The 57,671-nt window shown below is 43.6% G+C and carries 52 protein-coding genes, 3 tRNA genes and 1 pseudogene (1 of these 56 running past the window's edge); 33 read left to right on the top strand and 23 right to left on the bottom strand.

All coding sequences use genetic code 11. The features are described from left to right. Window positions 1-355, bottom strand: the 5' portion of a protein-coding gene (locus tag B3J29_RS10555) for a primosomal protein N' (RefSeq protein ID WP_262735974.1). The gene continues 1,868 nt to the left of window position 1, outside the view; 355 of the gene's 2,223 nt are visible here — the first part of the coding sequence; the start codon lies at window positions 353-355; its stop codon lies beyond the left edge, outside the window. Between the two features lie 149 nt (window positions 356-504). Between B3J29_RS10555 and gspF the strand changes: the two genes are divergently transcribed. The 3 genes from gspF (at window position 505) to B3J29_RS10540 (ending at window position 2,898) form a co-directional block, all read left to right on the top strand. Continuing rightward, entirely contained in the window at window positions 505-1,710 is a 1,206-nt protein-coding gene (gene gspF / locus B3J29_RS10550) for a type II secretion system inner membrane protein GspF (protein ID WP_034705070.1), read from the top strand. Window positions 1,711-1,780: 70 nt separating this feature from the next. Then, window positions 1,781-2,278: a type II secretion system major pseudopilin GspG gene (gspG, locus tag B3J29_RS10545; RefSeq protein WP_375725678.1), complete on the top strand. Its 498-nt coding sequence runs from the start codon at window positions 1,781-1,783 to the stop codon at window positions 2,276-2,278. A gap of 284 nt (window positions 2,279-2,562) precedes the next feature. Continuing rightward, window positions 2,563-2,898: a hypothetical protein gene (locus tag B3J29_RS10540; protein ID WP_262735975.1), complete on the top strand. Its 336-nt coding sequence runs from the start codon at window positions 2,563-2,565 to the stop codon at window positions 2,896-2,898. Between the two features lie 81 nt (window positions 2,899-2,979). On the opposite strand, the gene lnt is transcribed toward B3J29_RS10540, so the two are convergent. Both lnt and B3J29_RS10530 read right to left on the bottom strand, forming a co-directional pair. Then, window positions 2,980-4,539 (bottom strand): apolipoprotein N-acyltransferase, encoded by a 1,560-nt coding sequence (gene lnt, locus B3J29_RS10535; protein ID WP_125278820.1) that lies wholly within the window; start codon window positions 4,537-4,539, stop codon window positions 2,980-2,982. Then, window positions 4,536-5,375 carry an HlyC/CorC family transporter gene (locus B3J29_RS10530; protein ID WP_004781742.1) on the bottom strand — a complete coding sequence of 280 codons (840 nt, stop codon included), beginning with the start codon at window positions 5,373-5,375 and terminating at the stop codon, window positions 4,536-4,538. The genes lnt and B3J29_RS10530 overlap by 4 nt, the downstream gene beginning before the upstream one ends. 201 nt (window positions 5,376-5,576) lie before the next feature. On the opposite strand from B3J29_RS10530, the gene tusA reads away from it, so the two are divergent. The 4 genes from tusA to B3J29_RS10510 all read left to right on the top strand — a co-directional run bounded on the left by tusA (window position 5,577) and on the right by B3J29_RS10510 (window position 10,435). Beyond that, a complete protein-coding gene (gene tusA / locus B3J29_RS10525) occupies window positions 5,577-5,837 on the top strand; it encodes a sulfurtransferase TusA (protein ID WP_262735976.1) in 261 nt (86 codons plus the stop codon). A 246-nt stretch (window positions 5,838-6,083) separates the two neighbouring features. Continuing rightward, window positions 6,084-8,873, top strand: coding sequence for a type VI secretion system Vgr family protein (locus B3J29_RS10520; RefSeq protein WP_262477707.1), 2,790 nt, complete (start codon window positions 6,084-6,086; stop codon window positions 8,871-8,873). Then, entirely contained in the window at window positions 8,870-9,988 is a 1,119-nt protein-coding gene (locus B3J29_RS10515) for a hypothetical protein (RefSeq protein ID WP_286965389.1), read from the top strand. Before B3J29_RS10520 ends, B3J29_RS10515 begins: the two co-directional genes overlap by 4 nt. 18 nt (window positions 9,989-10,006) lie before the next feature. Continuing rightward, window positions 10,007-10,435, top strand: coding sequence for a hypothetical protein (locus B3J29_RS10510; protein ID WP_262477708.1), 429 nt, complete (start codon window positions 10,007-10,009; stop codon window positions 10,433-10,435). Between the two features lie 111 nt (window positions 10,436-10,546). Here B3J29_RS10510 and B3J29_RS10505 read toward each other — a convergent pair whose 3' ends face one another. Continuing rightward, window positions 10,547-12,259, bottom strand: a complete 1,713-nt coding sequence (locus B3J29_RS10505) for an electron transfer flavoprotein-ubiquinone oxidoreductase (RefSeq protein ID WP_004781753.1) — start codon at window positions 12,257-12,259, stop codon at window positions 10,547-10,549. Window positions 12,260-12,446: 187 nt separating this feature from the next. Here B3J29_RS10505 and B3J29_RS10500 point away from each other — a divergent pair, with 187 nt between their 5' ends. From B3J29_RS10500 to B3J29_RS10480, 5 genes are all read left to right on the top strand, one after another. Then, complete coding sequence (locus B3J29_RS10500) at window positions 12,447-13,058, top strand: DUF1285 domain-containing protein (RefSeq protein WP_004781755.1); 612 nt, start codon at window positions 12,447-12,449, stop codon at window positions 13,056-13,058. 49 nt (window positions 13,059-13,107) lie between these two features. After that, window positions 13,108-13,986, top strand: a complete 879-nt coding sequence (gene murI, locus B3J29_RS10495; protein WP_286965384.1) for a glutamate racemase — start codon at window positions 13,108-13,110, stop codon at window positions 13,984-13,986. A 115-nt stretch (window positions 13,987-14,101) separates the two neighbouring features. Further along, a complete protein-coding gene (locus B3J29_RS10490; protein ID WP_004781759.1) occupies window positions 14,102-15,130 on the top strand; it encodes a DUF4062 domain-containing protein in 1,029 nt (342 codons plus the stop codon). A gap of 65 nt (window positions 15,131-15,195) precedes the next feature. Continuing rightward, entirely contained in the window at window positions 15,196-16,209 is a 1,014-nt protein-coding gene (hemH, locus tag B3J29_RS10485) for a ferrochelatase (RefSeq protein WP_004781761.1), read from the top strand. Between the two features lie 21 nt (window positions 16,210-16,230). Then, the gene (locus tag B3J29_RS10480; protein WP_004781763.1) at window positions 16,231-16,875 is read left to right on the top strand and encodes an MBL fold metallo-hydrolase; all 645 of its coding nucleotides are present in this window, start codon (window positions 16,231-16,233) and stop codon (window positions 16,873-16,875) included. Between the two features lie 32 nt (window positions 16,876-16,907). Here the strand turns inward: B3J29_RS10480 and B3J29_RS10475 are convergent, their stop codons facing one another. Next, window positions 16,908-17,090 carry a hypothetical protein gene (locus B3J29_RS10475; protein ID WP_004781764.1) on the bottom strand — a complete coding sequence of 61 codons (183 nt, stop codon included), beginning with the start codon at window positions 17,088-17,090 and terminating at the stop codon, window positions 16,908-16,910. A gap of 154 nt (window positions 17,091-17,244) precedes the next feature. After that, the gene (locus B3J29_RS10470) at window positions 17,245-17,421 is read right to left on the bottom strand and encodes a DNA gyrase inhibitor YacG (protein ID WP_166138045.1); all 177 of its coding nucleotides are present in this window, start codon (window positions 17,419-17,421) and stop codon (window positions 17,245-17,247) included. An 84-nt stretch (window positions 17,422-17,505) separates the two neighbouring features. Between B3J29_RS10470 and B3J29_RS10465 the strand changes: the two genes are divergently transcribed. Together B3J29_RS10465 and B3J29_RS10460 are read left to right on the top strand one after the other, a co-directional pair. Beyond that, window positions 17,506-18,150 (top strand): SAM-dependent methyltransferase, encoded by a 645-nt coding sequence (locus tag B3J29_RS10465; protein WP_171248445.1) that lies wholly within the window; start codon window positions 17,506-17,508, stop codon window positions 18,148-18,150. A 3-nt stretch (window positions 18,151-18,153) separates the two neighbouring features. Then, window positions 18,154-19,356, top strand: a complete 1,203-nt coding sequence (locus B3J29_RS10460) for a TIGR03862 family flavoprotein (RefSeq protein ID WP_262477709.1) — start codon at window positions 18,154-18,156, stop codon at window positions 19,354-19,356. An 83-nt stretch (window positions 19,357-19,439) separates the two neighbouring features. Here B3J29_RS10460 and B3J29_RS10455 read toward each other — a convergent pair whose 3' ends face one another. Beyond that, the gene (locus tag B3J29_RS10455) at window positions 19,440-20,018 is read right to left on the bottom strand and encodes a hypothetical protein (protein ID WP_179992855.1); all 579 of its coding nucleotides are present in this window, start codon (window positions 20,016-20,018) and stop codon (window positions 19,440-19,442) included. A gap of 15 nt (window positions 20,019-20,033) precedes the next feature. Then, the gene (locus B3J29_RS10450) at window positions 20,034-20,810 is read right to left on the bottom strand and encodes a class I SAM-dependent methyltransferase (RefSeq protein WP_286965375.1); all 777 of its coding nucleotides are present in this window, start codon (window positions 20,808-20,810) and stop codon (window positions 20,034-20,036) included. A gap of 113 nt (window positions 20,811-20,923) precedes the next feature. Between B3J29_RS10450 and B3J29_RS10445 the strand changes: the two genes are divergently transcribed. Next, a complete protein-coding gene (locus B3J29_RS10445; protein ID WP_262477711.1) occupies window positions 20,924-22,195 on the top strand; it encodes a hypothetical protein in 1,272 nt (423 codons plus the stop codon). Window positions 22,196-22,604: 409 nt separating this feature from the next. Continuing rightward, window positions 22,605-23,558, top strand: a complete 954-nt coding sequence (locus B3J29_RS10440) for a 2-hydroxyacid dehydrogenase (RefSeq protein WP_286965370.1) — start codon at window positions 22,605-22,607, stop codon at window positions 23,556-23,558. Window positions 23,559-23,775: 217 nt separating this feature from the next. Here the strand turns inward: B3J29_RS10440 and B3J29_RS10435 are convergent, their stop codons facing one another. From B3J29_RS10435 to glyQ, 6 genes are all read right to left on the bottom strand, one after another. Beyond that, the gene (locus B3J29_RS10435; RefSeq protein ID WP_262477973.1) at window positions 23,776-24,114 is read right to left on the bottom strand and encodes a hypothetical protein; all 339 of its coding nucleotides are present in this window, start codon (window positions 24,112-24,114) and stop codon (window positions 23,776-23,778) included. Between the two features lie 108 nt (window positions 24,115-24,222). After that, window positions 24,223-24,702, bottom strand: a complete 480-nt coding sequence (locus B3J29_RS10430; RefSeq protein ID WP_262477972.1) for a hypothetical protein — start codon at window positions 24,700-24,702, stop codon at window positions 24,223-24,225. Between the two features lie 232 nt (window positions 24,703-24,934). Beyond that, window positions 24,935-25,324, bottom strand: a complete 390-nt coding sequence (locus B3J29_RS10425; RefSeq protein ID WP_125278836.1) for a hypothetical protein — start codon at window positions 25,322-25,324, stop codon at window positions 24,935-24,937. A gap of 72 nt (window positions 25,325-25,396) precedes the next feature. Then, the gene (locus tag B3J29_RS10420) at window positions 25,397-26,350 is read right to left on the bottom strand and encodes a COG2958 family protein (RefSeq protein ID WP_375725679.1); all 954 of its coding nucleotides are present in this window, start codon (window positions 26,348-26,350) and stop codon (window positions 25,397-25,399) included. A gap of 65 nt (window positions 26,351-26,415) precedes the next feature. Then, a complete protein-coding gene (gene glyS, locus B3J29_RS10415) occupies window positions 26,416-28,485 on the bottom strand; it encodes a glycine--tRNA ligase subunit beta (protein WP_286965363.1) in 2,070 nt (689 codons plus the stop codon). After that, on the bottom strand, window positions 28,485-29,474 hold the full coding sequence (gene glyQ, locus B3J29_RS10410) for a glycine--tRNA ligase subunit alpha (RefSeq protein WP_262477968.1): 990 nt from the start codon (window positions 29,472-29,474) through the stop codon (window positions 28,485-28,487). The genes glyS and glyQ overlap by 1 nt, the downstream gene beginning before the upstream one ends. Before the next feature lie 314 nt (window positions 29,475-29,788). Between glyQ and B3J29_RS10405 the strand changes: the two genes are divergently transcribed. Together B3J29_RS10405 and B3J29_RS10400 are read left to right on the top strand one after the other, a co-directional pair. Then, window positions 29,789-30,616: a transglutaminase-like domain-containing protein gene (locus tag B3J29_RS10405; RefSeq protein ID WP_262477967.1), complete on the top strand. Its 828-nt coding sequence runs from the start codon at window positions 29,789-29,791 to the stop codon at window positions 30,614-30,616. 198 nt (window positions 30,617-30,814) lie between these two features. Beyond that, window positions 30,815-31,924 carry an HPP family protein gene (locus B3J29_RS10400; RefSeq protein WP_262477966.1) on the top strand — a complete coding sequence of 370 codons (1,110 nt, stop codon included), beginning with the start codon at window positions 30,815-30,817 and terminating at the stop codon, window positions 31,922-31,924. 74 nt (window positions 31,925-31,998) lie between these two features. Here B3J29_RS10400 and B3J29_RS10395 read toward each other — a convergent pair whose 3' ends face one another. From B3J29_RS10395 to B3J29_RS10385, 3 genes are all read right to left on the bottom strand, one after another. Beyond that, window positions 31,999-33,408 (bottom strand): SLC13 family permease, encoded by a 1,410-nt coding sequence (locus B3J29_RS10395; protein WP_286965356.1) that lies wholly within the window; start codon window positions 33,406-33,408, stop codon window positions 31,999-32,001. Between the two features lie 84 nt (window positions 33,409-33,492). Further along, the gene (locus tag B3J29_RS10390) at window positions 33,493-34,275 is read right to left on the bottom strand and encodes a sulfite exporter TauE/SafE family protein (protein WP_104426652.1); all 783 of its coding nucleotides are present in this window, start codon (window positions 34,273-34,275) and stop codon (window positions 33,493-33,495) included. A gap of 180 nt (window positions 34,276-34,455) precedes the next feature. Further along, window positions 34,456-34,728, bottom strand: coding sequence for a PspC domain-containing protein (locus B3J29_RS10385; RefSeq protein ID WP_262478024.1), 273 nt, complete (start codon window positions 34,726-34,728; stop codon window positions 34,456-34,458). A 251-nt stretch (window positions 34,729-34,979) separates the two neighbouring features. Here B3J29_RS10385 and B3J29_RS10380 point away from each other — a divergent pair, with 251 nt between their 5' ends. Then, a complete protein-coding gene (locus tag B3J29_RS10380) occupies window positions 34,980-35,666 on the top strand; it encodes a hypothetical protein (protein ID WP_286965349.1) in 687 nt (228 codons plus the stop codon). A 155-nt stretch (window positions 35,667-35,821) separates the two neighbouring features. Here B3J29_RS10380 and B3J29_RS10375 read toward each other — a convergent pair. From B3J29_RS10375 to B3J29_RS10355, 5 genes are all read right to left on the bottom strand, one after another. Further along, window positions 35,822-35,897: transfer RNA gene (locus tag B3J29_RS10375), tRNA-Lys, on the bottom strand. A 57-nt stretch (window positions 35,898-35,954) separates the two neighbouring features. Continuing rightward, window positions 35,955-36,030: transfer RNA gene (locus tag B3J29_RS10370), tRNA-Lys, on the bottom strand. Window positions 36,031-36,051: 21 nt separating this feature from the next. Further along, a tRNA-Lys gene (locus B3J29_RS10365) sits at window positions 36,052-36,127 on the bottom strand. Window positions 36,128-36,324: 197 nt separating this feature from the next. Further along, window positions 36,325-38,166, bottom strand: a complete 1,842-nt coding sequence (locus B3J29_RS10360; protein WP_005232410.1) for a long-chain-acyl-CoA synthetase — start codon at window positions 38,164-38,166, stop codon at window positions 36,325-36,327. A 174-nt stretch (window positions 38,167-38,340) separates the two neighbouring features. Next, entirely contained in the window at window positions 38,341-41,769 is a 3,429-nt protein-coding gene (locus B3J29_RS10355) for an Rne/Rng family ribonuclease (protein WP_286965345.1), read from the bottom strand. A 99-nt stretch (window positions 41,770-41,868) separates the two neighbouring features. Here B3J29_RS10355 and B3J29_RS10350 point away from each other — a divergent pair, with 99 nt between their 5' ends. From B3J29_RS10350 to B3J29_RS10315, 8 genes are all read left to right on the top strand, one after another. Further along, a complete protein-coding gene (locus B3J29_RS10350; RefSeq protein ID WP_180018640.1) occupies window positions 41,869-42,018 on the top strand; it encodes a hypothetical protein in 150 nt (49 codons plus the stop codon). A 520-nt stretch (window positions 42,019-42,538) separates the two neighbouring features. Further along, on the top strand, window positions 42,539-43,507 hold the full coding sequence (locus B3J29_RS10345; protein WP_262477948.1) for an RluA family pseudouridine synthase: 969 nt from the start codon (window positions 42,539-42,541) through the stop codon (window positions 43,505-43,507). Window positions 43,508-44,013: 506 nt separating this feature from the next. Further along, the gene (locus B3J29_RS10340; RefSeq protein WP_262477947.1) at window positions 44,014-44,682 is read left to right on the top strand and encodes an HAD-IIIA family hydrolase; all 669 of its coding nucleotides are present in this window, start codon (window positions 44,014-44,016) and stop codon (window positions 44,680-44,682) included. A gap of 408 nt (window positions 44,683-45,090) precedes the next feature. After that, window positions 45,091-45,888, top strand: coding sequence for a 2-keto-4-pentenoate hydratase (locus B3J29_RS10335; protein ID WP_262477946.1), 798 nt, complete (start codon window positions 45,091-45,093; stop codon window positions 45,886-45,888). Between the two features lie 22 nt (window positions 45,889-45,910). Beyond that, window positions 45,911-46,807 carry an acetaldehyde dehydrogenase (acetylating) gene (locus tag B3J29_RS10330; protein WP_286965338.1) on the top strand — a complete coding sequence of 299 codons (897 nt, stop codon included), beginning with the start codon at window positions 45,911-45,913 and terminating at the stop codon, window positions 46,805-46,807. Between the two features lie 11 nt (window positions 46,808-46,818). Next, the gene (gene dmpG / locus B3J29_RS10325) at window positions 46,819-47,838 is read left to right on the top strand and encodes a 4-hydroxy-2-oxovalerate aldolase (protein WP_262477944.1); all 1,020 of its coding nucleotides are present in this window, start codon (window positions 46,819-46,821) and stop codon (window positions 47,836-47,838) included. 557 nt (window positions 47,839-48,395) lie between these two features. Continuing rightward, on the top strand, window positions 48,396-49,631 hold the full coding sequence (locus B3J29_RS10320) for an OprD family porin (protein ID WP_262477317.1): 1,236 nt from the start codon (window positions 48,396-48,398) through the stop codon (window positions 49,629-49,631). A 283-nt stretch (window positions 49,632-49,914) separates the two neighbouring features. Then, window positions 49,915-50,775, top strand: coding sequence for an alpha/beta fold hydrolase (locus B3J29_RS10315; protein WP_262477316.1), 861 nt, complete (start codon window positions 49,915-49,917; stop codon window positions 50,773-50,775). A 376-nt stretch (window positions 50,776-51,151) separates the two neighbouring features. Here the strand turns inward: B3J29_RS10315 and hcaR are convergent, their stop codons facing one another. Beyond that, on the bottom strand, window positions 51,152-52,060 hold the full coding sequence (hcaR, locus tag B3J29_RS10310) for a DNA-binding transcriptional regulator HcaR (protein WP_208461827.1): 909 nt from the start codon (window positions 52,058-52,060) through the stop codon (window positions 51,152-51,154). Window positions 52,061-52,340: 280 nt separating this feature from the next. Here hcaR and hcaE point away from each other — a divergent pair, with 280 nt between their 5' ends. From hcaE to hcaD, 6 genes and pseudogenes are all read left to right on the top strand, one after another. Then, window positions 52,341-53,708 carry a 3-phenylpropionate/cinnamic acid dioxygenase subunit alpha gene (gene hcaE, locus B3J29_RS10305; protein ID WP_286965329.1) on the top strand — a complete coding sequence of 456 codons (1,368 nt, stop codon included), beginning with the start codon at window positions 52,341-52,343 and terminating at the stop codon, window positions 53,706-53,708. After that, window positions 53,705-54,223 carry a 3-phenylpropionate/cinnamic acid dioxygenase subunit beta gene (gene hcaF / locus B3J29_RS10300; RefSeq protein ID WP_286965327.1) on the top strand — a complete coding sequence of 173 codons (519 nt, stop codon included), beginning with the start codon at window positions 53,705-53,707 and terminating at the stop codon, window positions 54,221-54,223. Before hcaE ends, hcaF begins: the two co-directional genes overlap by 4 nt. Continuing rightward, entirely contained in the window at window positions 54,223-54,549 is a 327-nt protein-coding gene (gene hcaC, locus B3J29_RS10295; protein ID WP_004781817.1) for a 3-phenylpropionate/cinnamic acid dioxygenase ferredoxin subunit, read from the top strand. Before hcaF ends, hcaC begins: the two co-directional genes overlap by 1 nt. A gap of 2 nt (window positions 54,550-54,551) precedes the next feature. Beyond that, window positions 54,552-55,367 carry a 3-phenylpropionate-dihydrodiol/cinnamic acid-dihydrodiol dehydrogenase gene (gene hcaB / locus B3J29_RS10290; protein ID WP_286965324.1) on the top strand — a complete coding sequence of 272 codons (816 nt, stop codon included), beginning with the start codon at window positions 54,552-54,554 and terminating at the stop codon, window positions 55,365-55,367. Window positions 55,368-55,433: 66 nt separating this feature from the next. After that, window positions 55,434-56,399, top strand: a complete 966-nt coding sequence (locus B3J29_RS10285; RefSeq protein ID WP_208461831.1) for a 3-carboxyethylcatechol 2,3-dioxygenase — start codon at window positions 55,434-55,436, stop codon at window positions 56,397-56,399. A 4-nt stretch (window positions 56,400-56,403) separates the two neighbouring features. Continuing rightward, window positions 56,404-57,646, top strand: a pseudogene (hcaD, locus tag B3J29_RS10280) (3-phenylpropionate/cinnamic acid dioxygenase ferredoxin--NAD(+) reductase subunit). The last annotated feature ends 25 nt before the right edge of the window (window positions 57,647-57,671 follow it).

Genomic DNA, 57,671 nt, shown 5'->3' with positions numbered 1-57,671 from the left:
GACGCAATAAGGTCGGCAAGGCAGTCTGGATCACTTCCCCGATAGGAAACTGGTAATACTGTGCTGACCAAGTCAATACACTTAAAACCTGGGAATTGATAATGGCACGGTCATCTAAAAGCTCGGTAATGGCTTTCAGTTTGAAACTGGGATCAATCGGAGCATCTAGCGGTAATTTTTCAGTAATCACGCCGACCAGATTTTGCCGGCCAAAAGAAACCGCGACTCGGGCACCCACTTCTGCCTGCTGATATTGTTCCTGACTCAAGCTATAGTCAAAACAGTCAAACAGATGCACCGGCACTGCAACACGAACACGATAAACAGGGGCAGTAACGGGAACAGAATTTGGCATAGTAACAGAGTGGGTCCTGATGAAATTTCGTCGTGCTCAAAGTTCAGTTATGTTAGAGTGAGCAGATAATTTATATTGAAGAATATGAATGATTTTGATGGTCTGACGCAACAGCGTTAAGCAAAATTTTGGAAAATTAGAGCATTACAATGCCTGCATATCAGTTTACTGCGCTTGACGCTTCAGGGAAGCAGCAAAAAGGCGTGCTTGAGGGTGATTCAGCACGACAAATCCGGCAACAGCTTCGGGATCAGGCGCTGATTCCGGTGTCCGTAGATCCGGTTGAGAAAAAAGACCAGCACTACCGTCGCAAATGGTTTGAAAAAAGCATTACTGCTTATGATTTGGCTCTTATGACCCGACAACTCTCGGTACTGGTCGCTGCCGCAATTCCGCTGGAAGAAGCTATTCGCGCCGTCGGCAAGCAGAGCGAAAAAGTTCATGTGCAAAATCTGCTGATGTCAGTACGTTCTAAAGTGCTGGAAGGACATAGCTTGGCTCAGGCGCTACAACAGTCTGGACGTTTTCCAGAGCTGTATATTGCCACCATTGCGGCTGGTGAACGTTCTGGTCACTTGGACCTGATCTTGGATCAGTTAGCTGACTATACCGAAAACCGTTTTGCTATGCAGAAAAAGATTCAAGGGGCGATGATCTATCCGATTATTTTGCTCTTGATGTCTTTTGCAATTGTGATGGGTCTGATGACCTATGTAGTACCGGATATCGTCAAGACCTTTGATCAAAGCAAAGATGCCTTGCCTTGGATTACAGTAACTTTAATGAAGGCCAGCGATTTTATCCGGATCGCCTGGCCATTTTTGCTGATAGGCAGTGCGGTAGGCATTTTTCTGCTAGTACGTTTTTTAAGAACAACGGCTGGGCATTATGCTTTTGATCGCCTGACTCTGAAACTACCTTTATTCGGAAAATTATCACGTGGCATTAATGCTGCCCGTTTTGCCAGTACTCTATCGATTCTGACCCAGTCCGGTGTGCCATTGGTGGATGCCTTACGTATCGGGGCAGCGGTAAGTAATAACTGGGTGATTCGGGATTCGGTTAATCTGGCTGCTGAGAAAGTGACTGAAGGCGGGAACCTGGCTACCCAGCTGGAACGTAGTGGTTATTTCCCCCCGATGATGGTACAAATGATCAAAAGTGGTGAAGCCTCGGGGGAGCTGGATCGTATGCTGGAACGGGCATCGACCATGCAGGATCGGGAAGTAACCACACTGATTTCGACATTACTCGCGCTTCTGGAGCCGCTGATGCTGGTACTCATGGCCAGTATTGTGCTAGTAATTGTGATCGCGGTGATGCTGCCAATCGTGAATATGAATAATATGATTTAAATAACATGTGTAACGTCTACGAAGAATTGAAAGTGCCTGAAACTTTCTAAAGATGAATGAGAGATATTGAATGAAAAGGAATCCAAATCAAGCCAAAGACCCTTCAACTATAGCGGTTGAACCTACCGTACGTGTGTGCCAGTTACGTGCCCATCGTGCCTCAGGTTTTACCCTGATTGAAGTAATGGTGGTAATTGTTATTCTCGGTGTGCTTGCAGCGCTGATTGTTCCAAATGTAATGGGACGCGGTGAAAAGGCTAAAGTGGATACCACAGTCATCAAATTGCAGAGTATTGCGGGTTCACTGGATCAATATAAGCTGGACAATGGCAAATATCCAAGCATGCAGGAGGGTGGCCTGGATGCACTGGTAAATCAGCCGGCAACAGCGAAGAACTGGCTGCCAGGTGGCTATGTGAAAGGGGGTTATCCGAAAGACAGCTGGGATAATGACCTGCAATATGTGATTCCAGGAACCAATGGTCGTGCTTTTGATTTGTACTCTTTTGGTGCCGATGGACAGGCAGGTGGGGAAGGAACTGATGCTGATATTTATTACCAACCTTAACTGATAATTATTATAAATTAGTAGGTTATTGAATATATCACTTCACTTGATTGGTTGTTTCAATATTAGGTGAAGTGATAATAACTCTCAATCATAAAATATAATATAAGCAATTGAATTTGATAATATTATTATAATATTGGTGATTTGATAGTTATAATAAGAATTATTCCCATATTTATCTATTACAATTATCGTAAAATGTGAATAAATATAGACTTTCTATTTACAAAAAATAGCTCATAATATTCTTAATGGCCCTTTTTTAGCCAAAGGAGAATGGTATGAAAGCATTAATATTGTCGGATGAAATAAACCAGTTTCATTGGTCGATGCTGAAATCTGTTCTTTTGGTTTTAAGCATTCTTCCAGCCAGTCAGGGAATTTTGCATTTATGGCAGACTACTGAAGGCAGCAGCCAGATTATGGTAGGTTTCTTTGCCATTAGCATGATGAGTACCTTATTCGTACTATGCTTCTGGTCAGCATTAAAAGCGTCTGTCGTACAGTTTGAACAGGAACAGGCTTCTGCATTTGAAAACGGAATTGTACAGGTCTATCGCTATATTCCGATGCTTTCACTGGCGAGCATATTATCTTATCTGGTGATCCAGTTTTAATAACATATAGATAAAAAAACCGAGGCATGAACCTCGGTTTTTTATAGCTCCTCCTTTTTAAAAGAGGGACTTTTGAGAGAATTATCTTCTCGACTTAAAGCTGATATCCACCTTACGTGGGCGGAAGCGCCAACCCAGTAATAATAACAATACGGAGAAAATCAATACTGGCCAGTCGCTGAGTTTCATGTAAAGCGTTTCACCCTGCATGGCGGGTAACTCACCGCGGAGTATAGCTTCTTTATCCATAGGTGCACGTTTCACAATATGGCCATTGTGGTCGATGAACGCAGTTACCCCAGTATTGGTAGCACGAATAAACCAGCGACCATTTTCCTTGGCCCGCATTTGTACCATCTGTAAATGTTGCTGTGGACCGGCAGTGCCAGTAAACCAGGCATCATTAGATACGGTCACCAGAAAATCGCTTTGGCTGGCATTACGACGAGTCAGGTTTGGATAAGCCACTTCATAGCAAATCGCTGCACCTAAAGGATGGTTTTTCACATTTAATGGTTTCTGGATATCCGCACCACGCGAGAAACCACTCACCGAAGGGTCGTTTTGCAGAGCTGGAAGTACCCAACTGAGTGCGCCAGAGAGTGGAATATATTCTCCAAAAGGCACCAGACGCTGCTTCTTATAAAGACCACTCGACTCATCACCAGTGGCCATGATGCTATTGTAATATTTTGGCGTGCCTGCTTCCTGTGACTCAGCCAGATCCCAGAACGGAATACCTGTGACCCAAGCTGTTCCAGATTTTTCTGCCTGAACTTTCATGGCATCCAAAAAAGGTTCGATATCAGTCTGGAACATCGGAATCGAAGATTCTGGCCAGACAATCAGGTCACGTCCCCATTCTGTCTTGCTCAGATTTGCATAGATCAGTAAGGTTTTTACCTGATATTCAGTTAACCATTTCAGGTCCTGAGGGATATTGCCCTGAATCAGAGAAACGGTGAGCGGCTTTTCATTTTTTTCTTGCACAAAAGTCAGTTGTGCAGCACCCCAAGCACCCAATAACAGGAGTGCAGAAGGAACGATCCAGAAGACCCGTTTACTTAAGATTTCAACCAGTGCACAGGCCAGAACAATCACTACAAAGGACACCCCAAATACACCGAATAAAGGCGCGTAGGCATCCAGATAGAGCTCAGTAAAAGCATAACCTGCAAAGAGCCATGGGAAACCAGTAAATACCCAGGTTTTAGCCCATTCAAAGATCACCCAAAGTGGTGCGAAAGTAAGGGGTGTTTCCGGGAAAAAACGACGATAAATGAAAGTCTGAAGGGCAGTAAACAGTCCCATGACGATCGCCATGATCAGGATCATGATTACGCTCAGGAAAGCACTGGTATCGCCATACACATGAATAGAGGTATAGAGCCAGAATGCACCCACAAACCATAATCCAATCCCATAAGCCCAACCAATACCAAAGGCCTGTTTCGCACTACGACCACGGACGCAAGCATACAGTAAAGCAGGAGACAGAATCGCCAGCCACCAGTAATGATAAGGTGCCAGTGCCAGACTAAAAATGGCTCCCGCAAATATGGCAATCAATACGGGATAAATCAGCGCTAACTGCTTTTGCTGCTGGGCTGGATTTAATAGTTTATCGAAATATGCTCTCATTGGCGCACAGCTCGAATTAAACGAATAGAACGTGAATCTGCCTCAAGAATGGTAAATTGCCAGTTTTCCAGTTCAATCGTCTGACCTTCCAGATCATTTACCAGACCGATTTCCTGCAATAACAAACCGCCCATGGTTTCCACTTCATCATCGGAGAAATTGGCATCCAGCATATTGTTAAAATGCTCGATTGGCGTCAGCGCTTGTACTACCCAGGTATTGGCTGTCTTAGGGTCTTGATCCGGAACAATATATTGTGCTTCTTCATCGGCAATATCATGTTCGTCTTCAATTTCACCCACAATTTCTTCGAGAATATCTTCTAGGGTCACCAGGCCTGAAGTTGTACCGTACTCATCAATCACTACCGCAATATGAGTCTGGGTATTTTTCAGCATACGCAGAACCTGATCCGAACGTGCACTTTCCGGCACAAACAATGGCTGACGCATCAAGGCACGAATATCGACTTTGGAAGAAGGCTCGGTCAGGAAAGGAAGCAGATCTTTGGCCAGCAAAATACCAACCACATTATCCGGTTGATCGGATGAGAATACAGGGAACCGCGAATGTGCAGATTCAACTAAAACATGCAGAATTTCGAGAAGTTGGTCATCTTCCTGCAAGCTAATCATGGACGTTCTTGGCGTCATGACTTCACGAATTTTGGTGGCCGGTAGATCCAATACACCTTCCAGCATTGCAACAGTATCGGGTTCTAAAAATCGACGTGAATCTTGTACTAATTTTAGCAGTTCGTCGCGAGTTTCGGGTGCAGTTCCCAGCCATTTACGTAAGCCGCGCATACCCCACGACGGGCCTGATTCCTCGTGCATGATCTTTCCTAAAGACTCTTAATATCTAAAAAAACGTGATTTTATCATACCGCAGAAAATACGCTTGTCTATTGTAATTATGCTGCGCAGTCTTGATCCCGCGGGTCAGTATAGTTTTGTGAATTGGCTCAAAGCGTGAGCTGCAATGCGATAGCCGCTTTATGCTAAAATAAGGCTGATCTTGAATTCCTGAGTCTGTCGATGTCTGAAGCCGAAATTATGCCAAGCCTGCAATTGAATACCCGTGGATTACGCTGCCCTGAGCCAGTCATGATGTTGCATCAAGCCATCCGTAAGTCTAAAGCTGGTGATGTAGTTGAAGTTTTTGCTACGGATAATTCGACCTCTTGGGATATTCCAAAATTCTGTATGCATCTCGGCCATGAACTGCTGCTTCAAGAAGAACGTCTGGATGAAAATGGCAATAAAGAGTTCCATTATCTGGTGAAAAAAGGCGGTTAAAAGATTTTTTGGGTAGATGAGTGATTCATTTGCCCATATTTTTGAAAGATTAAAATTAAAAAGAAAGCTATTTTTTTTGAATACTTGATCGGCTTGAAATTCCTGACTTTCAGAAAATAAAAAATTTGATATTCAAGCCTCTTCCAGAATTACAGTGATGAATCGGAACCATGGCCAGACCAATGAACCTAGGCTGGATATAAATAATTCACTATAATGCCGTAAAAATATTTATAACAATTAAAAATGATAAAAAATCATATCGCTCAAGTATTAGAGCAATTGGGTTTTAGTGCACAGAAGCGTGCTTTGCTTGTTCAGTTTTCCTATCAAAAACTTAATTCCGAAGTTTTTCTGCAACGTATTGATGGCCAACATGTCCTGAATCAGGGACTAAAGATTGAGCTGATTTGTGTGTCGACTAATGCCTTGATTCCCCTTAAAGAATTTATTGGAACTCAAGTAGCGATAGATCAGGTTACGGATCAAAGACAGTTATTTCGCAGTTCCGGAATTATTACTGCAGCAACTCAGGGACAGAGTGATGGCGCATTAACGCTTTATAAACTCACTCTAGAAGATGCAACGTCGCTATGGCATAAACGCCGTAATAGTCGTGTGTTCATGGACAAAAGTGTCCGAGAGATTACTGAAATCTTATTCAAAGAATGGCAGCGTAAGAGTCCATTGTTTGCGGCTGCACTCAAGCTGGATTTATCCGGTTTGCAGCAAACTTATGATGTGCGTCCTTTTACTATGCAGTTGAATGAAAGCGACTATGATTTTTTGACCCGTTTATGGCGTAGTGAAGGGATTAACTGGCTGATTGATGAGTCTGAGCTTATAGTTGTACATTCATCTGCACAGATTGCAGTGCAAAAGCTTAGATTAGTTGATGATAATAGCCACTACCAAGCTTTAAGCCGCAGGGCGATCCGTTTCCATCGTTCCAGTGCTACTGAACAAGAAGATAGCATTACCAGTATTATCGCAGAACGACAGTTGCAGCCGACCGCTGTACATATCCAGCGCTGGCATGCCGATCGCTTGAATCAGGAAGAAGGCGTAGGTTCAGTACAAAGCAAGCACCAGCAGAGTCAGGTTCAGGATATTGCCAGCTTGGTATTGGAACAGGCCTGGAACATCAGTCCGGCATGGGTCACTGATCTCAGGCATGCAGATCAGGCAACCCCAGCCTCAGATGCAAAAATCGAAAAAATAAACCAAAATTTGCAGCATTTCTATGCTGCACAGGCCAAACAATTTTTAGCAACATCCACAGTACGTGATGCCCAAGTGGGTTACTGGTTTCGGCTGGATCAGCATCCTGAAATTGACCAGCATCCAGCAGTAGATAAAGAATTTTTAATCATCTCCAAGAAATTTTATAACCAAAATAATTTGCCTAAAGACTTAAATGAGCAGGTTCATACTTTAATTCAGCAAAGCTGCTGGCAGATGACAGAATTCAAGGACGCAGGTGAGCGTCAGGTCAACCAGCTAGTCTTGCAACGTCGCCATATTCACTTGGTTCCTGAATATCAGCCTTTATTGCAACGACCACAGGCCTATCCGCAACGCGCCAAGGTAGTCGGGCCAGAAGATGAAGAAATTTATGTAGATGAATGGGGGCGGATCAAAATCCGTTTTCTGTTCACTCGTCCAGATGACCATGCTCACGATGGTGGCGCAGGCAGCAATGACAGTGATACAGATTCAGCCTGGGTAGATGTTCTGACCCCGTGGGCAGGAATAGGTTATGGGGTCCGTTTCTTGCCACGCATTGGTGAAATTGTGGCCGTCTACTTTTTCGACGGCAATATTGATCGGCCTTTTGTGGTAGGTCGGATTCATGAAAGCCAACATTCTCCAACGAAGTTTGATCAAAAAGGACAACTACCAGACACCAAAAAACTCAGTGGTATTCGCTCGCAAGAAGTACAGGGGCAAGGCTTTAACCAGCTACGTTTTGATGATACGACTGGCCAGATCAGTATACAGTTATATAGTAATCAAGCTGCCAGTCAGCTCAATCTGGGTAACTTGAGTCATCCGAAAGAACAGGCGGAAAGTGAAGGACGGGGTGAAGGTTTTGAACTTAGAACTGATCAATCGGGTGCAGTCCGTGCAGGTGAAGGGTTATTGATTTCGGCTCATAAACAGCAAGCTGCAGATGGTTCACATATGGATGCTGAACCAGCGAAAAGCCAGCTTGAATCAGGCTTGCAGATGAGCCAAGCACTGAGTGATGTTGCTAAAAACCAGCAAACTGATCCGCTTGAAATCTTTGAGACCCTAAAAAGCTTTATTGAGCAAATTGAACAGCAAGATCAAGACAAAGCAGCTGCCTTTAAACAGGCAATCATGATTCTGACAGCACCAAAATCCATTGCGCTGAGTACTCAGCAGGATATTCATTTGTCTGCGGAAGGTCAAATTAGCCACCAGGCAGCGGACAGTATTAACCTAAGTTCGCAGAAAAAGATTATTGGTCATGCCTCTTCTAAAGTGAGTCTGTTTGCAGCCCAACAAGGCTTAAGAGCTTATGCCGCAAAAGGCAAAGTTGAACTACAGGCGCAAAATGATGGGATGGATATTATTGCGCGTAAAGGTATCAAAGTTGTTTCTACTGAAGATCAGATCGAAATTACAGCAGCGAAGGAAATTGTTTTAACTGCGGGCGGTTCTCAAATTGAAATCAGTAGTGCCGGAATTTTGCCGACGACAGGTGGTCAGTTTGAGATGAAGGCAGGACAACATCAATTTTTATCAGGGGAAAAGGTAATAAATGATATTCCCTATCTCCCTGCCTCACATAATAGTTCCTATGTTTTAGAGTTCGATGTGCGACATAAAATAAACAATAAATTATTAGAAAGCTCTCCAATTTTTAGTCTTATCGATTCTAAGGAGAATGTACGAACAGGAGAGATTCCCAAAGATGGAATTATTAGAGTTACTTCAGAAAATAAGGAAGAAAAATATACGGTTATGGTGCATAAATATGATGCAGAGATATCGGAGTTAGAAGAATGACTTATACGGCTCGTTTAAAAGTATTCTGTGATAATAAAGACCTTTTATCAAAATTAAGCTATACCTTACTAAATACGACAACTCAAAAAAGTTATGGAGGAAAAATTGATCCGAATGGTTGTACCAAAATCTATAATTGCAATAAATTAGATTTAATCTTTATAGAGTTAATTTTAAATAATTCAAAAATCGCCAGAGTGCGTGTTCCCGCACTAGAAAATGGCGAATTTAATAAATCGATATATAAATTAAAATCAACTACAGGTACAACAAAACAAGCAGAATCAAATAAAGTACCTGTTAAAGTTAAAAATGAATTAGAAATAGCACTTGAAGCTTTACATGGTACAGCACTTTACTTTAGTAATAACTTTTTAGATCATGATAGCTCCTTAAGAATTGCTTATATGAAAGCAATTAAAAAAATGAGTCATGATTACTTAAAGGATGTCGAAAATGGAAGAATGACTGTAAAAGACGCTTCGAAAGAGGCTCATACATTAAGAAATGATATTTTAGAACAGACTAGGAAAAAGAATTCTCCAATCGCGTTAGCAGTATCACAAAAAGAAAAAATAGCGGCTAAAAGTTTAGATCAATTCTTAGAATATTATGCATTGAAATTAAAAGATCCTGATAAATGGAAAAAACTGAAAGATCAGTCAAGACAAACCTTGGATAATTATGTAAAAGCATCAATAGGTACAAGAAATTCATATTTTCAGGCGCTTTCAACAGCAGATAAAAATAAAGTTTTTTATAGTGTAGTTAAAGGATCAGGGTCATCCCATGGAACCTTTGATAAAGCAGCAAAGTATATGAAACCACTAGGCAGAGTAATTGTAGTTATTTCAATTTCCTATGCTTGGTATGAGATTTATTCAGCTGAGAATAAAGAAAAGGAATTTTATAAAGAAGTCGCAACCATAGGCTCAGGAGTGGCAGCTGGCGCTGTGAGCGGCTCTATTGCAGGAGGAATTTGTGGCCCCGGGTCTCCCATATGTTCAACAGTAGGTGTAATAATTGGCAGTCTAGCGGGAGGGTATGGAGCATATAAATTAGTTGAAGCTTATGATGAAGAGTTGGAAGCTTTTACAGAATGGACTTTATTTTAATTCCAGTAGGTAGCCTGTATGTTTAAGTTTTTTAAAAGGTTAGTAAGAAAAGAAGCTAATAAAAATTTAGATGCGAATAATTATAAAACTAAAATTAAAAATTTTAGCCTAGAGCATGATCAGATTGTGGGTGTAAATATAGATGATGTAATAATAAAAATATTTTATATAGACATAGTAAGGATATCTATTATGGTTTATGAGGAAGATTTACTCCCTCAACCAATCTGGACTGTGCAAACAATAAAAGACATTATTGATATACCGAATGAATTAAATAATACAGATAAATTATTTTTTGAGGTTCTTAATAAAAAAATAGAAGGTTACAACTCAGTTCAAACCCAAGCAGAAATATTAAAAGCTATGAATGGTACCCATAACAGCCTATTTCATATTTGGCAGCGCCATGATGCAGATAAAATATTTAAATCTATTAAATACTAATTTTTTCTTGCACAAAAAAATTTAATGATGTTTATTTCATAATCTTATAAATATAAAAAAAGCCTCTAAAGTAATTAATTATTTTAGAGGCTTATGCAAGCTAACTAAGTATTACATATTCGGGTAGTTCGGACCACCGCCACCTTCCGGTGTTACCCAGGTGATATTCTGAGATGGATCTTTGATGTCACAGGTCTTGCAGTGTACACAGTTCGCTGCATTGATCTGGAAACGTTTTGAACCATCATCATTCTCCATGATTTCGTAAACACCCGCCGGGCAGTAGCGCTGTGCAGGCTCATCCCATTTTGGCAAGTTGACATCTACTGGAATCGAAGCATCGGTCAGTTTTAAATGCGCAGGCTGGTTTTCTTCATGCACCGTATTCGATACAAACACAGAAGACAGACGGTCAAAGGTCAGCTTGCCATCCGGTTTTGGATAGTTCGGCTTGAAGTTCACTGCATCAACCGTTTTCAGAGTTTTAAAGTCTGGCACCAGATCATGCAGGGTGAATGGCACTTTAAACACGTTCTGGTCGATGAAGTTGAATGCACCACCCATCCATTGACCGAACTTGTGCATTGCCGGGCCAAAGTTACGTGCGCTATATAACTCTTCTTTCAGCCAGCTGTTGTTGAACTTGTCTGGATAAGCAGTCAACTCTTTTACAAAGAAGTCTTCACCTTCAGTCACACGTGCAATCGCCAGGTCACCACCTTTTTCCACACCGGCAGCAATCGCTTCAAATACCGCTTCACCGCAGAGCATGCCGGATTTCATGGCAGTATGTGAGCCTTTGATCTTGGCAAAGTTCAGGAAGCCCGCATCATCACCAATGAGTGAACCACCCGGGAAGGTGAATTTCGGCAGAGAGTTAAAGCCACCTTTAGTTACCGCACGCGCACCATAAGAAATACGCTTACCGCCTTCCAAGTACTGTTTAATCAGAGGATGGGTTTTCCAGCGCTGCATTTCCATGAATGGATACATGTGTGGATTTTCATAAGAAAGATCCACAATCATGCCTAACGTCACCTGGTTATTTTCAGCATGGTATAACCACCAGCCACCTGAAGAACCAGTTTCAGATAAAGGCCAGCCAGCACCGTGCATTACCAGGCCTGGTTTATGCTTGGCAGGATCAATTTCCCAGAGTTCTTTAATGCCGATACCGTAGTGCTGTGGATCAGCATCTTTGTCCAGATTGAATTTCTGGATTAGACGTTTGCCTAAGTGACCGCGACAGCCTTCAGCAAAAATGGTGTATTTGGCATGCAACTCATAACCTGGCGCAAAGTTATGTGTTGGTTCGCCATCTTTACCAATCCCCATGTCACCGGTTTGGATACCTTTCACCGTACCATCTTCATGATACAGAATTTCTGAAGCAGCAAAGCCCGGGAAGATCGATACTTCCAGCTCTTCAGCTTTCTGGCCTAACCAGCGCACCACGTTGCCCAGAGAGATGACATAGTTGCCATCATTGTGCATGGTTTTCGGCACCATCCAGTGCGGGGCTTCTTGTGATTTTTCATCTGAAAGAAGGAAGAAAGTTTTATCTTCTGTGACTGGCACATTTAAAGGCGCACCTTCTTCTTTCCAGTTCGGGAACAGCTCGTTCATGGCACGTGGTTCAAGCACAGCACCTGAAAGAATATGTGCACCGACTTCGGAGCCTTTTTCTACGACACAAACGGACAGATCATTTAAATTGTTTTCAATTGCAAGTTGACGGATCTTGATTGCAGCAGACAGGCCGGCAGGACCCGCACCTACGATCACAACGTCAAACTCCATCGATTCACGTTCGATGTGTTCCATGTAGGACTCCTCATATTTCTATTCGGTGGCAACCATAATCGGATGATTGGGTGCTGCCATGAGTGTTCTGAATTCCTAGACACAAAAATAGTAGTGTCTTTAAGCATCTGGGCTAGTATAGTTTTAAACCCAGGTTAAGCCAATTGGCTGAAACATATTATTTTTCCGTCATCAAGGTCTTCTTTATATGAATAAGTCAGCACCCGAGAAAAATCCGACGAAAAAAGTAGCTTCTAGCGATGATAAAAATTTAATGGATATCGCACAATACTTAAAAGATGCACAGGGCAGTCACAAAAGGTCAATCCCGCCTTTGGATCAATGGCAGCCAAAGCATTGTGGGGCAATGGATCTCAAGGTTTTGGCCAATGGAGAATGGTGGCACGAAGGTCAATTGATTAAGCGTCAGCCGATGATAGACCTGTTTTCAACGGTACTCTGGAAAGAAGAAGGAAAATTCTATCTAAAAACGCCGGTTGAAATGATTGAAATCGAGGTCGAAGATGAACCTTTGTTTGTGAATCAGGTGGATCAGGTCGAGATTGAAGGCAAGACTTACCTGCAATTAACCACCACAACTCAGGACATCATTATTGTCGATAGCGAACATCCTATCTTTATGCGTCAGTATCAGGATGAATTGCGTCCTTATGTGCATGTCCGTTTTGGAATCAATGCGCTGATTCAGCGGGCTGCTTTTTTACATCTGGTGGAGATGGGCGAGCTCGGTGAAAATGCTGCTGGAGAGACGGTTTTAAGCTTGAAAAGTGGTGATTTAGACTTGCATTTAAGCACCTGAGGTTTAAGCTTTGTCGCAAGGTCATTTGAAACAAGCAACTAGCAACGTTATGAGCGCTATCCAACCGATTTATCCCTTAGTAGATCCCATGCCTAAAGCCAGTGCTGATGCACCTATCGGGATCTTTGATTCTGGTGTAGGAGGATTATCGGTTGCTTTGGAAATTGCCCGGTATTTGCCCAATGAGCGCTTTGTTTATTATGCCGACACGGCTTACGTACCTTACGGACCGCGTAAAGATCAGGAAATCCGTGACCTGACTGCGCGAGCGATTGAATGGCTGTATCGTGAAGGCTGTAAAGTTGCAGTCGTCGCCTGTAATACCGCTTCTGCTTTTAGCCTGGATTATTTACGTGAGCATTACGGTGAAAACTTTCCGATCATTGGTCTGGTGCCAGCGCTAAAACCTGCAGTCCTCAATACCCAATCCAAAACGGTGGCCGTTCTGGCCACACCTGCAACCTTTCGTGGCCAGCTGATTAAGGATGTCATGACCCGTTTTGCCGAGCCGGCAAAGGTCAAAGTGATTCTGGTGACCTGTCTGGATCTGGTGCCTTTTGTAGAAGCCGGCCAACAGATGAGTCCTGAGTGTCTAGCGACATTAACTCAGATTTTACAACCGGTTGTTGATCAGGGTGCTGATTATTTAGTGCTAGGATGTACACATTACCCCTTCCTAAAATCGTCAATTCAGTATATTTTTGGTCAAAAGCTGACATTAATTGACTCAGGATTCGCGGTTGCGAGACAAACGGCCCGAATTTTGATTAAAAATGGGTTATTATTTGAACATGAGTGCAAGGACAGTCTGAAAATCCGACTTGTGGTTAGTGGTCAAAATGCTGAACAGCTCCAGCCGATTTTAGGGCATCTGATTCCAGCCGATATTAAATGGCAGGTCAGCAATATGGAGACAGAAGTCAGCTAGGCGACCATCACTCATCTTATAATTTTCAAAGATATATTTTTATACTGGGGTCGTCATATTGTGTCAGGGCAGGGTGTAGCCGGCCAGATCAATGCGCAGTAAAAGAGGATAATCAATGCTCGATAAACGTTATCAGGTGTTTATCTCCACCTCTGGTGCAGAAATGCAGCCAGAGCGGATCATCTTGTCACAAACTTTGGTCGGCATGGGTTTCTTTTCCTGGGGGCTGGAACAACGCACTCCTTTAAATACTGCATTTGCGCGTCGCCAGATTGATGACTGTGATTATGTGGTGATTCTGCTGGGTAGCCAGTATGGTGAGCAGTCGGTTTCCGGTGTGGGTTATATGCACCTGGAATATATTTATGCTGTGACCAAGCAGAAACCGATTATTGTATTTATGCATGAAGATCCGGCTTCACGTGATCCTTCATTGCACGATACGAAACCTGAATTACAAGAAAAATTTAAAGAATTTCGTCAGTTATTGCAGCAGGAAGCTGATCAGGTCTTTTGCTATCGCACCTTGCGTGATCTGGAAATGGCGGTACGTTTGAACATGCCGCAAATGCTGGAACGCTATCCGGTAAGTGGCTGGGTACGTCCGCAGAATACTCAAGCCTTGCATGACGAGATTGACCAGCTCAAAGCCAAAGTGGCCCAACTGGAACGCGATGGGGGGACACGTGAAGTGGATCCTTTCCTGAGCCTGCCGAAAGTGTCTATGCATGAAGTTTTCTCTTTCGAATACCGTATGCATGCTTATCAGGATGGTAACTTTAAAGAGCTGAAAGTTGAGAAAAGACTGACCTGGGCACAATTGCTGGCTATTCTTGGTTCTACATTCATTAATCCAACGCCGGAGGAATTTTTCTCCAAGCGTATGAATGAGTATTTGAATGAAACCGGTCTGGCAGATGCACGAGCGGAAATGCCGCGCGCGCATGCTGTAGCCCGTGCCCAGATTAATATCCGTGCCCTGCATAGCCTGAAATTGCAAATGCGCCAGAATGACTGGATTATACCGTCGGGCCGTGATGACCGCCAACGTCTGCTTTGGCAGATTACGCCTAAGGCACAGAAGCTGCTAGACAGTAACTTGCTGGATAAAGATCGTACTTTTCAATATAAGTCAGTGTATTAATCCATATAGAGAATAAGTAAAAAGCTGTTAAAGTAAGCAGGTTGATACTACTACGGGCGTACTGCATGTTTTCTACAGCTAAACCGAAAGTTACGATTATATTGGCAAATTTAGGCACACCTGATGCACCGACTGTGCCGGCAGTACGCGATTTCCTGAAGCAGTTTTTATCTGATCAGCGTGTCATTGAAATTCCCAAGCCAATCTGGCAACTCATCCTGCGTTTATTTATTTTACCGTTCCGTCCTAAGCGGGTTTCCCGTGCCTATGCACAGGTCTGGGGCCAGGATTCACCGATGCGTGAGATTCTGCTGCAGCAGGTAAGTCAAGTAAAGGCTAAGCTCATTGAACAATATCCGCAATTTGAACTGAATGTGGTACCTGCCATGACCTATGGCAATCCCAATATTCAGGCTGTCCTCGATCAGATTTCGGCTCAACCGCAAGATCACATTATTCTGTTTCCGTTATTTCCCCAGTATTCAGCGACTTCTACCGCACCTCTGTATGATGCGGTCGCAAAATGGGTGCTGAAACAGCGCAATCTACCTGGTCTGTCGATTATCCGCGATTATTATCAGCATCCTTTATTTATCCAGTCACTGGCACAAAGTGTTCGGGACTATCAGGCGATTCATGGGCAGCCAGAAAAACTGTTGATGTCATTTCATGGTATCCCGCAGCCCTATGCCGATAAAGGTGATCCTTATGCGGATCGTTGCCGGATCACAGGCAAACTGGTTGCAGAAGCTTTAGGTCTATCTGAAGATCAATATGCAATTAGTTTCCAGTCCCGGTTTGGTAAACAGGAGTGGGTTAAGCCTTATACGGATGCCTTAATTGAAGAGTGGGGCAAACAGGGCGTGAAATCAATTCAGGTGATGAGTCCGGCTTTTTCGGCTGACTGTCTGGAAACACTGGAAGAGCTGGCCATGGAAAATGGGGAGACCTTCAAGGCTAATGGCGGGGAAAGCTACAGTTATATTCCGGCCTTGAACAACCGTGAAGATCATGTGCAATTGCTCAATACGCTGTTACAGGCTAATCTTGAAGCATTAAATCAGACGCTTGCCCATTAATCTTTTGAGGTTTCTTATCCTATGTTACAAGTCAAAATTGTTCCTGTGACTGCATTTCAGCAAAACTGCTCGATTCTTTGGGATAGTGACAGTAAAGAGGCTGTTTTGATTGATGCAGGGGGCGAACCTGAGAAATTAAAAGCGGAAATAGAAGCACTGGGCTTAACAGTCAAGGCTTTATGGCTGACTCATGGTCATCTCGATCATGCTGGAGCAGTTGGTGCTTTAAAAAAAGTTTGGGATGTGCCGGTGATTGGTCCGCATAAGGACGATGCATTCTGGCTGGATATGATTCAGGAAGTGTCTGCCCGTTATGGCTTTCCGATTCCGGAAAAAGTAGAAGTCACGCAATGGCTGGAAGGTGGAGAAGTTCTCAAGCTGGGTGATGAAGAGTTTGAAGTACGTTTTGCCCCAGGCCATACTCCAGGTCATGTAATGTTCTATAACAAGAATCATGCTTTGTTATGGACAGGGGATGTACTGTTTAAAGGTTCAATTGGGCGGACAGATTTCCCGCGTGGCGATCACCAGCAGTTACTCGATTCAATCCAGCGCGAATGTTTTAGCCTGCCGGATGAAACCCAATTTATTTCAGGACATGGTCCGATCAGCAATATTGGTTTTGAAAAGCAGCATAACCCTTTCGTTGCAGGAAAAGCGGGTTAAAGTAGATAAAAAGATCAGCCTAGCTGGTCTTTTTATTTGCTAAAAGGATTATTTAAAGACTGACGGGTTTGTGCGTAGATCAGCCAAGTCATAATGGCAAGGAGAATTCCAACAACAATAAATAAGCCATCCTGTTGGAAAATGCCTATTCCTAATGACAATATCGCAAGTATTCCTACCCCAATTAAAATGATCTTTAGAATAATGTAGCCCATGTTCTTGCTCTAAAATAATGTGGTATTTCTGCGTAAGAACATAGTATTAAACTGGCATATGTGCTGTTAACTTGTGTTGGTTTTCTACAAGCCTTTTATAAAAATCATGTAATTATTTAGGATGTGCTTAATGATATGGGATATTTTAAAAAGTTCAGTCTTCTTCAGAAGATTCAGCCGCTGGAGCATCTTGGGTTGGCAGTTTGTATTCTTCGCTGGCCCAAGCGCCAAGATCAATCATTTTGCATCGTTCCGAGCAGAAAGGACGAAATTCATTATTTTCCCAAGTGGTCAGTTTGCCACAGCGTGGACATTTTAAAGTGGTCGACATCAGCGCACTCCCTAGAAAAATAAAGCTTCGATTAGGCAAATATAACTGCACTTGTTAGACTTATACAGTTTTTATTAGTTTGATCTGATTATGTCGATTCGTCAATTTCAAGCACAGCGTATGCATGCGCCTCGTGATTTCCAAAGTATCAGTTCTGAACCGGTTTGTGTGGAAATCGGTGCGGGCAAAGGTAAACATGCTTTGCTCTTCACTCAGACCAATCCGAACAGCAAGCTGATTGCGATCGAGCGAACTCGAGAAAAATTTTTAGCCATGCAAAAACAGCATGCACTGGAAGGACAACCGAATTTACAGACGGTTCATGCTGATGCCTTGCCTTGGATTGTGCATGCACTCTATCCAGCGCAAGTCGAACAGTTCTTTATTTTATATCCGAACCCTGAGCCGCATAACCCGGCACAGCGCTGGCTGAATATGCCATTTTTTGAGTTTTTATTATCGCGTTTAAAAACTGGTGGCACGATCACTTTAGCGAGTAATATTCCTGAATATATTGAGGAGGCAGAGCAGCAGGTTCAAAATCTGTGGAAACTGCCTTTCGTTAAAGAAGTCATTGGCCAAGACTCGGCAAGAACTCATTTTGAAATTAAATATCTAGAACGTGGTGAGTTGTGCCAGCAATTGATTATTAGTAAACCGGAAGGCTATACAACGCGTTTTGATGAGTTTCAGCCGCTACAAGGGCAGAATGCGAGTCCAGCGGAATAAGCCATGACGAAGCGCATTGCAATTGTGGGTGCTGGCCCGGCAGGCTTGATGGCTGCAGAAGTTCTGAGTCAGTCTGATTATGAGGTGCATGTTTTTGAACAAAAGCCTTCGGCTGCACGCAAATTTCTGATGGCTGGGAAAACTGGTCTAAATATTTCCCATGCCGAACTAGTCGAACAGTTTGTGCAACGTTATGATCAAGTGGACTGGTTAGCGCCTTGGATCAAACGTTGGGATGCCGTATGGATTCAAAACTGGATGAGAGATCTTGGTATTGAACCTTATATTGGTTCTTCAGGTCGAGTTTTTCCTACAGAAATGAAGGCCGCTCCACTATTGCGTGCCTGGCTAAAACGTCTGACCGAGCATGACATCCAGTTTCATTATCGCCATCAAATTCTAGATCTGGAGAATCATCAGCTACAGATCCATGATTTAAAAACTGATCGCACATTCACAGAAAACTTTGATGCGATTGTTTTGGCTTGTGGTGCAGTGTCATGGTCAAAACTCGGCAGTGATGGCAAATGGCAAGCATGGCTTGATTGCAGCGAGATTGAACCTTTCCAAGCCAGTAATGCGGGTGTGGAATATCCATGGTCCAAGTTTATGCAGCTAATCTTCGGTCAGCCACTGAAACGGGTCGAAGCTTGGGTTGATGGCGGTGACAAGACTATGGGTGATATTGTGATCAGTCACTATGGTCTGGAAAGTGGTCTGATCTATAAACAAGGCCGGGGGCTGCGTCAACAGCTGAAACAGGGTCAGCCGATGCAGCTGAATCTGGATCTTTTTCCGGATCAAACCGTAGAACAATTAGCTAAAAAATTACAGCCAAGTAAAAAGCAGTCTTTGAATAATATCTGGCGGAAAGCAGGTCTGGATGGTGCAAAAGCTGCTCTGGTGCGTGAACTGGTACCAAAATCGCTTTGGCAAAATGCTACTGAATTAGCACAGCAGATTAAGCAATTAAAAATTCCTTTAACCGGTTTCCGTCCTATACAGGAAGCGATTAGCTGTGCAGGTGGTGTTAAACGCGAGGTTCTGTCAGAGCAACTTCAGCTTAAATCCAATCCCCATGTGTTCTTATGTGGTGAGATGCTGGACTGGGATGCGCCTACAGGGGGTTACTTGCTGACAGCCTGTTTTGCCACTGGACGAGCAGCCGCAGAAGGGGTGCAGCAATATTTAGTTCAAGCTCAATAATCCGCATTCTTCAGAAAGTGAAAATTAAATCTTAGTGCTGCTTATAAAATTTCAGGAAGTGTCTGCTTCCTGAACTGTATTATTTATTGTGCTGGGGCTTTATTTGCAGTGGTCATCTCTGGATATTGTGAACGCCAACGTTCCAGTTGCTCCTGGGCATGTAGATATTTGCCTAGACCTTTTACATTTTCACTGGCTTCATTCACAGTAGTGGCCTGAGATTTCGGACTATTCACCAGTTTTTCCTGATGTTCCCAGTATTGATACATCAAACCCTGAATATAACGGCCCTGTTCAGTTTTAAGCTCCAGATCTTTGAGCATATTTAGTGAAGACTGGACATGATCGCGTTGACGTTGCTGGACAAATTCCGGAGTCAGATTGTCATCATTGCGCATGCCATTGAGCTCAGCTTCCAGATCCGCGCTCATTTCCTGAAAACGTTCTTCATAGTCATTCAAGACAGCAATATCATGGGGATCATCTTCCGTTTTAGGGAAGTTTTTCACGGGTCCAGTTTTCAATTCCTGCATGATTTCCTCTGATGCAGAGTCTTCTGTTGCTTGCTGTTCTACAGATTGTGAACTTTTCTGGTCACAGGCCATCAAGAACATGGCAGCAGTGAAAAGTGCAGTTCGTGACATCAATTGAATCGTGTGCATGATTGAATCCTGTTCCTAATTATTTTTCTTGAATACATAAACATAGGTGATATAAGGGAAATTAATCATATCTTCTGCACCTTTGTCCGTATAGTTTTTGATAATTTGTTCGAATTGCTGCTTGAGCTGTTGTTGCTGTTCTTTTTGTAGTGCGGCAATAAAGCTGGTCGACAATAAGCGTTTGGAAACCACCTGTTCGACAGGGCCATGCTGTAGCTGGTGCATTTGCGTTTCAGCATAAGGCTGAAAGAGATTCTGTTCCTCAAATACTTTACGCCAGGCATCACTATGATAGCGTGGTGTATCGCCTTTCAGTGGTACAATATAATCTGCTAGGGCTTTGACCCAGTCGACTGTAATATCACGCTGGTTCCAGACCAGTACCAGAAAGCCTTGAGGTTTAAGTACCCGATCCAGCTCCTTTAAGGTTTCCAGATTGGCAAACCAGTGAAATGACTGTGCACAAAACACGGCATTCACGCTATGATCGGGCAGGGGAAGCTGGTGGCTCATCCCTTCAAGGGTATGAATATCCGGATGTGCCAGTTTTAACTGGGCCAGCATCTCAGGGACAGGATCAATGGCGGTGATGTGGCTGCTGAGCGGGCGTAAATAGGGAATAAATTTACCTGTTCCTGTTCCCAAATCGACAAGATCTGCATGTACAGGCAATGACAGTGTCTCGGCAAGCCACGGGCTTAGATCTGCCGGATAGTCAGGGCGTACCTGCTGATAAAGCTCAGCCGCTGCACTAAACCCCTGTTGAGCTGCAGGATGCAGTGATTGTGTCATATTTTGCGCTTTTTAATCTTTTTCATCGATATAAAATAGCATATTCACTTTTTCGGCCCTATTCATTGAGTGAATTGTTGCCGAAAAGTTAGATTCACCAGCACGGGAAAGTTATGGATAAGCAGATTGTTTTTGAAGATGAGCATATACGCGCAATTTTTATGCCGGGGGCATCTTCAGAATTGATTTTTTCATTTGGAGATTTGATTACCCGTGCCAAGGGCTTGAGCATCAATGCCGAAAAATCATTAGCGAAATTTGAATTTAATGTTTTGGGAATCATGCCTAAACATAAATCTTGGTTTCCCAAAAGTTCCATGTGGAACATGTTGCAAGCCTTTGCCGAGCTGATTTCGCCGTTTCAGCAGCGCATTGCCTATGGTGGCTCCATGGGCGGCTATGCTGCGATTAAATATTCCAATCTGCTGAATGTTCAGCGAGTGGTCGCGATGGTGCCGCAATATTCGATCGATCCGAAAGATGTCGAAGATGCCCGCTACAACATGTTTTACCAGCCTGAGCTGAATGAAGGCATGCGAATTGAGGCAGAAGATGTCAGTCCGGAACGGGAATATATTCTGGTGTATGATCCGTATTGCACCGAAGACCGGGCACATTACCTGAAACTGGAAGCCATACTTCCACAGCATCATGTACTGCATCTGCCATTTACCGGCCATGATGCCATCGCTGTTCTGGCCAGTTCCGAGCTACTGTATGACTTTTTATTGCATGAATATGATGAAAGTTATTTCTACCAGAAAATGCGCCGGGTCAAGAAAAACAGCAAGTTCTATTATCGCAAGGTGATTGAGAATATCCTGCCGAGGCATCGTTTTGCTTTAGGACGTATCCTGAAAAATAATGATCTGCTGCTGGATACCCAGTTTTTTGATGCAGCGCAAAAACAGGTGATTTTGCGTGAATTGCTGAGTAATAAACAGGTCGATCAGCAAGACCTGCTCAAGCTTGGTATTCACGTTAATTTGCCGCAGGAAAAGCGTCAGTTATTGCTGGATGCCTATGGACATGCGCTGGTCTTTAACGTCATCAGCAACAAGATCGAGAGCTATACCGGTGATGCGATTGCACTAAACCATAAATTCCTGATTCCGATTTATGCCAAAGGTAATGGCTTGCTGACCATCAATCTGAATGATGAGCGTTATCTGGTGGTGATGAATGACCGACATATCATGAAACTGGTCAAGGAACAGGATGAATTAAATGTAGGCATGCATCCGATTATCATGAAACGCTATGCTGATTTTTATATGTTCAGCTATAAGCATCTGAATTTGCATACAGATGAATACGGCGCTTCCGGTTTCGTTGACGCAAGTGACAAAAATACACAGTTTGTGACACGAAGTGAAATGAACTAACGAAAAATTTTTTCTAAAAAACAAATACTTGACTTATTTTTGCTAAGGCCTAATATGGTCTTAGGCGGTATGAAAAATAGTCACACCGCTCCTGGTTGTTTATATGACAAGGGAGTAAATATATGCAATCTATACGAGTTACGAGTATTTGTTTTATTCTTGGACTGATGCTGCCTAATTTTGCACACGCGGAAAGTGTGAATCCTGCAATGATCTTGCTCAGTTCTTCTCTTATTTTTCTAATCTTTCTCAGTGTATATGTGATTTATAAGGTGCGACGTTCTTTGCGTAACCATATTGATAAGTCTGTAGATTAACCACTTCTGACATTAAGTTGCTTGAAAACCCTGCAGGACTTGTTTTAAATGACAATCAAAATAAATTGTCAAACAAGGTTGAGGGTAGCGCCATGAAAGCCGCTTATTTAGATTATGCTTCTTTAGACCAACAGGATTTGGACTTTCAGGCACTTCATGCAGTATTTGATCAGCTGGTCTTATACCCGGCTACATCGGCTACAGAGATTCAGTCCCGTGTGGCCGATGTCGATGTCATCATTACCAACAAAGTCATGATTGACGCGGTAACCATCCAGCAATGTCCTCAACTGAAACTGATCCTGATCTCTGCCACAGGCACCAATAATGTCGATCTGGCTGCGGCCAAGGCACGTGGCATTGTGGTGTGTAACTGTCAGGCTTATGGTACCTCTGCTGTCGCTCAGCATACCCTTATGCTGATGCTCACTCTGGCTACTTCATTTTTAACCTATCAGCGTGCAATACAGCAGGGCGAATGGCAAAAGGCCAGCCAGTTCTGTCTATTGGGCGCACCTATTGTGGAACTGGCAGGTAAGACCTTAGGCATTGTCGGTTATGGCGAGCTAGGCCATGCAGTTGCCAGACTGGCAGAAGCCTTTGGCATGAAAGTACTGATTGCCGCTTTGCCTAACCGTCCGGCAGATGACTCACGTATTCCATTTACCGATTTATTGCCACAAGTGGATTTTTTAAGCCTGCATTGCCCTTTAACGGAAGATACCCGTCATTTAATCAGTCATGCCGAACTGGATACGATGAAACCAAGCGCATTTTTAATTAACTGTGCACGTGGCGGAATCGTCGATGAACAGGCGTTGGCTCAGGCCTTACGCGAAGGCAAAATTGCCGGTGCTGCGACGGATGTGCTTACCGTGGAGCCACCGAAAGAGGGCAATGTATTGCTCGACGCCTCAATTTCTAACCTGATTGTTACACCGCACAATGCTTGGGGCAGTGTCGATGCGCGTCAACGCATTGTGGATCAGATGGTGGAAAATGTAGCAGCCTTTAAGCAAGGTCAGCCCATCCGTCAGGTAAATTAAAAATTATTAAATAAAAACTAAATGCTGATCGAATTCGATCAGCATTTTTTTCGGTTTTCTGGCGTAATATATTTATCTAATAGTTTTAAAAATTCACTCTGAACCAGTGCAGACCGGGGGTTAAATATAATCTCCTGATAGACCCGCTTAAATTCGGGTACCCGTTCGTCGGGACGCTTGTCATAAGATGTTCGATAATGGGTTTCAAACATATAAATCAGATGATTCTGCGAGAAATAGGCAGTTCGATAGCTATAAATATCATCTCCCTGAGCCCCATTCTTAATTTACACATATCCTTGATCCGATACAGGTCAGCATTATTGGCAGAGGCGGGTCTAAATTCTGCTTCATCAAGGTTTTGAATATGCTGGATTTTTTCGCCTTCGGTTTTGTGATTATAAGAGGCGGCACTAGATAGGCTCGGGATTGAGGATAATTCATCATCAATCGCAGCAATTGAGGTCACGGTTTCACCTGAAACCAGTAAAGTGATGTACAGGATGGCTACGCCACACAGAATGCCGACGATAAAGCTGAAAAGAATTTTTCTCATTTTTATTATCTTCTCATGATTTTATTTGAGCTCAGTCTAAAGAAAGGCTCAACTATCTTCAATGCTTAAAAGAAAAAGCCCGTAATGGGCTTTTTTCAATGCGATGATTTAGAGATCATCTACTGCATAACTGGTCGCTGCATCGGAACTTGATTGGGGTTGTGATACCGATGAATTTTGAGTTGCGGTAGATGGCTGACTCAAAGGTTGCTGCACGATCGGCGCCTGTTGTGAATTGCCGCGCCAGACTTCCCGAGTTTGCTGAATTTTCTGACCCGTTTGCTGTGCTGCCTGAGTCGCACCCTCATCTACTTTCTGGATGGTATCTGATGCCACAGACTTGGTATTGCCCCAGGCACGGTCTACACCCGGTTTGATTTTGGCAATACCTTTTTCAGTGACTTCACCTACTTTTTCAGCGGTATTGATAACACCTTCCTGCGCTTTATAGGCAAACACATGCAGCAGGTTCGGATTCTCACCGTAAGGCGCAATCGGTTTGGTGATTTGAGTGGTTTCGGTCTGTGCAAACACAGGTGCGCAGAACATTAAAGCAGTCGTTAAAATAATTGGGGTTTTGATATTCATTATGGATCGACCTCGAATTCGTCAAAGAGCGGTCTGAGTTTGGTTTTCAGTGTAACGGATAATCAGCCAAAAACAATGAATAAGCTGTGAAGAGAGTATAGGTTCAGCGTAGTGTGATGCGAGGATTTTATAATTTTTAAGGGGAAGAAGAAGTAGGTCAAATCAGAAAAAAGATTAAATTTCTATTCATTCAAATAAATAGCCCCATTTTCAAAAAAACAGGGCGATCTATTTAGTCACATTGTGTCAGGGCATCTTTAGCAAAATGATTGCGCAGAGTCACAAAGTTCTTTTGTACCGCCGCATCATGCAGGTCAAATTTTTGTGCTGTGCTGGTTCCGTCGCGTTGGAAAGTCGCTGAGCCGGCATCAATCAGGGTCATACCTTTAAATGACCATTGTTCAACTGAACGGTTGTTGCCAATGTCGCCGGTAAATTCAATCACGCATTTGTCGAGGAATTTGGTCAGTTTCGCTTTATTGTTGGTTGTTTCTGGAATAACTTCGAGATTTTGTACTTCCTGTAATACACCCAGTTCCAGTTGTGGAATGGTGGGTTGAGATGTACATGCTGTAAGTGCGATACCCGCAAGAGTCGTCATAATGAGTGTTTGAAATTTCATGCGCTTCTTTCTTGTTGAGTGTTGTTGAGATGAGTATATGAAATATATAGGGATATGCCTATAGCAATAAAACTATCGATTCCAGTCTTGAGTTCGAATACGGCCAGTCTGGTAGTAAATCGATACTAGTTCTATAAAATTTTTGAAATCTGAGTTTTCATTTAGAATTCTATTAATTGATTGCCAGTCAACTTCTTGTCGACGTCGTGCAGGCAATAAAATTTCACTTTCAGTTGGATTCTCAGGAATTAAAATTATTACACCAATTCCATGAAGTGCAGAAAGCATCCGAAGTTCTTCTTCAACCTCACTTGTTGATATTGAGGTCGCGACTAAATATCCTTCATTAGCCCAACTTGAATTACTCACAGCTTGGAAAAAGCTACTACGGACATTTGAACTATTTAATTCTTTTTTGACTTCAAAAGACCACAGACGAACATTTTGTCCAGAACTATGTTTTACACAAGTTTTAACAAGGTCATTCCAACGATTATCTAATGCTTGCATGGCAACAATATCAGGGTGTAACCACTGATTACCATTCTGTCCACGAGTGTTTCTTGAACGTTTTTCATCAATTCTAAGACAATATAGATTAAGTTCCGAATTTAAAAACTCAGTAAGAATTGGATAAAGATCGTGCTCTGATAAGTGATCTAATTTAATTATTGGTAAGTGGACTTCAGTGTCAGTACTTTCAGAAATAACTAAATTATCAATATCTTGTTCTACTTCATAGGTTGAATTAGGGTCAAACCAAAATTGTCTTGGTCGAGGTTGATCACGTATATGAATATGTGGTGAAACTTTTAGAATATTGGTTTTTGCGCCACTACTAATTTCACGAACAATTTGTTGTACAAAATCTGCGTTTGATTCAAATCGATCATTTAATCTTTTAAATTCATAATCTTCAGGAAATAATTGGATAATTGCTTCTGCTATTTCTCTTGAAGTAAATTTTTGATTCGGATGTGATTTTAAAAACTCTGCAACTTTCTGTGTCTGTGATAATTTCATTATATTCAAAAAATAAAAACCCCACTAATTTATAGCGGGGTTTTATATGCTTTACAACTAATTAAGACTTAGTGTTGAAGCACTGAAATATCTGCAACTTTAGTGAACAGGTCACGAAGCTGAGCAAGCATACGTAAACGGTTTGCTTTCAGGTCAGCATCATCAGCCATCACCATGACACCGTCAAAGAACGCATCTACTGGCGCACGTAGGGCAGCCAATGCAGACAACGCAGCAGTGTAATCTTTAGAAGCAAACAGTGGCTCAACCTCTGGTGTGATTTTTTGCAGTTCAGCGAACAATGCTTTTTCAGCATCTTCCACCAGATTGGCTTCAACCACAGCACCTTCAGGTGCAGCTTCTTTGGCAAGAATGTTGGCAACACGTTTGTTCGCAGCAGCAAGTGCAGCAGCTTCAGGCAATGCACGGAAGTGATTTACCGCATTTACACGTTTGTCAAAATCAAGCGGAGATTTTGGAGACAAGGCTTGAACCGCTTGAATCACATCAACAGCAACGCCTTGGTCTTCGTATTTCGCACGGTAACGACCTTCAAGGAAGGCAACCGCATCTGCCAAAGTCTTGTCGTGGTCTTTCAATACATCGCCATAAGCAGCCAATGCCAGCTTGATCAGGTCTTCGATAGATACATCAAGTTCGTTTTCAGTCACCAGACGCAGGATACCAATCGCAGAACGACGTAGCGCAAATGGGTCTTTAGAACCTGTAGGTGCCTGACCGATACCGAAAATACCAGTTAAAGTATCTAGACGATCCGCAAGCGCAATCGTTGTACCAGTTTTGGTTTTAGGCAGAACGTCACCTGCGAATTTAGGTAAGTATTGCTCACCTAAAGATTCAGCCACTTCATCATTTTCGCCTTCAAGACGTGCGTAGTAAGTACCCGCGATGCCTTGAAGTTCTGGGAATTCACCCACCAGCTCAGAAGTTAAGTCACATTTAGCGAGAAGAGCCGCTTTTTCAGCATCTTCAGCTTTGGCACCCGTAATCGGAGCAAGTGCGACAGCCAGTTTGGCAATACGTTCAGACTTATTCCACAAAGTACCCAGTTGTGCCTGAAATACCATGTTTGCCAGTTTTTCTTTACGAGAAGCCAGTGGCTGTTTCTGATCTTGCAGGAAGAAGAACTCGGCATCTGACAGACGCGGACGAACCACTTTCTCGTTACCTTCAATAATTTGAGTCGGATCTTTAGACTCAATATTTGAAACGGTAATGAAGTAAGGCTGTAATTTGTTTTCGGCATTTACCAGACAGAAATACTTCTGGTTGTCCTGCATAGTGGTGATTAACGCTTCTTGAGGAACGGCAAGGAAGCGTTCTTCGAAGCTGGCACGTAATGCAACCGGCCATTCAACCAGAGCAGTGACCTCGTCGCGAAGATCAGCAGGGACAATCGCAATCGCATTCACTTCATCAGCCAGCGCTTTGACTTGCTGATCAATGATCGCTTGACGCTCCTCAAAAGATGCAATCACTTTCGCAGCGCGAAGAGCATCCAGATACGCATCTGCATTGGCCAGGATAATCGCTTCAGGCGCATGGAAACGATGTCCATAAGTGACATTGCCTGCTTTGTGATCCTGAATGGTTGCATCAATCACATTGCTGTCTTTTAACAACACAACCCATTTCACCGGACGAACAAATTCGGTACGGCTAGCAGCAGAACGCATGCGTTTTGCGATTGGCAATTGATCCAGAGCATGTTGCAGGATTTGTGGCAGTAAAACGTCCAGACTTTGGCCTTTGACATCTTTCAGGTAGCAGACTTTTTCAACTTTACCGGCCTGGAAAGTAGACACCTGATCAACCGTAATGCCTTGACCGCGCATAAAGCCTTCAAGCGCTTTAGTCGGTTTACCTTCAGCATCATAAGCAGCTTGAACAGCAGGGCCGTCAAAACGTTTTTGCGTATCTGCTTGAGCAGCATCAACGTTGATGATTTTTAGTGCCAGACGACGCGGTGCTGCATAAGCTTCGATTGCATCGAAAGCCAGACCGGCATCTTTTAAGCCTTTCTCAGTTTCAGCTTTTAATGCATCACGTAATTTTTTCAGGCTTTTTGGTGGAAGTTCTTCACAGCCAAGTTCAAATAAAACTGTATGTTTAGACATTATTTGTTCTCCGCTGATTTTTCTGCTTGAGCCGCTTCTGCTTCTACTTGAGCTTTAAGCTGAGCCAGGACTTCGTCACGTAGGTGAGGTTCTGCCATTGGGAAACCAAGTTTCGCACGTGCTGCCACATAACTGGTTGCGATTGAACGTGCCAAAGTACGTACACGCAGGATATAACGCTGACGTTCAGTCACAGAGATCGCACCACGCGCATCCAGCAGGTTAAAACTGTGTGATGCTTTAATCACTTGCTCATAAGCAGGTAATGGCAGTTCAGCTTCGATTAAACGAGACGCTTCTGACTCATAAAAATCGAACAATTCAAATAGTTTGTCGACAGGTGCATATTCAAAGTTATAAGTCGATTGCTCAACTTCATTTTGATGGAACACATCGCCATAAGTCACAGTACCGAACTGACCTTTGGTCCAAACCAGATCGTAAACTGAGTCTACACCTTGCAGGTACATTGCCAGACGTTCCAGACCATAAGTGATTTCACCAGTAACTGGATAACATTCAACACCACCGACTTGCTGGAAGTAAGTGAACTGAGTCACTTCCATGCCGTTCAGCCAAACTTCCCAGCCTAGACCCCACGCGCCCAGTGTTGGAGATTCCCAGTTATCTTCCACGAAACGGATGTCGTGAACTAAAGGATCAATACCGATTGCCTTTAAGGAATCCAGGTACAACTGCTGGATATTGTCCGGGTTTGGCTTAAGCACAACCTGGAACTGGTAGTAGTGTTGCAGACGGTTCGGGTTCTCACCATAACGGCCATCTTTCGGACGGCGTGATGGCTGAACATAAGCGGCATTCCAGGTTTCAGGACCTAGTGCACGAAGGAATGTTGCAGTGTGGAATGTCCCTGCACCCATTTCCATGTCGTAAGGCTGTAACACGACGCAGCCTTGCTCCGCCCAATAGTTTTGTAAGGCAAGAATTAAGCCTTGGAAGGTATCAATATGCGATATGGCGCGACTCATGGTCATCCACTTAAAATTAGAGAAAAATTGTGCTTGATTATAAGGATTTTACAGGGGAGTGGCAAAGGGTTAATACGCTGAAAATATTTTGGAAAAAATTAAAATGGTCTTCATTCATGCCAGATTTTGCGCGGCTTTGCTGCAATTTTATGCTGGAATAGCAATGGGGTGAGATCTAAAAATCAGGAATAAATCAGATGTATAGCATCCTGTTCACTGAAGCGCGATAAAGTTAAACTGATCTCATACGATTGCGGTCTTAGAATTAGTTTAATCTTCACACAATATAATAATGCCTAATAATAAGGAACTTCATGACCACTTACCAAATTCAGTGCCATTTAAAATACAAGATTGTGCAACCTACCGAATTTATTTTTATAGTTCAGGTCGCCCATCATCCCGATCAGAATATTCTCGAAGAACAGCTCACCATGAATATGCCGGTCAAGTGGCATGAATTTCGGGATGCTCAGCATCAAAACCGTCATATCCGGTTGCAACTCGAACCTTGTGAGGCATTTGAACTGAATTATAGCGCGACAGTTACCCGTCAGCCGAGCATTCCGGTTGATCTGAGGCAAAACCTGAATGAAGTCAAAATTCCAGACCTACCGGATGAAGTGCTACCTTATTTGTTAGCCAGCCGCTACTGCAATTCAGATTTATTACTAGAAATGGCGAAACGCTCATTTGGCTGGATGACACCCGGCTATACGCGTGTAAAAGCCATTGAACAGTGGATTTATAACAATATTTTTTATGTCTCTGGCTGCTCTGACCAGTTTACGACTGCAACAGATGTACTGGTCCACCGGGCAGGGGTATGCCGTGACTTTGCCCATTTAGGTATTGCACTATGCCGTGCTTTAGGAATTCCAGCACGCATGGTGGTCGGTTATGTGGAAATTGAAAAATTTTTACCCGATTTTCATGCCATTTTTGAAGCCTATCTGGAAGGAGGATGGGTGCAGTTTGATCCGACCCGTTTGGCTCCGGTTGACGAGCTGATTCGCATTGGCACCGGGGTAGATGCCGGAGATGTGGCCTTCTCAACCTATTATGGTCAGGTCGAACTGCTCAAAATCGAACCTCTGATTAAACCTGATTCTCATAGCGAAGCTAAGGCTAAAATCACCTGACATGAATTATCTCATTGAAAATTCTATGAGGGATTGAACCGTAAAAGAGGACTAGATGGATGGCTGTCGCCTGGAGAGAGATTTAGATTTTTAAACAGCATCCATTTAAGTGTAATTAAAAGATATAAAATGAATACATCTTTAAAGCGACTAGTTTTATAATGCGCAAAATCTGTAACCATTAAAATCAGGCGCGCCGTGTTCCATTCCAATCTCGACTGGCTCAATACCTTAAAACCGAATTTTAAAGTTCTTCCACTCAAAGACCGTTTACTCTGCGGTATTGGGGCATTACTGGGTCTCACGGTATCGTCATTACTGAGTTTATGGATTCTGGGGGATTTTGAAGCCTGGTATATCGCGCCGATGGGGGCGTCATCTGTGCTGCTGTTTGCGGTTCCGGCCAGTCCCTTGGCACAGCCCTGGAATATTCTGGTAGGTAATACTATTGCTGCTGTAGTGGGTGTGACCTGTGCCTTGTTTATTGCCAGTCCGACCGAAGCTTTTAGTCTGGCAGTGGCATTAGCAATCATTTTAATGATGACCACAGATTCCCTGCATCCACCGAGTGGTGCTGTGGCTATTACAGCGGTACTCGGCGGCAATGCGGTGCATGAACTCGGCTATGCTTTTGTTTTCTATCCGGTGCTGCTGAATTCGATTTTATTGATGGTGATTGCTATCGTCTTTAACCGAATGATTGGCAAGCATTATCCGCAGCAGGCGCAATTAAATACCCGTTCCAAAGATCCGACCCCGACCCAGAAAGTCACCATTCAGCCACAGGATATTCAGGAAGTACTGGATCAGCAAACCGAGCTGCTGGACATTAGTGAATATGACCTGCAAAAGATTATTCTGGAAGCGCAGGACCGAGCCAATGCTCGTGCGGTCAACCAGTTTACCTGTCAGGACATTATGACCAAAGACGTGGTGACCCTGCATGCCAATGATGATATTCAGCATGCACTGGACAAGTTTAAGCAAATGAACCTGATGAGCCTGCCAGTGGTTAATGCGGAAGACAAGCTGGTGGGAACGCTGGCCATGTATCAGGTGGTAGAATGGTTTAAACGTGCTGCAGATGTGCGCAGCAGCTGGGAACATCAGGTCAAACATATTATGACCCGCAAGGTAGTCACTGTGCAGCCATTACAGCCGATTCAGGATCTGGTGCCCTATTTTGTGGAGCGTTCCTTTAACTATATTCCGGTGGTGAGTGAACAGCGTCTGGTCGGAATTATTAGCCGCGCAGATATCATCGCTGCCCTGAATCAGGAACTGAACCATTTTAAAATGAGAGCTTAAGAACTCTTATATAAATAATTCTGAAAAAAGCACCCTTGGGTGCTTTTTTATTTGGAATCTGGATTTATCTCAACTTAGATAAAGAACCAGTAAATAAACAGGGAAACCAAGAAAATACACATGATATTCAGGACAAAGCCGACTTTCATCATTTCACTTTGCTGAATATGACCAGTCCCAAATACAATGGCATTCGGTGGTGTCGCCACAGGTAGCATAAAGGCACAAGAAGCACCGATCCCGATCACAATCACCAGAATCTCTTTAGGCATACCCATCTGGTCGGCAATGGCGGCAAAGACCGGAACCAGTAAGGCAGCCGAGGCAGTATTACTGGTAAATTCAGTCAGGAAGATGATGAAGGTTGCCACCACAAAGATAATCACGAGAGGAGAGGAGTCACCGAAAGCATTCGCCAGCGTCTGACCCAAAACCAGAGAACTGCCTGAATCTTTTAAGACAGCACTTAAGGTCAAACCGCCACCAAACAGATAGAGCACGCCCCAATCGGTATTTTCAGCGACCTGCTTCCATGTAGCTGTACCTAGAATCACCACCAGACATGCTGCCAGAATTGCGATCCAGGTATCGGGCTGTGAAATACCAAAATTTTCAGTCAATTTTTTACTGAAAATCCAGGCCATTGCCGTACAGAGGAACAAAACCATAGTCGCAATACGGGTCGTAGTCCAGGGGATATTCTCAGTGACAAAATTCACCTTATGATTCAGTTTTGGACGCAATACCAGATACAGACTGATCAACATTGCCGGCAGAATAATGAGCATCATCGGCAAGCCAACTTTCATCCAGTCAGCAAAGTCATATCCGAGGGCTTTGGCTGCAATCGCATTCGGTGGAGAACCGACGATGGTGCCCAAGCCACCAATACTGGCTGAGTAGGCAATCCCGAGCAGAATAAATACAAAGGTTTTACGTTCTTTTTCAACATCCAGATGCGAAAGTAAACCCAGCGCTAGGGGCAACATCATGGCTGCGGTGGCGGTATTGGAAATCCACATCGACAGAGCAGCAGTTACTAAAAATATGGCCAGTACCGAAGCACCGAGATGTCCACCGGAGAGCGAGATAATCCATGTGGCAATTTTCTTGTCCAGTTTCTGGATATGCAGCGCCGTAGCCAAAGCAAAACCACCAAAAAACAGGAAAATCACGGGATCGGCAAAGGTAGCGAGTGCTGCCTGCATGCTAATCGGTACCAGTTCCTCACCATCTGCCATCGGCATACTTAATACAACAGCCAGCACCGGTATGAGTAGGGCTGTAATCGTAATATGCAGGGCTTCGGTCAGCCATAAAATGGCGATAAAGGTCAGTAGGGCCAATCCCTTATTGGCATTTTCGTCATAAGGTAAAATATGATACAAGCCATAAGAGACCACTGCAGCGATCACAATTAAAATCCAGCCCTTTCGAATTCCTTTTGGCATGGCATCAGTCGGGGTGCGTAAAGGGTCGTTCATACAACCTCCTTGCTCAACTTTTTTATTTAAAAGCGTTTTTGAAATTCTTATAAAAGTAAATATGTGGTTTGATTAAAAAAGATATTATTTAAACAGTATAGTAGAGTGTTGTAATAATCCCACACTTTGCCAAAGTGCGTAAATCCCCAGTCCAAATAGAAAAAACAGCACCAGATATTTGAAATGTTGCTGGGAAAGTCGATGCCGTATTTTTCCCCCTAACCACACACCGATGAGAGCAAATAACGTGATTCCAAGCAGGATATGTTGCTGATGGGTTTGCAAAGAAATGAGAATCGGGAAGAGTAAGGTCAACTGCACCAGTTTGCTGGCAATAAAGTTAAGATTACTGATAATCACAATATCGGTTTTGGAGAGCTGACAGCTAAGCAGATACATCATCAGGAAGGGTGCCATGGCATTGGTTGCACCTCCAATCATGCCGGCCAGTAAACCGAATCCCAGCATACTAAGCTGACTGCTACTGACCCGAAGCGGAGTAGAGCGTAACTGATCCAGTATATAGAAAATAATCACCAGACCCAGTAATAATTTAAGATAGCCTTCATTGATCCAGATGAGTAATTTGACCCCCAGCACACTACCGACCAAGCTGCTGAGCATGAGTGGCCAATAGCGTGAGACATAATAGCGAATGCTCTGCAACAGGCTATGTTTTGGATCGCTATTGAGCATCCAAAGGTTCAGTAACAGGCAGGGGAGAATCACCAAGGTGACTGCTGTACTTAAGGCATATTCACTGGATAAGGCAGCCGTACTTAGCATAGGAAAGCCAAAACCACTGACCCCATGCAGTAATGCTGCGATCGCACACAGCCAAAGTACAACCCATTCTGCCTGCGTCATCTGAAATCCATTTCAAGTAGAAAGTATCACCTTAGCCTGAATAGGCGAGCAGGGTAAAGCGTAAAAAAGTAATAAGGCCAAAACCTAAAAATCAGGCAAAAAAAACCACGATCTTTTGGGGGAAGGACCGTGGCATAAAAATTTCACCATATGAATATTTAGGTGAAAGAGGAAACGATTTTATCGGTAGTCTTTATCCGGATTCACGGTACGCACAGGACGTTCATAATCAGTTCTGCTCGCAGCATAATCAGGCATAGAATTCTTTTTTGGCATCACTAACCATAGAACCAGATAAACTAAGATACCCGGGAAAGCAGCACTCATGACCGAAATAATCACGAAGATCAAGCGTAATAAATTTGCGTTCCAACCAAAACGTTCAGCAATACCACCCATTACACCTGCAATCATGTTTGAGCGGTTAGAGCGATATAAACCAACATTGGCCATCCAAGTCTCCTGATAGAAAAAAATAAGATTGAGTCTAAAAAATGACTCATATTTATAAGAATGGAGTTTTATCTGAATTTTTAAAGTATCTATTGAAAATAAATTCGTTAAGTAATGTTACGGGAGATTAAATAATCCTTAAAAAATCACTAAGATCATAAAAATTCCATTGAATTCATTATTAAAACTTATAAGTTTTCAGTGAGTCGTCTGCCTATATAGATGTGCACCCCTTCAGGTATATTTTTAAAATGAAATCGAATGTATCGCATCATTTAAGTGGTTTATGCCGGCTTGGATTTGTGCTGGGAAGTGTTGCAGGACTGATTGCCTGTGATGATCATCAAAGCAAACCCTTACCTGATACTACGAAAACTTTGGCACAAGATGGCGTAGTCATCTCCGCCGCCAATGAAAGTTATGACACCCGTAATGCTAAATCGCTCACCCAGACTGCAACCTATAATGCATTGCCTGTAGAACCAAATGTCGATCCTAAACCTGTACCGGATTATGCCAAAAGCTATGTCGGGCGTTATCTTACCCAGATTGATTGTGACGGGCGGTTTGCGCCTTGTACGGAAGGGAAGTCGGTATTTATTTTGACTTTATTGCCAGATGGTACAGTGCATCGCAGTATCGTGCATTATGGCAAAGTCTTTGTGAATAATTCCAGACGGGTTCAGACCGAAAGCAATATGACCTATCGTAAGGACCGCTGGACGATTAATCCGGAACAAACTGAACTGATCGTGGACCGTAAAGAAGGAGCAAAGTTCTACTATATGATTAAAAGCCCAACGCATCTGGTCATGAATCTGGAAAAAATTTATGACGAAAAAGAACGGGCAAACCAGCAGTTATTTGATCAGGGTTATCCTGCGCCTTCTAAAGCTTATGAGTTGGTCAAAGATTCTGAATTTAAGATCACTGAATAAAAGCGATAAAGTCTCCAAAGAATTTAAAAACAGCATAAATGAAAATGACGATTTTAAAATTGTCAGGATGAATTGCGCTTAAATAAAAAGAATGAACTGAATAATATAGGAAATATTATAAGAATATTGAAAGAAGATAAATATAGAGGGGAGAATGGTGGGCCGTCCGCGACTCGAACGCGGGACCAATGGATTAAAAGTCCACTGCTCTACCAACTGAGCTAACGGCCCATTCGGGTAATCAAAGCTACTTTGATTGAATTTTCTAAAAAGAGATTTTAGAAATGATGGTGGGCCGTCCGCGACTCGAACGCGGGACCAATGGATTAAAAGTCCACTGCTCTACCAACTGAGCTAACGGCCCATCAGGGGATATCAAATTTAATGGTGGGCCGTCCGCGACTCGAACGCGGGACCAATGGATTAAAAGTCCACTGCTCTACCAACTGAGCTAACGGCCCTGAACCAACAATTAAGCAAGGCTTAATCGTGCAGTGCAAGAGAAACTAAAAAGTTCTGAAAGCACCACTTTGTTTGATGGAGCGTATTGTAGCAAGATCTCATTGCAGCGCAAGTAAAAAATAACAAAGTTGCCTATGTTTGATTATAAATACAACAATTCTGCTTTATCTAAACAAAAAATAGGCAACTTCGGCACTTAGAAGCGATATTGATAGGCTTGAATGTTCTCAAAAATTTCTTGAGTCAGCTCACAATACGCATCGCTCCCTGGCAATAAAACCAGCAGGCGTTCATCGGTCTTGTTTGGATCAAAAGCCTGTTCTTTCAGTTTGTTTTTCTGATACTTGAAGGTACCGGTCGTTTCTACTTGCTTTTGAATGCGTAGAAAAACCGGAACTGCATATGTAGGCAGACAGCGTTTAAAGGTGCTGACCATATTTTTCAGGTCTTGCTCATCTAGGGTGCTTCCTGATTGCAGGGTAATTGCAGCCATGCCTGCACGGCCATTGGTATGCGGAATTTCTACGCCATAAACCACAGCTTCGATAATTTTGTCATACTCGGTCAGCATGTTTTCGACTTCAGTCGTTGAAACATTTTCACCTTTCCAGCGGAAGGTATCACCGAGACGGTCGACAAACTGAGCATGACGGAAACCGATATTACGCACCAGATCGCCCGTATTGAAGTAGGAATCACCTTTACTGAACACGTCATGCATGATGACTGCCTTGTTCTTTTCCGGATCGGTATAGCCATCGAAAGGGGAGCGGCGGGTAATTTTACCAATCAATAAACCGGTTTCACCTTTTTTCACCCGTTTGCAGCGACCTTTGGCATCACGCACAAGCTCATTTTTATCTTTGTCAAATTCGATAATGGCATAAGGCGTTGGTGAGAAACCGACAGTATTGTCAAAGTTAAAGACATTGCTGAAACCGACATTACCTTCACTGGAGGCATACAGTTCCAGTACTTCCTTGATGCCAAAACGGGATTTGAATTTATCCCAGATGTTTGGGCGCATTCCATTACCAATCATCTTGGTGACACGATGGCCTTTTTCCAGTTCAGACGGTGTTGCATCCATCAGGTAGCGGCAAAGTTCACCGACATAACCAATCGCTGAAGCATCAAATTTTTTGACATCTTTCCAGAAGGAAGAGGTGGAGAATTTACGGCGGATGGCAAAAGTACTGCTTCCGGCAATCACCCCACACCAGCACACCACAATGCCTGTCGCATGATAAAGCGGCAGGGTGCAGTACATCACATCATCTTTATTCAGGTTCAGAACATGACCATAGGTGCCATAGGCGAGTGTCCAGCGGCTATTGGTAAAGACCACCGCTTTAGGTAAGCCAGTGGTACCTGAAGTATAGATATAGAACAGGCCGTCTTTACCCTGTACCGAATGTGTGGTCGGTGTATTGAATTTAGGGAACTGGTCAATCTGCTCTGCCAGGTTAATAAAACCTTCAGGTGCCTGTCCGGCATTTTCTTGTGTGTTCTGATCGGCAAACCAGTGAAAACGGTCAGCGGCAATATTGAGATCATGACGGATTTCATCAACCGCAGCACGGCACTCTTCACCGACAATGACCGCAATCGGTTTCACCAGATTAATACTATGTGTCAGGACTTTGCCGACCTGAGAAGTATTCACCAGCGCAATCGTGATGCCCAGCTTGGCTAGACCAATCACGCTGGCAATAAACTCTGGACGGTTCTCGACCATCACGGCCACCACATCACCTTTCTGTGCACCGAGAGAGAGGTAAAAATGTGCGATCTGGTTCGCCCAGCCATTTAGGTGAGCATAGGTATAGGACTGATCCTCAAAACGTAATGCAATACCTTCAGGATTACGCTGTGTTGCTTTTTCAAAAGCTAAACCCAGGCCTGCGGGCGTATTGGGAGTACGTAAATAAGCCTGTCGCAGTCCGTTCAGCAGATTAGGGACCTTACTGATGAAGGCAGGGATTTTGGCTGCGACATCTGCAATGCCAATAAGATCGGGTTGGTTCGTCTGGGTCATGGGCGTCCTATCATTTTTCGTATCCAATGCGTTTAATTTATATGCAATAAACGGATGATAGCCATCTTTTAGCGTGTTGAAACTAGAGTAATCAACCTATTCTGACAAAATCTAGCAAAAAAAACCTAGCCACCGAAATGACTAGGTTTTTTTAGTTAACTGCAATTGGGTGAATTATGACTCAGTTGCAGTATTAGTTTTTTTCGGTGGACGGCCACGTGGACGACGTGGGCGGGCAGCCGGTTTTTCAGCTTTTGTTACAGTTTCTTCAGCTTTATCGGCTTCCGGAGTTTCAGTAGGCGCAGCTTCGTTTTCTGCTGGAGTTGCTTCAGCTGTAGCCGTTTCAGTGACTTCTTCAGCTGGAACCTGTTCTTCAGCGTTCGCAGTTTCTACAGGCGCTTCAGCAGCTGGCTCAGGAGTTTGAGTCGCTTCAGTTGTATCAGCACTTTCTACTGCGGCTACCGGAGCTTCAGCAGGTGCAGCTTCAGTATTTTCAGCTTTCGCCTCTTCCGCTGGAGCCGTTGCTTCTGCAGCAGGTTCAGCTGCAGTAGATTCTGCTTCAGCTTGTGCTTGCTGTTTAGCCTGCTGTAATGCTTGCTCGGCAGCCAGTTTAGCGAGACGACGACGCTCACGTGGATCATTCGCCACACGTTTCTCTGAAACCGGTGCAGGCGGAGTTAAATCCAGCACAGGTGCAGGTTCTGCTTCAGGTTGTGGTTTGCTGACTTCTACATCACGAGTTACAGGTTTTTTCTCTATGGTCGCGGTGGAAACCGTTGCTAAAGTCGCATTATATTCCTGCGTGAACTTTTGCAATGCGCGGTTAAACGTTGGCAACAGACCAAACTGTTCAATCAGGACTGAACAGTCTTCGCCATAAACATGGCGAATCAGACTGCCAATGGTGTATTGGCCAAGTGTTGGCACCTGTGATGGTGTCAATTGCTGAGTTTTCGCCTGTTGGCCTTGTGCAGCACGGCGGCGGTCACGACGACGTTGACGTGGGTCATTGCTGGCACGCTGTTTTGATGATGACTGAGCTTCCGGTGCTTTCTCTGCAGGAGCAGATGCAGTCACTTCAGCCAGGAACTCTTCCGCAGCTGGTGCTTCTACAGGAGCATCGGCAGGGGCAGTCACTTCAACAGCAGGTTTTGCGACTGGAGCAGTGTCATTCAATGCCACAATTTCGCTTTTCGCCTCGTCAATATTCACCACCATTGCTGTTGGCATCACTTCTTTACGAGGAGCATCGACCAGTTCTACACGCACTTGCTTTTCATTGACTGCTGGAGCTTCAACGGCAGCAGGTGCTTGAGGTACAGCTTGCTCATTCAGAACACTTGGATCGCGGTGGCGATTTGGACGTTCTGGACGTTGCTGGTTGCGACGGTCACGACGTGGCACGTTTTGCTGTTGCTCATTACCGTGAGTATCACTTTGCTGTGCAGACTCGTTGTGGTGCTGACGGCGAGAGTTGCGTTTGTTTTCACGCGCTTCCTGACGAGAAACCTGAACCACTTCTTCATGCATCTGATGTTGTGATACATTATCAGACTGCGCCTGTTCACGTGGCTCTTTGTGCTTGTTGCTACGTGCTTTTTTGTTATGACGCTGTGATTTCTCTTCACGTTCAGTTTTTTCAGACTGATCACGCTCTGGTTTATGTGCCACAGTCGAAGGCGCCAGATAAGCATTGCCGGTAGTTGCCGGTGCTACAACAGCTGCTGGCTGTGCAGATACTGCTGGTGTTACAGGAGCAACCTGGCCGAACTGACCACGACTCACTGCACCGCCATTCACCATCTGTTCGATGGCAGCAGCAGCATTGTTCGCCGTGCGAGACTGATCAACAGTAGTTGCCTGTTTTTGTACGAACAGGTTTTCTAACCATGCACATGGGCTTGCTGCAGGTGCCGCAACTTGGGCAGGTGCCTGTTGTGCAACAGGTGCTTGCTGTACATTTTGCTGGTTCTGGTTATTGCGGCGTTTATTGTTTTTGCCGTTGTTTTGCTGCTGAGCAGGTGCTGGTGCAGCGGTATGCGTATGTTCTTCTTCTAAATGCCACTCAGATGACTCATAACCCAGTTCTTTTTCGCTTGAACGGGTTGCTTCAGTACGCTCATAACTTGTCGGTGCGAAACCTTCAGGGTTATACGAAATTTCGTAGTGGGGTGTTTCCAAGTGTGGATGTGGAAGTACAGTCACACGTGTATTTGAAGTTTGTTCCAGATATACCAGGCTGTGACGTTTTTCATTCAGCATGAATGCTGCAATTTCTACTGGTACTTCAACCTGAACTTCACCATGACGTTCACGTAGCGCGATTTCTTCCACTTTACGCATAATTGAAAGTGAGAGAGAACGTAAGTCACGCACCATACCGGTACCATGACAGCGTGGGCAGACATAACCAGTCGCTTCTTCTAACGATGGGCGCAGACGTTGACGGCTCATTTCCATCAGGCCGAAACGAGACAGTTGGCCGAACTGGATCCGTGCACGGTCACTTTGTGTTGCTTCACGCAGTTTCGCTTCTACCATACGCTGGTTGCGGTCTTTGGTCATGTCGATGAAGTCGATAACAACTAAGCCACCGATATCACGTAAACGTAATTGACGAGCAATTTCTTCAGCAGCTTCAAGGTTGGTATTTAACGCTGTATCTTCAACGTCCTGACCACGAGTTGATTTTGCTGAGTTAATATCGATTGAAACTAAAGCTTCAGTTTGGTCGATCACGATCGAACCACCTGAAGGCAGTTTTACTTCACGTTCATAAGCAGTCTGGATTTGGCTTTCGATACCGAAATGCGCAAACAAAGGCTCATTCAATGTATAAGTTTTCAGCTTATCTAACTGAAGCGGCATTACTGCTTTAACAAAGTTATATGCTTCGTTATAGGCTTGCTCAGAATCAATCAGGATTTCTGCTACATCATCACGCAGGTAATCACGGATCGCACGAGTTACCACACCTGCTTCCTGATGGACTAGCATAGGTGATGGGCCTGAATTTGCAGTGCTTTGAATTTGTGCCCAAAGGTCTAGTAAATGTTGCAGATCAAGCTGTAGTTCTTCTTGAGAACGGCCAATGCCTGCGGTACGAACAATGACGCTCATACCACGTGGCACGTTTAAAGAAGCCAGCATTTCTTTCAGTTCTTCACGTACTGAACCGGAAATCTGACGGCTGATACCGCCACCTTTCGGGTTGTTTGGCATCAGAACCAGATAACGACCAGCTAAAGAGATGAAAGTTGAAAGGGCAGCGCCTTTATTGCCGCGCTCTTCTTTTTCCACCTGAACCAGAAGTTCAGTGCCTTCAGTAATCAGTTCACGGATATTTGAAGTTTGACGAGGATCGGCTTTGTAGTAAGAGTTTGCGATTTCACGCATAGACAGGAAGCCTTGGCGACCTGCGCCGTATTCAACGAATACAGCTTCTAAAGAAGGTTCAACGCGAGTTACGTGACCTTTATAGATATTAGATTTTTTTTGTTCACGGGTACGATTCTCTAAATCGAAATCGTAAAGACGCTGACCAGTGACAAGTGCAACGCGAATTTCTTCGGCATGTGTTGCATTAATCAACATACGTTTCATGGGTGTAACACCTTATAGTGATACACAGCAAAAAATCGCTATTCACGTAGCGAACATCACACATCACGGATCAATGGCCCAGATCTCCAATGAGTTTCATTGTGGTCTGAGTCTTTTATTCCCGGCGTCTACTTGAATATAGATCAGCTTCGGTATTTTGATTCACGTATTGATGATGGCAATACGGCTTCAATCTTTAAACGATTAAAGTCACCTGAACGTTTCACTGGCGGACAAGCGGTGCATTAGATGTGAGTAACTTTCACTGTCACATTGCTCGAAGATCATCCCTTCTTTATAGAAAGTGTCTTGATACGGAATTATCGTCGTATCTTTACAAACTGTGCAGATCCAATGCATCAAACGCTGTAGCCTGAAGTCGTCTTCAGGGTGCGACTAATCTGATGTGTATCAGTTTACGTTTAAAAACCAACTAGGTTGGCGACATATTTTTTTCAGACAAACTGATTTATGTACCTGAGGTACAATTAAACGCAACAGTTTGCTTTGTTTGCCGATATAATAAGCCTTCGGCGTCGGCATAATTCTTTTGGGACCTTCCCGTATCATGTGAGTCTTTAATTGAATAATCAAGTTCAGAGAAATCTGAAATGCTTCAACTTTTACTCACAAACGATGGTTTCCGTGCGCTGACTATACCAAACCTTGCATCATCTGCCTATGGGCTAAGCTTATGTTTCTTGTGTAGAGCATAACCTAAGTGATCAGTTTTTAATCAATTTTAGTATTTTTGGGTCATAGTAACTGTATGAATTCTACACAACAATGGCAAAGCGTCACTTGGTTTGAAGTGGATGAACATCAAGATGGACAGCGAATCGATAATTTCCTGTTCAGTCGTCTGAAAGGGGTGCCTAAAAGTCGGATTTATCGTCTGATTCGTGAAGGACAGGTTCGCGTCAATAAAAAACGCATTAAGGCCGAAACCAAACTGGCGATTGGCGACCAGATTCGTGTGGCACCGATTCGTTATGAGCAAAAAGATGAATCAGAAGCGCCGATTTCGGACAAGGTGGCCCAAGGTCTTCTGTCCCGTGTGCTATATGAAGATGAAGGCTTGATGGTCGTCAATAAACCATCGGGTATTGCCGTGCATGGTGGTAGCGGTGTGGCATATGGTCTGATTGAAGGTTTGCGTGCTGCAACCGGTAAAAAATACCTGGAACTGATTCACCGTATTGACCGTGACACCTCTGGTCTGGTGATGATCTCGAAAAAGCGTAGTACCTTAAAAACGCTACAAGATTTATTACGTGAACATAAGATTAAAAAAACTTATGCCGCTGTCGTGAAAGGACAGGTAACGCTGGATAAGCAACTTATTGATGCACCTTTGCATCGTTATGAACTTTCTAATGGTGAGCGTCGTGTACGTGTCTCTAAGGAAGGCAAAGAGTCTAAAACCCAGTGGAATGTAGCAGAGCGTTTTATGCATGCGACACTGGTGTATGCATCTCCACTTTCTGGTCGTACCCATCAGATTCGTGTACATGGTCTCAGCATCGGTCATCCGCTGGTAGGCGATGAGAAATATGGTCACGAGACTGAATATCGTGGGCCAAAGCCACGCCGTTTATGTTTGCATGCAATGCGTTTGGAAATTCCAGGTTATCCGACCATTGAAGCGCCTTTGCCTGAAGATATGCAGAGTCTTGTGGCTCAGCTTCGTGCGCAAAAGGCGGATAAGGTGGTAACGCCTGCGGAAGATGACGAGTAATTTTTAGCTTTTAAGTTAACCCTCTCCCTGAGCAGTACTGCTCGCAAGTCTCCTTTCTTGCACGAATTTTAAAAGCAATGCTTTAAAATTCGCTCAGGAGAGGGAACGTTGAGTTCGCATGTGCTAGTGATAAGTCAAAATAGCTAAGAATTTATCTTTATTATTTAGTTACTGTACGTTGTTCAGTAATGAATTCTCCCTCTCCTTTTAGGAGAGGGCTGGGGTGAGGTAAAAGTAAAGCACAGCCGAGTTTTGTAGTTATAAAATCAAATTTTATCGCGTAGGCAGTGTTTTACTTTTGAGGGGGGCAAAAGTAACAAAACCCCTTCTGTTGATCTGATGGCACCTCCCTATGCCACAGATCAACGGCGACATCCATGTCGCCATTGGATAGCCAATAGCTGTTGTGATATCACAATAAAAGTTATTTTGTGATGAAACTCGCCCTCCTTTGAAAAAGGAGGATCGGGGTGGATTAACACTGAATCAAATACTAGGAACCTTATATGAATTCACCTGTAAAATTGGTCATTTTTGATTGGGATGGCACTTTATTTGATTCAGTGGGGCAGATCGTCTCGAGCCTGCAGTTTGCCGCACAACAGTTTCAGCAACCGCTGACCGATGCCGATGCGAAAAGCATTATCGGATTAGGTTTGCCGGAAGTCGCACAGCGACTATTCCCAACTGTACCAGAATTACATGCGGATATTTTGCAGGCCTATTCGGAACATTATGTGGCGAATTCTGTTGAAGATGCCTGGTTTGAGGGCGTGTCTGAAATGCTCTATGCATTAAAGGATGAAGGCATTAAATTAGCAGTCGCTACCGGTAAAAGTCGTAAAGGTTTAGATCGTGTATTAAAGCAAACCAAGAGTATGGATCTGTTTCATGCCACTCGTGCTGCCAGTGAAACCCGCTCTAAACCTGATCCTTTAATGCTGGCTGAAATCCTGTCTGAAACTGGTATTAGTGCGCATGAAGCGATTATGGTCGGTGACACTTCTTATGATCTGGAAATGGCGATGAATATTGCCATGCCAAGTGTGGGTGTGGCTTATGGCGTGCATACACCGGAAACCTTGGCGCAGTTTAATCCGCTATCGATTGTCAACGATGTCAGCAGTTTGCATGACTTTTTATTGGCTAAAGTCCAATGGAAAGAAGCCATTTAATTCAGTATCTTAGTCATTATTCAAGATCCGGCATTTTCTGAAATAGAAGATACGGATCAATGCTGTAGATTTGAACAACTGGTCTTATCTTTTAGTCTAAAGTTGTGATTACAGTGGTTTTGTTCTGTCATGATTGTTGAGCTATTTAGTTGGATATAACTTAATTCATAATTATAAGATTATGTTTTTAATTGATTTTTATAAATTTAATTTATAGATAATAGCTATTGCAAAAAATAAAATAACTATTGGCATTCACGTCGTATTTTTCCCATCCTAAAACTGTTTATTCATATGCCCATACTAGGCGCAATTGTTTATTGGAATGATCGAAATGATCAGGCCAGAACATTTTGCCTGTCTTAGTTCTCGGCATAAGCCTCATTTTTGCAGTTTAAGGAAACATTGATGTCGAATTCTGCTGTTGTTGAATCAGTTGCACAAGCATTACGTACTGCTGAACTCTCAAAAACTGCGATCGCACCGATTCGCCCGGAACTTGGTGGTGAAAGTGCTGACGTAGATATTGCCTATGCCGTTCAGGAAGTAAATACCGAGCGTGCTCTGGCGGAAGGTCGCCGTCTGGTAGGTCGTAAAATTGGTTTGACATCGAAAGTGGTTCAAACACAGCTTGGCGTAGATCAGCCTGACTTCGGTATGTTGTTTGCCGACATGGCCTATGGCGATGGTGAAGCGATTCCTGCAGGTCTATTGATTCAACCGAAAGTTGAAGCAGAAATTGCATTGGCGATCAAAGAAGACTTAACCAAAGCAAAACATACGTATGCAGACATTATCAGTGCTACTGATTATGCATTGCCTGCAGTAGAAGTGGTCGATAGCCGTATCGAAAACTGGAAAATCAGCCTGATTGATACTGTGGCTGATAACGCATCTTCTGCTGTATTCGTTCTGGGCTCTAAGCCGGTCAAACTGGAAAACCTTGATTTTGTGAACTGCAAGATGGTCATGACACGTGGCGACGAAGTGGTTTCTCAAGGCGTGGGTAAAGCATGTCTGGCAAATCCATTAAATGCTGCGGTATGGCTGGCAGACGAAATGGTACGCCGTGGCCGTCCATTATTAAAAGGCGACATCATTTTGACTGGTGCTTTGGGTCCAATGGTCGTGGCTCAGTCGGGCGATGAATTCAAAGTTGAAATTGAAGGCTTTGGTTCAGTAACAGCTGTTTTTGCTGCTGAATAAGGGAATACAAGAGAGTACATTCATGAAAAAGATTAAATGTGCATTGATCGGTCCAGGTAACATTGGTACTGACTTGCTTTATAAACTGCAACGCAGCGAATGGTTAGAGCCAGTATGGATGGTGGGGATCGACCCAACTTCTGAAGGTCTTGCTCGTGCAGCGAAAATGGGCCTGAAAACTACGGCTGAAGGCGTAGACGGTCTACTTCCTCACGTAGTTGAAGATGAAATCAAAATTGCATTCGATGCAACGTCTGCCTACGTTCACGCTGAAAACAGTCGCAAGTTAAATGAACTTGGCGTGCTCATGATTGACTTGACGCCTGCAGCGATTGGTCCATTCTGCGTACCACCAGTGAACCTTGAAGCATTGCTTGCAGCTGGCGAAGTGCCAAACGTGAACATGGTAACTTGTGGCGGTCAGGCAACTATTCCTATGGTTACTGCGATTTCTCGCGTTCAGCCTGTGAACTATGGTGAAATCATCGCGACTGTATCTACTAAATCAGTAGGTCCGGGTACGCGTAAAAACATCGATGAATTCACGCGTACTACTGCTGGTGCGATTGAGAAAGTGGGTGGTGCGAAACAAGGTAAAGCGATCATTATTATCAACCCGGCTGAGCCACCACTGATGATGCGCGACACTGTTCACTGTCTAGTTGAAGGTGAACCAGATCAGGCGGCAATCACTGAATCTGTACACGCGATGATCAAAGAAGTTCAGAAATACGTACCAGGTTACAAACTGGTGAACGGTCCTGTATTTGATGGCAACCGCGTATCGATCTTCCTTGAAGTTGAAGGTCTGGGTGACTTCCTGCCTAAATATGCAGGTAACCTCGACATTATGACTGCAGCAGCTGCACGTACCGCAGAAATGTTCGCAGAACGTGTTTTAAATGCAGTTGAAGCTTAAGGAGCACCTTCATGTCTAAGATTATTATTAATGATATGACTTTACGTGATGGTATGCATCCAATGCGCCATCAAACTACACCTGAACAAATGGTTGCGATTGCAACTGCTTTGGATGATGCAGGTGTACCTTTAATCGAAGTCACACACGGTGACGGCCTTGGCGGTAACTCTGTGAACTACGGTTTCGCAGCTGCAACTGATGAAGAATACCTGAAAGCGGTGATTCCAAACCTGAAACAAGCCAAAGTTTCTGCACTTTTACTTCCTGGTATTGGTACTGTTGATCACCTGAAAATGGCGCATGATGTAGGTGTAGCAACTATCCGTGTTGCAACTCACTCTACTGAAGCAGACGTGTCTGAACAGCACATTACTGCTGCTCGTAAACTGGGTATGGACACTGTGGGCTTCCTGATGATGGCGCACATGGCTTCTCCAGAAAAATTACTTGAAGAAGCACAAAAAATGGTGTCTTACGGTGCTAACTGTATCTATGTCACTGACTCTGCTGGTTACATGCTTCCGCAAGACGTGACTGATCGCGTAGGTATTTTACGTGCTAACCTGGGTTCAGACATCGAAATTGGTTTCCACGGTCACCATAACCTGGGTATGGGTGTTGCCAACTCTGTTTCTGCTGTACAAGCAGGTGCAACACGTGTTGACTTGGCATCAGCTGGTCTAGGTGCTGGTGCGGGTAATACTCCACTTGAACTGTTTGTTGCGGTTGCAAACCGTATGCAAATGGAAACTGGTGTTGACCTGTTTAAAGTACAAGACGTTGCAGAAGATCTGATCATCACAATGATGACTCATCAGATCCGTGCTGACCGTGATGCTGCAACTTTAGGTTATGCGGGTGTTTATTCTTCATTCCTGCTGTTCGCTAAACGTGCTGAAGCAAAATATGGCGTATCTGCTCGTGAAATTCTGCTTGAGCTTGGTCGTCGTGGTACCGTTGGTGGTCAGGAAGATATGATTGAAGATTTGGCATTGACTATGTCTAAAGCGCGTGAGTTACAAGCTTAATTTTTAATGCCGTGGTATTAAAATAAGGCTAATAAAAAAGCATCCGAATCGGATGCTTTTTTATTATGAAGTAGTTTTAATAATATATTAAAACTCTGATCTCAGATATTTTACTTATAGTGCTAGGTGAAGATTATTTTAGTTTAATTTTTTCTTTAAACATAAAAACGATAAATAAAAAATATTATCTTAAAGTTTTTAAAATAATTGCTCTTATTAATAGAAGAAACAAAAATTTGAATTAGACCTCTTGCGAATGTATCGTTTTACCTAATTTTTGAATTGGCTAAAACCTTATAAAATGTAGCTTTGGGCTGTTTAAATTTTGACTAACGCAAGAGGTCTATTGATTATCTGGTTAATTTTTTATTTTAGTTAATTGTTTATAAATATAAGTCTTTTTCAAATTTCAGCATACTTATTCTATCTATAGAGATTAATAGAAAAATTTTAATACTGTAGTCGGATTTTAAAAAACTAGAGTTGAGCATGATAGCGGCATAGCTTAATTTGATTACTAGGAATAAGCCATGCGTCGTCAAAACTTATAGATAGCAATGCTTGCTGCGACAGCAACTTTAGGGACAACCGCAACGAATGCAGACTTTATTGACGACAGCAATGTTCAACTCAAATTTAAAAACTTTTATCTAGACCGTCAGTATCAAGATGATTTTTCTTCACGTAATTGGGGTTCTTGGTCTCAAGGCGTGACTTTGGATGCCAAATCAGGCTATCACGATATCGGTGGTGGGATGCAGGTTGGTGCAGATGTTCTGGTTCAACATGCAGTTAAACTTAAAGGCCGTGATCAAAATCCGGATTGGGTGTTACCTCACGATGGCAAAGAATCTAAAGATCATTTTGGTAAAGTTGGCGCAACCTTAAAAGCTAAAGTGTCTGAGACTGAGCTGAAAGTGGGTGAGTTATTGCCTGTATCTCCAGTACTGGTATTTGATCCATCCCGTCAGCTCATCACTACTTATAGCGGTGCCTGGTTAGAATCTAAGGATATTCTGGAAGATACTAAATTCACTGTGGCTTACATTGATAAGATTAACAATCGTTATGACAATCAATTTCGTGACTTAACATTGTTTGCGCCTGCGAAAGGTAAAAATTATTACGATAATGGTGAAGCATCTGATGGTATGTGGATTGCCGGTGTAGATCATCAGTTCACGCCTCAAATTGGTGGTAGCTACTGGTATGCAGATGTTCAAGATATCTACCAACAGCATTACTTGGGTGTGAATTACAAAACTGCGCTAGGCGAAAAAACCAAATTAGATAGCCATGTGCATTATTTTGATAACTCGGAGTCAGGTGACAAACTGTATGGTGAGATTGATAATCAGGCACTGTCAGTAGGGGCAAAAGTTAATCATGGTGCGCATACTGTAGGTCTGGGTTATCAACAAATGTTTGATGATACTGCATTTCCAACACTTGGCGGCTGGGTGCCACAGCCTTATCTGGTGAACTGGGGCGTTGCAACCTTTACTGCACCAGAAGAAAAGTCATGGAATGTTTCTTATGGCTATGACTTCTCTGAAATGAGTGCCAAAGGCTTAAACGCAACTGCAGTTTATTTCAAAGGTTATGATGCTCAATCAGGTGATCAAAACTTTAATACTGATGAGCTAAATCTGATTGCGAATTACACTGTTCCAGAGGGTAAGTTAAAAGGTTTAGGCATCCAAGCGATGTATATTGATGTAAATTTTGCAAATCCTACTAAACCAGATCTTCAGGAATACCGCGTAGCGACGACTTATACCCATAAATTCTAAGTTAAGCGCATTTTAAGGGCAGTCAGTATTCTGACTGCTTTTTTTTGAGTTAAGAACTTAATCAAAGCCTTAAATTAAACAGGGTTTTAAATTTAAAATAATTAATTAAAACAAATACTTAAATAATATATTTTTTGTAGTATGCAATCGTAATTTTATATCAGTTGAAGACAGTAGAGCGGTTAATATAAGACTGTAAAAAGATCATTTTTAATGAGTCAACTTGACGTCGAGTTCTCGTCATCGAGGAACACGCAAGCAAGAAACTGTAAGAGGAATCATGATGAGCACTGTTCAAATCCCTGATTATAAAACAGATCCTTTCTTCGGCTTAGAAGACAAATGGATTGAAACTGCAGAAGGTGAGTTGACTCACTACCATGAAATTGGTGAGGGTACGCCTATTCTGTTCCTGCACGGTTCAGGTACTGGTGTGTCTGCTGCTGCAAACTGGTGGTTAAACCTACCTTCAATTGGTGAACAAGCACGTTGTATCGCAATCGATACCATTGGTTATGGTCAAACTGTGGTTGCACCAGGTACTGCTTATGGTATTCGTGCATGGGTGGATCATGCCGTACGTACTCTAGATGCTTTAGGTATCGAAAAAACCTGGTTAGTGGGTAACTCTCTGGGTGGCTGGTTAGCATTCCAGATGGCATTGGATTATCCAGATCGCATTTTGGGTATCGTGTCTATGGGTACGGGCGGTGCGAAACAGACTGCTGCACTCAAAGCTCACGCAAACCCAGTTCTTACAGAAGAAGGGATCAAGAAAACCCTTTCTATGTTTGTCGTGAACAAAGACCTGATTACTGATGAACTGGTTAAAGTACGTTTTGCTTCTGCTGCAAATGACTATGCATCAAACCGTTTGATGGATGTAGTGGGCGCACGTGACCGTGACCGTTTCGAATTCCCGTTAGACTTCGAAAAAATGAAAGACATCACTGTACCTGTATTATTGATTCACGGTACTCAAGACGTGGTGATTCCGGTTTCTCGTACTTGGGATATCCTGAACATCGTGCCAAATGCTGATGCACACATCTTCAGTCAATGTGGTCACTGGTCTCAAGTTGAAAAATCAGATGAGTTCAACACTGTGATCAAAAACTACCTGGCTGTACACGGCGTAAAATAAGTCGTACTCAGTTTAAAAAAGGATGGCTTCGTTCATCCTTTTTTTCTTTCTAAAATATTTGATTTATAGCTGCCAAATGAACACCATTTCATTCAGTGAATTTTTTAAACATTTTTAATGCTTTTTAGCTATTAATCAGAATTTCAAAAATTAAAATGAGCCTTAGACTTCTTATTAGACTTAAGTTGTAAAAGAAGCCTAATTTGAGCAAAAATTAAACCTAATAAGCCATGGTCAGAGATGTTGGAAGCCAAGCTAGACGTAGTCTGTCATAGGAAAAATGAATATAAAATGAAATTTTGATCAGAAAAAATAAAAACAAAAAAGCACACGTATTCTCAGAGGAAATTACGTGTGCTGCTATAAGAATAGAAAATTAATGTGGTTCGTCGCGGTTAATGTCTAGGTAGAATACGCGAGTCAGAAGTTCTAGGAACTTCTTCACTGCGACTGAATTGCTATCCTTGCGATAGCTAACATACACATCTAAAAAGGGAAGTTCTACATCCAGCGGGCGGATTACAGTATTGTTCATGGTCAATGGCGCGATATAGCCCGGCAGGATGGTACAGCCCAAGCCCATACCAATCGAGTTGATATTGAACAGAATATTATCCGCCTTTTGGACAATATTAAATTCAATCCCGTTGGCTTTGGCAAAGTCCAGAATAGCCTGGTTCAGGGTCAAGGACTGCTCTGCTGATGGAATAATAAAATCAATACCATTCAATGCTTTAGCAGGGATTCTTTCGTATTTTGCTAAGGGGTGATCTTTAGGCAGGAGAAAAATCAGCGGTTCACGAATCACGAACTGGCTTTCAATTTCATCACTATTGAAATTATGACGGGTAAATGTCAGATCTAGATCACCTTTTTTTAACAAACGCATCTGCTCATTGTTGTTCAGGCTGAGCAGTTCAATTTTTAAATCTGGGTTTTGTACACGTAGATTTGGCAAGATATAGGGGAAGATTTTCATCTCTGCGACAGGGACGAAACCGATGCGCAGCATCTGCTGCTTGGCTTGTGAGACCTGACGGGCCATGGCAATCGCCTTATCAGCCTGCGCCAACGTCAGGCGGGCCTGTTCTAGGAATACAGCACCTTCTTCGGTCAGTTCGACTTTACGCTTGGTACGGTGTAGCAGTTTGACACCGACATCTTCTTCCAAATCTTTGATTTGCTGACTAAGTGATGGCTGAGCCGTGTAAAGTTTGAGTGCTGCCTTACTGAAGTTGAGTTCTTCAGCCACAGTAATGAAGTAGCGGAGGTGTCGTAATTCCATATCATCAGCCCGTCGAGTAATCCAAAAAATGTCTTACTATAATTTCAGAAGAGTATAATCTATAAACAACTATGTCGTGAAGATTATTTTGTCATTTAGAAAGTAAATGCCTTGGAGGGATTGATTAGTGTTTTAATATAAAAATACACGCCTAGAATAATTGCTTAAAACTATTAATTGAAACAAAAAAAATATTTCCCCAAAACCACCCTAAAATCCATCATCGTTGAAAAGTTGAGTCTATTACTTTGTGCCATAACTGGTCACAGGAGAGCTTTTCATGAGTGGAAAAATTGATGTGCGCGAAATCGACGCTTTAGTCGATGCACAAAATGGACGTATCACGCCATCTATCTATACAGATCCTGACATTTACGAATTAGAACTTGAACGTGTCTTCGGTCGTACATGGTTATTCCTTTGCCATGAAAGCCAAATTCCTAAGGCTGGCGATTTCTTCAATACCTACATGGGTGAAGATCCAATCATCGTGGCACGCCAAAAAGACGGCTCAATCAAAGCATTCTTAAACCAATGCCGTCACCGTTCTATGCGCGTAAGCTTCGCAGACTGTGGTAATACACGTGCGTTCACTTGCCCATACCACGGCTGGTCATACAGTATTGACGGTTCTCTAAAAGACATTCCGCTTGAAGATCGCGCTTACCCACATGGTGCATGTAAAGAGCAATGGGGTCTGGTAGAAGTTAACCGTGTTAAATCATACAAAGGCCTAATCTTCGGTTGCTGGGATGAAACTACGCCAGATCTAGAAGAATACATGGGCGATATCGCTTGGTACCTGGACGGTGTTATAGATCGTCGTGAAGGCGGTACTGTGATCGTGGGTGGTGTACACAAATGGGAAATCGACTGTAACTGGAAATTTGCAGCTGAACAGTTCGCATCTGACCAATACCACGCACTGTTCTCTCACGCATCTGCAATTCAGGTGCTGGGTGCGAAACCAGATGACGAATCTTCTAAGAAATTAGGTGCTGCACAAACTGCTCGTCCAGTTTGGGAAACTGCGAAAGACGCGATCCAATACGGTTCACGCGGTCACGGTTCAGGCTTCTTCTTCACAGAGAAACCAGATGCAAACGTATGGGTTGATGGTGAAGTTGCAAACTACTTCCGCGAAACTTACGAAGAAGTGAAAGAACGCCTAGGTGAAACTCGTGCACTGCGTCTTGCAGGTCATAACACCATGTTCCCTACATTGTCTTGGTTGAACGGTACTGCGACTCTTCGTGTATGGCACCCACGTGGTCCAAACAAAACTGAAGTTTGGGCATTCTGTATCTGTGATGCGGACGCGCCAGAAGATGTACAAGCAGCATTTGAACGTTCTGCAACACGTGCCTTCGGTCCTGCAGGCTTCCTGGAGCAAGATGACTCTGAAAACTGGATCGAAATCCAAAAAGTTTTACGTGGTTACAAAGCACGTCAAAACAAACTCATTATGGAAATGGGTAAAGGCAACGAGAAAGTACGTGAAGATGGTATCCCGGGTATCACTAACTATATTTTCTCTGAAACTGCAGCACGTGGTATGTACCGCCGTTGGGCAGATTTATTGATTCATGAAAAATGGGAAGACGTTGAAGCTGCGGCTGACGAATATGAGAAGGAGCTTATGAAATGAGTCAAATCAGTTTAGAACTTCATCACCAAATTAGTCAGTTCCTGTATCAAGAAGCCAAGCTTCTTGATGACTGGAAATTCCGCGAATGGTTAGACACGCTAGCTGAAGATATCTCTTACACGCTACGTACTACACCAAACGCTCAAACGCGTGACCGTCGTCGTTCAGTTGAACCACCTACTACCTGGGTATTCAACGATACGAAAGATCTTTTAGAGCGTCGTGTTGCACGTCTTGAAACAGGTATGGCTTGGGCTGAAGAGCCTCCATCACGTACCACTCACATGGTGAACAACGTGATTGTTGAGCCGACTGAAGTTGAAGGCGAATACGATGTGTACGTGACATACCTTCTGTACCGTACCCAGAAAGAGAAAGACGTTACGATTTACTGTGGTAAACGTCATGACAAGATCCGCAAAGTTGAAGGCGGTCTGTGCTTCCAGATCTTCAACCGTAAGATCACTCTTGACCAAGCTACCTATAACTCACATAACCTGAGTGTGTTCTTCTAATGAATAAGATTTTTGTTTGCCAAGTTGACGAATTAGACGAAGGCGAAGCGTTAAAAGTGGATTGCGGCGTAAACGGTATCGAAGCGCTTGCAGTATTCAACAACGGTGGCGAATTCTTTGCAATGAACGACCGCTGTTCACACGGTAATGCTTCTATGTCTGAAGGCTACCTTGAAGATGATGGTACAGTGGAATGTCCACTTCATGCAGCTCGTTTCTGTTTGAAAACAGGTCAGGCACTTTGCTTACCAGCAACTGACCCAATTCAAACATTCCCAGTTGTACTTGAAGATGGTGCGTTATACGTAGAGATGGCAGGAGAGTAATCATGGGTTGGCTACAAGGCGAAGTTGCACTGATCACTGGTGGTGGTTCAGGTCTCGGTTGGGCACTCGTAGAACGTTTCCTGGAAGAGGGAGCACAAGTGGCCGTTCTTCAACGTTCACAGTCTAAAGTCGATGCACTGAACGCACGTTTTGGTGACCGTGTGCTGGCAATCGCAGGTGATGTGGCCAGCTATGAAGACAACGTCCGCGCTGTTAAAGCGACTGTAGAGCGTTACGGTAAACTCGACTGTTTCGTGGGTAATGCCGGTATCTGGGATCACTATGCCGATATCGTCAATACTTCAGGTGAGCAGCTGGAAAAAGCCTTTGATGAGATTATGGGGATTAACACCAAATCTCTGATCTTAGGTGCGAAAGCTGCACTGGATGAGCTCGTTAAATCAGAGGGTTCGATCATTTTCACGCTGTCTAACTCTGCACTTTACTCTGCAGGTGGCGGTCCGGTTTACACAGCATCGAAACATGCGGGTGTAGGCATTATGAAAGAACTGGCTTACGAACTTGCACCTAAAGTACGAGTCAATGCCGTTGCGCCATCAGGTATGAATGTGAACATCAAAGGTGCTGCATCTTTGGGTCAGGAAAATCTTGGTCTGCTCGATGCACGTGATCCTGAGAAAATCGCCCGTGGTATGCCACTGAACTTCTTACCTGAACCTGAAGACATGACTGGTTCCTACGTGCTCTTGGCATCTCGTCAAAATAACCGCCCGCTGACTGGTGTTCTGATTAACGCAGAATGCGGCCTGGGCATCCGTGGTTTACGTCAACCACGTGCAGGTTTCTTTGATGAATAAAAATCTAGTCTGAAATGGACTTTTCGGCAGCCTGTTCTTGGCTGCCTTCCTTTTAAGGAGTCTCTCATGGCCGTTAAACTTATTTGTGCTTCGCACAGTCCTTTAATGGAATTTGCTTCACCGCAGGAAAAACGCAAAGAGCAGGCTGTTCGTGAAGCGTTTGAAAAACTGTCTGCTGAAGTAAAAGCTTACGACCCAACCCTGATCATCACTTTTGGTCCTGACCATTTTAATGGTTTCTTCTATGACCTGATGCCAAGTTTCTGCGTGGGGATCCGCGCGAGGGCTGCAGGGGACTGGGACTACGGTAAAGACAATGACCACATTGATGTGCCAGAAGACAAAGCACTGGCTTTGATTCGCCGTGTACTCGATGAGGGTGTGGACGTTGCATATTCTTATCGCATGCAAGCCGACCATGGTGTGACTCAGCCCTTACATTTCCTGTGTGAAGGCAAACTTGACCGTTATCCAACGATTACAATTTTTATTAATGGCGCTGCAGCACCGATGCCAACTACCAAGCGTACCATCGCTTTAGGCCGTGCTGTGGGTCAATACATCAAGTCTTTAAACCTTGAAAACGAGCGTGTGCTTGTTTTAGGTACCGGTGGTCTGTCACATGATCCACCTACACCGCAAATGGGTGCTGTACCACCAGAAGTGGAAGAGTTCCTGATTGCAGGCCGTTATCCAACGCCTGAAGCACGTTATGCACGTCAATCCAAAATTATTGCAGTGGGTCAAAAGCTGGCAGCAGGGGATACGTCAGTTGCCGTGCCTTTGAATGCTGAATGGGATATTGCCCTGCTGGAAACCTTCAAGAATGCTGATTTTGCAACATTAGAAGCGATGACTGAAGCTGAAATCCGCCGTGATGGTGGTCGTGGTGGTCAGGAAGTCCGTTCTTGGATGGCTGCCTTCGCTGCCTTAAGCGAAATGGGTGAGTACGAAATGACAACGCACTGTTATGAAGAAATCAGTGAATGGATTGCGGGCTTCGGCATCGTATCTGCAGAGTTAAAAGGTTAAAGACATGAGCAACATCGAAACCATCGTAATTGTAGGTGCTGGCCAGGCAGGTGCAAGCGCGATTTTAGAACTTCGTGGCAACAAATACGAAGGTAAAATCATTCTGATCGGTGATGAAACGCATCTTCCTTATGAGCGTCCACCACTGTCTAAAGACGTGATTCTAAAACCTGAAGAGACCAAGATTGAAATTCTGTCAGAAGAAAAACTGGCGGAACTTGGTGTAGAAACCATTCGTGGCAATGGCGTGAAAAAAATCAACGCTGAAGTGAAAACGGTTGAACTTCAAAATGGGGACGTTGTTGCTTATGACAAACTGTTGCTTGCCACTGGCGGCGCAGCACGTCGTCTGCCAAACTTCGATGCGCTGGGTAAACACGTTTATACCTTGCGTAACCTTGAAGATTCACAAGCTTTAGTACCTGTGTTGCAATCAGGCCGTCGTATTGTCTTGATTGGGGGTGGCGTGATCGGTCTGGAACTGGCTTCTTCTGCACGTTTCAAAGAATGCCAAGTAACTGTGATCGAAATGGGGCCTATGGTCATGGGCCGTTGTTCGCCACGTATTCTGAGCGAGTTCCTGTTAGAACAACAACGTTTGGAAGGTATCGATGTTCGTCTGGAAACCAAGATTGCAGACTGCCGACTTGAACAAAATCAAGACGGTGAAGAAGTTGTGATTACCCTTGAGGGTGGTGAAGAGCTTCGTGCTGATGCTGTAGTTTATGGTATCGGTATCGTGCCAAATGCACAATTGGCTGTAGAAGCTGGCCTGGATGTTGATTTCGCGATTAAAGTGAATGAAAACTGCCAGACTTCAAATGCAGACATTTATGCGGCAGGTGATGTGGCAACTCAATTACGTGACTGTTGGTAACCACCGTCGTGTAGAAACTTGGGAAAATGCCAACCTGCAAGCAGGGATCTTTGCGCGCCATGTGATGGGCATTGAGCATCCGACGCCTAATCCAGCTTGGTTCTGGACAGATCAGTTGGACATCAACTACCAGTTCGTGGGTGACATGGCGGCTGCTGAATGGCAAGTTCGTGGTGAAATCAATCCAGAGCTTCGCGCTGAATCATCATTCGTGATGTTTGGTGTGACTGATGGCGTTATTGTTGGCGGTATCACTGTAAATGCGGCAAAAGAAATGCGTCACCTGAAAAAACTGATCAGCAAGAATGCAGCGTTTGAAGCAGATAAATATTTAGATCTCAGCCAGGATCTTCGTAAACTTGTGAAGTAATCTGAGTTTACAAAAGGGCAGACCT

Source organism: Acinetobacter sp. UBA5984 (assembly GCF_002429925.1).
GTDB lineage: Bacteria > Pseudomonadota > Gammaproteobacteria > Pseudomonadales > Moraxellaceae > Acinetobacter > Acinetobacter variabilis.
Note: the sequence above shows the minus strand (reverse complement) of the source record. Positions and strands in the feature narration are given on the sequence as shown.

What these genes read in the sequence shown, in the direction of transcription:
- B3J29_RS10425 (WP_125278836.1), bottom strand. Translation starts at nt 25,324, where the DNA reads ATGAAATTTCAAACACTCATTATGACGACTCTTGCGGGTATCGCACTT.
- B3J29_RS10330 (WP_286965338.1), top strand. Translation starts at nt 45,911, where the DNA reads ATGAAAAAGATTAAATGTGCATTGATCGGTCCAGGTAACATTGGTACT.
- B3J29_RS10530 (WP_004781742.1), bottom strand. Translation starts at nt 5,375, where the DNA reads ATGCACGAGGAATCAGGCCCGTCGTGGGGTATGCGCGGCTTACGTAAA.
- B3J29_RS10335 (WP_262477946.1), top strand. Translation starts at nt 45,091, where the DNA reads ATGTCGAATTCTGCTGTTGTTGAATCAGTTGCACAAGCATTACGTACT.
- B3J29_RS10450 (WP_286965375.1), bottom strand. Translation starts at nt 20,810, where the DNA reads ATGACACAATCACTGCATCCTGCAGCTCAACAGGGGTTTAGTGCAGCG.
- dmpG (WP_262477944.1), top strand. Translation starts at nt 46,819, where the DNA reads ATGTCTAAGATTATTATTAATGATATGACTTTACGTGATGGTATGCAT.
- lnt (WP_125278820.1), bottom strand. Translation starts at nt 4,539, where the DNA reads ATGAGAGCATATTTCGATAAACTATTAAATCCAGCCCAGCAGCAAAAG.
- B3J29_RS10285 (WP_208461831.1), top strand. Translation starts at nt 55,434, where the DNA reads ATGGCCGTTAAACTTATTTGTGCTTCGCACAGTCCTTTAATGGAATTT.
- hcaR (WP_208461827.1), bottom strand. Translation starts at nt 52,060, where the DNA reads ATGGAATTACGACACCTCCGCTACTTCATTACTGTGGCTGAAGAACTC.
- glyQ (WP_262477968.1), bottom strand. Translation starts at nt 29,474, where the DNA reads ATGAGTCGCGCCATATCGCATATTGATACCTTCCAAGGCTTAATTCTT.
- B3J29_RS10520 (WP_262477707.1), top strand. Translation starts at nt 6,084, where the DNA reads ATGATAAAAAATCATATCGCTCAAGTATTAGAGCAATTGGGTTTTAGT.
- B3J29_RS10490 (WP_004781759.1), top strand. Translation starts at nt 14,102, where the DNA reads ATGCTCGATAAACGTTATCAGGTGTTTATCTCCACCTCTGGTGCAGAA.
- B3J29_RS10315 (WP_262477316.1), top strand. Translation starts at nt 49,915, where the DNA reads ATGAGCACTGTTCAAATCCCTGATTATAAAACAGATCCTTTCTTCGGC.
- B3J29_RS10505 (WP_004781753.1), bottom strand. Translation starts at nt 12,259, where the DNA reads ATGGAACACATCGAACGTGAATCGATGGAGTTTGACGTTGTGATCGTA.
- B3J29_RS10470 (WP_166138045.1), bottom strand. Translation starts at nt 17,421, where the DNA reads ATGTCGACCACTTTAAAATGTCCACGCTGTGGCAAACTGACCACTTGG.
- murI (WP_286965384.1), top strand. Translation starts at nt 13,108, where the DNA reads ATGAGCGCTATCCAACCGATTTATCCCTTAGTAGATCCCATGCCTAAA.
- B3J29_RS10390 (WP_104426652.1), bottom strand. Translation starts at nt 34,275, where the DNA reads ATGACGCAGGCAGAATGGGTTGTACTTTGGCTGTGTGCGATCGCAGCA.
- B3J29_RS10345 (WP_262477948.1), top strand. Translation starts at nt 42,539, where the DNA reads ATGAATTCTACACAACAATGGCAAAGCGTCACTTGGTTTGAAGTGGAT.
- B3J29_RS10540 (WP_262735975.1), top strand. Translation starts at nt 2,563, where the DNA reads ATGAAAGCATTAATATTGTCGGATGAAATAAACCAGTTTCATTGGTCG.
- hemH (WP_004781761.1), top strand. Translation starts at nt 15,196, where the DNA reads ATGTTTTCTACAGCTAAACCGAAAGTTACGATTATATTGGCAAATTTA.
- B3J29_RS10445 (WP_262477711.1), top strand. Translation starts at nt 20,924, where the DNA reads ATGGATAAGCAGATTGTTTTTGAAGATGAGCATATACGCGCAATTTTT.
- B3J29_RS10455 (WP_179992855.1), bottom strand. Translation starts at nt 20,018, where the DNA reads ATGCACACGATTCAATTGATGTCACGAACTGCACTTTTCACTGCTGCC.
- B3J29_RS10460 (WP_262477709.1), top strand. Translation starts at nt 18,154, where the DNA reads ATGACGAAGCGCATTGCAATTGTGGGTGCTGGCCCGGCAGGCTTGATG.
- B3J29_RS10480 (WP_004781763.1), top strand. Translation starts at nt 16,231, where the DNA reads ATGTTACAAGTCAAAATTGTTCCTGTGACTGCATTTCAGCAAAACTGC.
- gspF (WP_034705070.1), top strand. Translation starts at nt 505, where the DNA reads ATGCCTGCATATCAGTTTACTGCGCTTGACGCTTCAGGGAAGCAGCAA.
- hcaB (WP_286965324.1), top strand. Translation starts at nt 54,552, where the DNA reads ATGGGTTGGCTACAAGGCGAAGTTGCACTGATCACTGGTGGTGGTTCA.
- B3J29_RS10430 (WP_262477972.1), bottom strand. Translation starts at nt 24,702, where the DNA reads ATGAATATCAAAACCCCAATTATTTTAACGACTGCTTTAATGTTCTGC.
- B3J29_RS10320 (WP_262477317.1), top strand. Translation starts at nt 48,396, where the DNA reads ATGCTTGCTGCGACAGCAACTTTAGGGACAACCGCAACGAATGCAGAC.
- B3J29_RS10405 (WP_262477967.1), top strand. Translation starts at nt 29,789, where the DNA reads ATGACCACTTACCAAATTCAGTGCCATTTAAAATACAAGATTGTGCAA.
- hcaF (WP_286965327.1), top strand. Translation starts at nt 53,705, where the DNA reads ATGAGTCAAATCAGTTTAGAACTTCATCACCAAATTAGTCAGTTCCTG.
- B3J29_RS10435 (WP_262477973.1), bottom strand. Translation starts at nt 24,114, where the DNA reads ATGAGAAAAATTCTTTTCAGCTTTATCGTCGGCATTCTGTGTGGCGTA.
- B3J29_RS10385 (WP_262478024.1), bottom strand. Translation starts at nt 34,728, where the DNA reads ATGGCCAATGTTGGTTTATATCGCTCTAACCGCTCAAACATGATTGCA.
- B3J29_RS10395 (WP_286965356.1), bottom strand. Translation starts at nt 33,408, where the DNA reads ATGAACGACCCTTTACGCACCCCGACTGATGCCATGCCAAAAGGAATT.
- glyS (WP_286965363.1), bottom strand. Translation starts at nt 28,485, where the DNA reads ATGTCTAAACATACAGTTTTATTTGAACTTGGCTGTGAAGAACTTCCA.
- B3J29_RS10355 (WP_286965345.1), bottom strand. Translation starts at nt 41,769, where the DNA reads ATGAAACGTATGTTGATTAATGCAACACATGCCGAAGAAATTCGCGTT.
- B3J29_RS10515 (WP_286965389.1), top strand. Translation starts at nt 8,870, where the DNA reads ATGACTTATACGGCTCGTTTAAAAGTATTCTGTGATAATAAAGACCTT.
- hcaE (WP_286965329.1), top strand. Translation starts at nt 52,341, where the DNA reads ATGAGTGGAAAAATTGATGTGCGCGAAATCGACGCTTTAGTCGATGCA.
- gspG (WP_375725678.1), top strand. Translation starts at nt 1,781, where the DNA reads ATGAAAAGGAATCCAAATCAAGCCAAAGACCCTTCAACTATAGCGGTT.
- hcaC (WP_004781817.1), top strand. Translation starts at nt 54,223, where the DNA reads ATGAATAAGATTTTTGTTTGCCAAGTTGACGAATTAGACGAAGGCGAA.
- B3J29_RS10475 (WP_004781764.1), bottom strand. Translation starts at nt 17,090, where the DNA reads ATGGGCTACATTATTCTAAAGATCATTTTAATTGGGGTAGGAATACTT.
- B3J29_RS10440 (WP_286965370.1), top strand. Translation starts at nt 22,605, where the DNA reads ATGAAAGCCGCTTATTTAGATTATGCTTCTTTAGACCAACAGGATTTG.
- B3J29_RS10500 (WP_004781755.1), top strand. Translation starts at nt 12,447, where the DNA reads ATGAATAAGTCAGCACCCGAGAAAAATCCGACGAAAAAAGTAGCTTCT.
- B3J29_RS10360 (WP_005232410.1), bottom strand. Translation starts at nt 38,166, where the DNA reads ATGACCCAGACGAACCAACCCGATCTTATTGGCATTGCAGATGTCGCA.
- B3J29_RS10380 (WP_286965349.1), top strand. Translation starts at nt 34,980, where the DNA reads ATGAAATCGAATGTATCGCATCATTTAAGTGGTTTATGCCGGCTTGGA.
- tusA (WP_262735976.1), top strand. Translation starts at nt 5,577, where the DNA reads ATGTCTGAAGCCGAAATTATGCCAAGCCTGCAATTGAATACCCGTGGA.
- B3J29_RS10510 (WP_262477708.1), top strand. Translation starts at nt 10,007, where the DNA reads ATGTTTAAGTTTTTTAAAAGGTTAGTAAGAAAAGAAGCTAATAAAAAT.
- B3J29_RS10340 (WP_262477947.1), top strand. Translation starts at nt 44,014, where the DNA reads ATGAATTCACCTGTAAAATTGGTCATTTTTGATTGGGATGGCACTTTA.